The sequence below is a fragment of the Rhizobium sp. 01L419 genome (assembly GCF_056400025.1).
The window spans coordinates 57,672-114,143 of record NZ_JBFTSM010000023.1; the positions used below are offsets into that span (position 1 = coordinate 57,672).

The window sequence follows — 56,472 nt, forward strand, 5'->3', positions numbered from 1 at the left end:
GGGAAGCCCTTCCTTCGGTTCGGGAGCTCGCCGAGAAGGTAGGCGTAGCGCCGATGACGGTCAGCCAGGTCTATGCCGATCTGAAGGCGGCAGGCCTCATCGATACGCGTCCCGGCTCCGGCACTTTTGTCAGCGATAGTCATCAGGCGCGCCTCGCAGGCCGGGCTGAGGCCACCGAACTGCACCGCCAGATCGATCACCTGATCGATGAGAGCAGGCGGCTCGGCATTCGCTCGTCGGATCTCGTGTCGCTCGTCAATGCCCGCGCATTCTATCGCGACAGTATCGGTCCGCGGCTGCGCATCGTCATGATCGGCATCTTTCAGGAGGCGACGGCAAGTTATGCCCGTTTCATTGCTGCCCGCCTCGGCCGTGAGGTGACCGTCGAGCCGCTTACTGTCGCTTCGATCGAGCGCAATCCGGCAGCCAGGGCGCGCGCCAACTCCGCCGATCTTGCCATCACCTTCGCCAACCGCCATCGCGAGGTCGCAACCTTGGTGCCGAACACCAAGGTGGTGACGATCAGCTTTACGCCGTCCGAAGAGACACGCAGGGCGCTTGCATCGTTGGATTCACTTGCCTCGATTGCCGTGATCTCCCGCTTCCCGGATTTCCTGCCGATCATGAAGAGCGGCGTTCAGCGTTTTGCCCCGCATGTCAGCGAAATCACCGCCACGACGCTGGAAGCGCCGGCGCTGGAGGCGCTGTTCGCCAATGTCTCCGTGGTGGTCTACGCATCGGGCGCCGAAAGCGTAACGGAACTTCTGCCTGCCGGCATGCAGGCGATCGAATACCGTCATGCACCTGACACGGCCGATATCGAAAGAGTGATCGTGCCGATCATCAAGGCGGAAGGCGTCTCGCCTCAGGGCGAAGAAAATCTCAAACGAAGCGAAACCGACGCAAAGGTCTAGGAAAGGCAGACGAGATGAGAGTATCCGATTCAAACTGGCAGCAGATCGAAACCTATCTGAAAACCGATGACCGGGCGATCCTGCCGCTCGGCAGTACAGAGCAGCATGCCGGCCTGTCGCTCTCGGTCGACTCTATCCTGTCGGAAAAAGTGGCCGCCGATGCTGCTGCATCTCTCGGCATTCCGGTTTTCCCAGTCGTTGCCTATGGCATCACGCCCTATTTCCTCTCCTATCCGGGCACGATCAGCATCCGCCAGGAGACCTATATCAGCCTGATCCGCGACATTCTCGATGGCTTGAGGCGACAGGGCTTTCGCCGCATCCTCATCGTCAACGGCCATGGCGGCAACCAGCCTGCCGGCAGCATGGCGATCGAATGGATGGCCGATAATCCGGATACGGCGGTGAAGTTCCACAATTGGTGGAACGCGCCGAAGACTTTCGCCAAGGTGCAGGAGATCGACACCGTCGCTTCGCACGCCTCCTGGATGGAGAATTTCCCCTGGACGCGCCTTGAGGGCGTCAAGCAACCGACGCAGCAGAAACCGATGATCGATCTCGCCCGCATGCGGGTGATGTCGCCGGGTGCCGTCAAGGCCTATCTCGGCGACGGCAATTTCGGCGGTTACTACGAGCGGCCGGACGAAGAGATGCAGGCGATCTGGGATGTGGCGGTCGACGAGACCCGTGCGCTTCTCGAGGGAGGTTGGGCATGAGCGAACCGATCCTGATCTGGGGCGCCGGCGCGATCGGCGGCACGCTCGGCGCCGCCTTCATCCGGGCCGGCAACGAGGTGATCTTCGTTGACAACGTCAAGGACCATGTCGATGCCATCAACGAGAAAGGCCTGAAGATCGTCGGACCGATCTTCGAGGATGTCGTCAGGGCGAAGGCCTATCTGCCGGAAGATATCGAAGGCATCTATGACCGCACCTTCCTCTGCGTGAAGGCGCATCACACCGAAGATGCGGCGCATATGCTCGTCGAGCATCTCGCTTCCGACGGTTATGTCGTCTCCGCCCAGAATGGTCTCAACGAGCGCGTCATCTCACGCATCGTCGGCGAAAACCGGGTGATCGGCTGCTTCGTCAATTTCGGTGCCGACTATCTGGAGCCTGCTGTGGTGCAATATAGCGGCCACGGCGCCGTCGTCATTGGCGAACTCGACGGGCGCTTTACCGACCGTGCCGAAGATATTTACGAACTGATGAAGCAGTTCGAGCCGAAGGCCTTGATCACCAACAATATCTGGGGCTTCCTCTGGGGCAAGCTGATCTATGGCGCGCTGCTCTTCGGCACAGCGCTGACAAATGACAGCATTGCCGATGTTCTCGATAATCCGACCGCCCGGCCGGTGTTGCGCAAGCTGGCGCTGGAAGTGGCGACGGTCGCCGCGATCAACAATATCAAACCAGAGGCTTTCGACGGCTTCGATCCAGCCGCCTTCGGCCCGTTGGCGACGCCGGAACAGACAGACAAATCCTTTGACGACATGTCTGTCCACAATCGCAAATCGGTAAAATCGCATTCCGGCATCTGGCGCGACCTCGCGGTGCGCAAGCGCAAGACGGAAGTCGATGCCCAAGTGCTGCCGGTTGTGGAGATCGGCCAGGAATCGCGTGTTCCGACCCCGCTTGCAGCCCGCGTCATTACCATGATCCACGAGATTGAAGACGGGAAACGTCCGCTCACTATCGCCAATATCGAAGAGCTTGCGAGGGTCGCATGAATATCTCCTTCGAAGGCAAGGTGGTCGTCGTCACCGGTGCTGCCCATGGCTTCGGCCGGGCGATTGCCGAGGGTTTTGCAAGCCGCGGCGCACGGGTTCATGTCTGCGATGTCAATGCGGCGGGGCTTGAGGAAACGGTCAAGCTCTGCGGCGAAAAGACCACGACCCACGTGCTCGACGTTGGCAACCGCACGGATGTGCACGCGCTGGTACCGACCTTCGGCGAGGTCGATATCCTCGTCAACAATGCCGGCGGCGTGCGCGGCCAGGTCGGGCGACCGATCGAGGAGATTTCCGAGAGCGACTGGCAGACGATCTTCGACGTTAATCTCTCGGGCGCCTTCTTCATGGCGCAGGCGGTGGCTCCCGTCATGAAGAAACGCAAGTCCGGCCGCATCATCAACATTTCGAGCGGCGCAGGCCTCGGCATTTCGCTGACCGGCATTCAGGCCTATGCCAGCGCCAAGGCCGGTCAGATCGGGCTGACGCGCCAGCTCGCCCACGAGCTCGGCGCTTGGGGCATTACCGTCAACAATGTCGCTCCCGGCTTCGTGCGTTCCAACCCGACCACCGAGCGTCAATGGGACGCGATGGGGGAAGAGGGCCAGGCGCGGCTTCTGCAGAACATCGCGCTGAAGCGCCTCGGCCTGCCTGACGATATCGCCGCGATAGTGATGTTCTTCGCTTCCGATTATGCCGGCTGGATATCCGGCCAGGTCATCAGCGTGGACGGCGGCAAATGAGCGTCGAGACCTATCTGGAAGAGAATTATCCGGCGGCATTGGACGATCTCAAGTCTTTTTGCCGCATACCGAGCGTCAGCACTGATCCGGCCTTTGCCGAAGGTATCCGCCAAGCTGCCGCATTCGTGGCGGCTCGCCTGCGCAAGGCAGGCTTTGCTGCCGTCGAGATGCTGGATACCGGCGGCCACACGGCCGTCTACGGTGAGATTCTCTCCGATCCTGCTCTGCCGACCTATCTCGTTTACGGACATTACGACGTTCAGCCACCCGATCCGCTTGAGAAATGGAAGACGCCGCCTTTCGAGCCTGATGAGCGCGATGGGAGGCTCTATGCCCGCGGCGTGTCCGACGACAAGGGACCGTTGCTGATCCCGATCCTCGTTGCCGAGGCCTTCATGCGGGTCGAGGGACGTCTGCCCGTCAATCTGAAAGTGTTGATCGAGGGCGAAGAGGAATCCGGCAGCCCGCATTTTGCGCAAACGCTGGAAAAATACCGAGACAAGCTCAGCTGCGATCTCGTGCTTTCGGCGGATGGAGCGATGTGGCGCCCGGACAAGCCGTCAATCACGGTGGCAAGCCGCGGTCTCGCAGCACTCGATATTGCCATTACTGGTGCGGCCAAGGACCTGCATTCCGGACGTCACGGTGGGAGCGCACCAAACCCGATCGCCGCACTCGCCGCACTTCTGGCCTCCATGCACGGGCCGGATGGTTGCGTCAGCGTCGATTGCTTTCTCGATGGCGCCACGCCGCCCGATCCGAAGATCATCGCGGCAATCGAGACATCGCGATTCGATAGCGCTGCCTACTACCGGGAGATCGGCGTGGCCGGTGGCGATCCGATCGATGGCGGCCGCGAATTGCTGATCCGGCAATGGCTGGAGCCGACGCTGGAATTCAACGGTATCTGGGGCGGTTATCAGGGCAAGGGCACCAAGACGGTCATTCCGAATGTGGCAAGCGCGAAGATCACCTGCCGCCTTATTGCCGGGCAGAAGCCGGATGTTGTGATCGCCGCCATTACCCGCCACTTGCAGGACCGTCTGCCGAAGGGTTTCCAGCTTGAGGTTCACCGTCACGGGCCGGGCAGCGAGGCCGATTTCGTCGATCCCGACCTACCGGCGCTTAAAATTTCCGAGGAGGTTCTCGGTGAATTGCTCGGCGAAAGGCCTTTGCGGGTGGCGATGGGGGCAACGATCCCAATCGGCAGTGCCTTTCGCAAGCATCTCGGCTGTGCATCGATCTTCTTCTCCTTTTCCACGGCAGACGAGGATTACCACGCCCCGAACGAATTCCTCCGGCTCGGGAATTTCAAGCTGGGTATGCAGGCCTGGACGATGCTGCTGAGACGGCTTGCCGCCTCAGCCTGACGGAAACCACGACAAACTAGCGCTTTTCATGGGGGATTGTTCGATGACAGCCTTGCCTGCTCTGCGTACCGGAAAGCCCCGGTCGGAATTCGGTCATATCCGACCGACGAGGGAACTCGAAATCCCCTTCGCGGTCATCGAAGGAGCAGAGGAAGGGCCATGCCTGCTCGTCACGGCCGGCGTTCATGGCTCTGAGTTCTGCTCCATCGAGGCGGCCGTCCGGCTGATGAAGACGAGGCCGGAGGAGATCAAGGGCACCCTGATCGTCCTGCCGATCCTGAACGTAGAGGCCTTTCATCGGCGCAACATCTACATCATGCCGCAGGATGGCAAGAACCTGAACCGCATGTTTCCCGGCAACCCGGATGGAACGACCAGCGAGCAGCTGGCGCATTGGCTGGTGACGGAAGTGTTTCCGAAGGCGGATGCCTATATCGATTGCCATGGCGGCGACCTCGACGAAGGCCTCGCACCCTTCACCATCTTCCCGGCGGGCTGCGAAAAGTCGAAGGCGCTTGCGGCAGCCTTCGGCATCAAGACCGCCGTTGCGGCCGGTGGTTCCGGCTACTCGGTCGACGCCTCCTACAAGCTCGGCATTCCAAGCATCCTGCCTGAGGTCAGCGGCAATGGCCTGTGGGGCGAGCCGACCGTGACGCAGATGACAGACGGCATCCGTCGCGTCATGCAGCATATGGGCATGCTGCCGGGCGAGGCGCCGGTAACGCCGCTCGATGTCGTCACCATGTGGGTGCCCACCGCACCGGTGACCGGCCTCTGGTATCCGAAGAAGGATCTCGGCGAACCGGTGGCGACGGGCGAATTGCTGGGCGAGATCAGGACCGTCTTTGGCGAGACGTTGGCAAGCATTCGTTCCGAAAATGAGGGTTTCATCCTTTATCGCTTGACGAGCCTCTCGGTGAACGAAAAGGAAGCGTTGCTCGGCGTCGGAACGCCTGTTTGAGCAATCCTCAAGGAAATCCGAAATGCGCCCAGAGACACAGCCTGTAGCCGCTAACATCATCCGCGAACTTGCGCCTATGGGGAGGCTGCGCCTCGGCATCGTCTTGGCGCCCGTGGCGTCTGCCTTCTTTGCCGTGATGGAAGATGGCGCCTATCGGGGTGTGACCGTCGATATCGGCCGGGCACTGGCCGCAAGGCTCGGCATAGAGGCGGAGATCGTCGTCTTCCCGAATTCCGGCGCCTGCACCGAGGCGCTGGAAGTAGGCGCAATCGATGTAAGCTTCATGCCCGTCGATGACGAGAGGCGCAAACGCGTTGCCTTCGGAACTGCCTATTACATCATCGAAAGCACCTATCTCGTCACTGCCGCGTCAGGCATTACAAGCCTGCCCCAGGTCGACCGTGCCGGTGTTCGCGTCGTCGGCATCGCCAATACCACGACGATCCGAAGTGCTACCCGCTCGCTCACGGCCATCCGACCGGAGCCGGTGGAGACGGTGGCTGAAGGCGTCAATCGATTGCTGGACGGCCGGGCGGATGCTCTGGCGCTTTCACGCGATGCTTTCCGCTCGTTGCTCCCGCAAGTGCCGGGTTCGCGGGTGCTTGACGGCGGGTTTCAGCAGACAGGCATCGCCATCGCCACCGGCAAGGACAAACCGGAGGCGCTCGCTTTGCTGACCGACTTCATGGAACAGGCAAAGGCATCCGGCCTTGTGCGCAAGGCGCTGGATGCTGCCGGTTTTGCCGATGAACCGGTGGCTCCGCCAAAGGCTTGAACAGGTCTGACTCGGCGCTGCCGATCTGCAAGCTCGCGCTCAGCGGCGGTTCGTATGAGGCCGCGCTGCTTCGTCCACTGACATATCGTCCGGCGGTTCCCAGCCGAAGACGCTGCGGCCGCCAAAGGCTGAGGATTGCCGGAATTCGCCGGCGACGATTTCCTTGAGGTCGGGGCCGGTGACATAACGCTCCAAGCTGCGTGACTGGTCGTCGAGCCGGCGCAAGGCCTGCAATTCCTCTTCGCGGCCGAGCTTTCCCTTCAGGACTGCCGATTTCATCACATTGATGGTCTCGTCATAGACCTTGAGCGGTACGGGAAAGGGATGCCTGTCCTTGCCGCCATGAGCGATGGAAAAGCGGGCGGGATCGGAAAAGCGGCACGGGGCGCCGTGCACGACTTCGGCAACGAGCGCCAGCGCCTTGACGGTGCGGGCACCAACGCCGGGCACGAGCAGCAGATCTTCGAAATCGACCGGTCCGCGATCGGCAGCTGCAGCAAGATTGCCGTGGAGACGCCGCATATTGACGTCACTTTCGCGCACATCGTGATGTGCGGGCATGATGAGATGCGGCAGCATCGGCTGTTCGGCGGGTTTCGGCTCGGGTGCAGGATCGGCGGCCAGGGCAAGGGCTGCCGCCTCGCGGATAATACGGTCCGGCCCGAGCGTTGCGAGAAGATCGAGTTGGTCGTGGCGGGATTTTTCCGCGCGCCGATCGGCCAGATTGATGATCTCGCCCTGCGAGCGGCCTTCGATGGCCGCATGCGGAGAATTGACGAAACTTTCCAATCCTTCCGAGAACCAGTGATAGCGCCTGGCCTGACGCTTGTCGCCGTTCATGCCCTGCTGAACGATGACCCAGTGACCGTCATCGGCGACGATGAAGCCGTGGAGATAGAGATCGAAACCATCCTGCACGGCTGCACTGTCCACTTTGGCGACCAGGCGGCTTGTCTTGGCAAGGCCGGCGCCATCCAGCCCGGTGCGGTCGCCGATCGCCATCAACTCGTCCGGCGTCTTGCGCGATTGCGCGCCGCGGCCACCGCAGACATGCAGTCCGAGTTCCTTTGAAAGCGGCTTCAGCCCCCGCTTCAACGCCCCCAGAACACTGGTCGTAATCCCCGAAGAATGCCAGTCCATGCCCATGACGGCGCCGAAGGACTGAAACCAGAAGGGATGGGAAAGCCGCCGCAGAAACTCGTCACGCCCGTAATGGTGGACGATTGCCTCGGTTATCAGCGCGCCGAGCGTCGTCATGCGGTTGCCCAGCCATGGCGGCACGCGCCCTCCGTGAAGGGGGAGGTCGGCGCTGCCCGCTCTTTGCGACATGCGTCCTCTTTCTGCCTGCGACCTGCTGTGATGGATCGGATCACCCCGATAAAGCAGCTATCGGTCAAAATCGGGGCGATGGCAATAAATTCCTATCGCTGACGTTATTGCTGGAGATCGCGACCGACGGATTTGTGCTCCACTAAAGGCGAGCGGCTGGAGCTACAAAAAAATGCACAAAAATGCATTTTTTTGAGCCGTCACGGAACCAGAGCCCCGCATTTTCAATTTCATGTGGAGTGGAAATGGAGACCGCGTCATGAAGTTGCTTGCTGCACCAACCATATGTCTGGCAGTGGCCGGGACCGTTCTGGTTGGCGGTCTTGGATTTGCGTCCTATGGGTTCCGCAAAGCGGAGTCACATCATTTCGCCAACCTCGATGCACCGCTCTGGACGACGACACCAACCCGCGTTGATCCCAAAACGCAAGACTACAAGCGCCTTCCACCTCTTCAGGCTGCGGCCAACGCTTCGTCTTCCACGCCTGGCGGTTTGGTTGGCACATCGGCCATTGCACCACCCGAAGCGGCCGTGACGGGGGAGATTGAGCAGCCGAAGCAGGAGTGGATGGCTGACAGCCGTCATCTCAGCCTGTGCCAACAACGCTACCGGTCCTACAATGTGGCTGACAATACGTACCAGCCCTTTGACGGCGGACCCCGCAAGCCGTGCGTGACCGACGAAGGAGCGCTTTCCGTCGGGCTGCCGGCGACGGATACAAGCCCCGACCCGCGTATGTCATCGTGCGCTGCCCGCTATAATTCCTATCGCGTTTCGGACAATACTTACCAGCCGTTCAGCGGGCCAAGACGTCAGTGCGTTTCTCCCGTTATTTGAGCGACGCCGCTAATTCTTCCCGGTAGAAGGTTCCTTCCTTCGGAGTGCGCGTTGCACCAGATCCGGGACCAAAGTCCTAGGGCACCTGGTACCTATGTCCGACCGTCTTGCAATTTCGGAACAAGCGGTCAATCTCATGCTTTCCGTTTTCGACAGGCCAGTCTGGACGAGGCACAAGGCACAGGACGATGGTGATCTCGAAACGTAATTTCCTGAAGGGCTGCGGTGCGAGTGTTCTTGCCGTTGCGACGTTTGCGCCGCTGAAGGTCGAGGTGACGGGTTCATTTCCCTCGCTCGCCATCCAGGCAGCATTCGCAAAGAACGAAAACAGCAATGGCGGGGGGAATGGAAACGGCAACGGCGGTAATAGCGGCGGGAATGGAAACGGTAATAGCGGGGGAAATGGCAACGGTGGGGGAAACAATGGCGGGGGAAACGGAAACGGCAATGGCGGGGGGGGTGGTAACGGTAATTCGGGCGGCAACAGCAATAGCAGTGGGAACAGCCGGTCCAGTTCGAACGGCGCCGGTCGTGCGAACAATGCGCCCTCGACATCCGGAGTACGCGCGAGCGAAGCTACGGACGGCTCGATCGACGTCCGGCATACGAACGGAATAACCGAAACCCTTCGGGCGGGACGTTACATCATGAAGGACGGCAAAGGCCGCACGATCATCAACAGGCGGGCGACATCTGCTGACGGCGCCCGGCTCGCGCGCCTTCTGCGCTAGCGTTTTTCACGCCACCGCAAGGCAGCTTCCGTCCTGTTCGTGACGCCGAGCTTTGTCAGAATCTGGGTCATATGATGCTTTACCGTTTTCTCCTGTAGATCCAGACGCAGGCCGATGTGCTTGTTTGAAAGGCCTTGCGCAACGAGATCCATCACCTCGCGTTCCCGAGGGGTAAGTGCATCCCTGTCCGATGCCTGGCCGCTCAAGGAATATTCCATGACTTTGGCCGACATCGCCGGGGAGACGTAGCGGGCCCCCTTGAAAACGGTGCGGATCGCTTCGGCCAGACCGCGTGAACCAACCCCCTTGAGAATGTAGCCCTTTGCTCCGCGCTGCAGCGCTTCGACGAGTGTATCAACTTCCTCTGAGGCCGTGAGCATGAGGATTTTGGTATCCGGGCTTATGGAAAGAATCTCGTCGATCACCGAGAGCCCGTCCCCGGGCATCGACACATCGAGAAGCAGCACGTCCGGCCGGGTATCGGCGGCGATCATTGCGGCATCAGATGTGTTGGCGCCTTCTCCAACGACGACAAAATCGCTGACCTCGGAGAGGCTGCGGGTCACCCCCTCGCGAAACAGCGGATGGTCGTCTACGACGCCGACCTTGATGGACGTCATTCTATTCCTCCACTTCCATCGGCGCGAACGTCATGATGACAGCCGTTCCGCCTTCGCCGGTTTTTATGTCGAATTCGCCGCCAAGGCTATCGATACGCTCTTTGAGCCCCACAAGGCCGAGGCTCGCCGGTCTCACCTGTGTCGGATCAAAACCCTCGCCTCGGTCACTGACTTCGATGCGGACGCCGCCGTCCTGTGATGTTGCCCTGACAGCCTGCTGAACGCCACCGCCGTGGCGATAGGCATTGTTGAGTGCCTCCTGAATGAAGCGATAGATGCAAATCTTCAGAGCGGGGGCAAGTTCCGGATCGTCCTCGTCAATTGTTGTATCGACGGTGGTGCCGGTCTTCTGCTGATGGGCTTCGACAACGCGTTTGACGATCTCCGTAATGGAAGCCTTCTCGATTTGCGGCAGGACCAGTCCCTTGCAGATATCGCGGATCTCCTTCATCGCCTCGGCAAGGCTCGAACGGATCCAGGCGAGTTCCTTCTCGCGCGCCTCCGGCTGGGTGGCGGCATCGACCAGCAGGTTGCTGTCGAGACGCAACGATGCATAGGCGACGTGCTGGGCGGGGCCGTCATGCAGATCGGCGCCAATGCTGCGCAGATAGGTTTCGTTCAAGGCCGCGGCGCGCTGGGAGGACAATTGAAGCCTGCGTTGCAGCCCGCGATTTTCGCTGAGGAGCGCAGAGAGTTCGTCCACTCTGGCCTTTAGCGCTTCGCGCTGGACCTCGATCGTTCGGCTGCCACGAAAGACGAGAATGGAGAGGACGAGGAAGAAGATTGCGGTCAGGCCGGCCACGGCCAGCCAGCTCCAGAGCCGTGCGCGTGTGAGGCTGTCTTCCAGGCCTTCGGCCGTTTCATAGAATTCAAGCACTGCCACAGCCTCTCCCGACCAAGGCTGCAGAACAGGATTGTAAATTTCCATGAGCTCCCTGCCGAGCCTGCGCTCCTCGGCGCTTTCGGGGTCGCTTGCGACTTCGTAACGTGCAACAAGCGAGCCCGCAAATGCTTGGGCGAGCTTGCCATTGACCGGAAACGTCTTCCCCACCAATTCCTTTTCATTGGAGTAGAGGATCGTGCCGTCACGGCGCCATAGCTTGAACGACACGAGACGGCGTCCGAGTGCGCCCTGCCCGAGCGTTTCGTCGAGCGCCTGGGCGCTTGCTTCATCGAGCAGCGATTGCTGCTGCATGTCCGGAAGCAATGGTGCGACGACGCTATCGACGTAGAGCGCCGTTGCAGCCCCGGAATTGTGAATGACGGCATCCTCGATGAGATGGGTGACGATAAGCCCGATGACGAACATTGCACCGAGGGATACAAGCCCTCCCATGATGAGGAATTGGGAGGCGAGGGAGCGGGCGTTCCAGCGTAAGAGCCAGTTCATTTCCAACCTGAGTTGCGACGATTCATTCAAACTATCGCATTGGCCGGACTTTTCCAGTTCACCTGGCCTCGATGAGGTCTGCGCCCGCGACGCTGGCGGTCAACTGGCCCGTGTCGCCCGACATGGCCGTACCGAAAACATAGAGTATGGCGGCAAGAAAGATGACGAGCGCCAGCAGGGATGCGTTCCATGCGCTGGAAATTTCCGGGATGTCGTTCCTGTCGTCCATGATTGAACTCCTCTTTCGATGGAGAGCCGAACGAGTGGGGAGAGAGTGCGTTCCGGCTGCGGGACTTCAGTCCGACCGTCATCAGACCAAAGTCCGAAGCAAATCCGACTGAGGTCCGAGCCTCGAAACACCGGGAATGCGGGTCGTTGGTCTGGCGGCGGTCGACCGGGCTTCCGACGGTCAACGGAGCCGCTGGTGGTGCCGCGACCGGCGCGGTTGTTGGCAGCCCGGTCGGCGCCGCGGTTGAATGCGAATGCCCGCGATGACGGCTATCGCATGCCACTGTTAAATGGCTTTCGAATGAGCAGTATTCAGGCCGGCCGGCAGCCGTGCCATAAAGGCGAGCGAAGGGCATCGCTCACGTCAATCTGGAGCGGACGGATGCTGCCGGCTTTCAACGCGATAAGGCTTGCCAGGGCGAAATCCTTCCAAAGAAGTTGGCGATGGCCGAGAGCGAGGCAGCCCGCATGCGCAACAGTCTTTGCCGGCGAAGGGCATCGACGCGCGTTCCCGGTGCCTTTGCAAGCGCTGCCCGGGCATCTCTCACCGGATCCACCAGACTGGCCGCAACTTCGGGCAAGTCATCCACTTCGGCCTCGAGGCGTGTGAGATAGGCATTGAGCCCATCTGCGGCGGCCTGCCGCAGCCGCCGGGTCGGGGCATTCCGCAGGCTACGCGTCGCCCAACGCAGATGCTCCTGGGCATGTCGGTGTAGCGCCTGCGGATGCTTATAGGCTCTGTGGTCGCCAAGCATATCGGCGACGAATGCCACTTCTCCGAGTTCGCCGCAGCGCCACCAGAGCTCCATGTCCTGGAGGTACTGCCAGGCGGGATCCCAGCGACCGGCCTTGAAGAAGACGTCGGTACGGATGGTTGCGCCCGGCATCGCGACCATATTGTTGAGCAGCAGCAATTCCCGGAACGCCTCACCGCTGTTGCTGTAACTCCATCCGAAGCGGCGGCCGGGAATGGGATCACCCTCATAGGTGATCTGACGGAAACGGCCGTGGATCAGGGCAGGGTGGCGCATTGCCGCGCGCCCGATGGCGTGTAGCGCGCCCGGCGCGAGACGGTCGTCGGCATGCAGCGTGACGAGGTAATCGGCGTTCGCACCGGCGGTATAGGCGCGATTCCAGTTGTCCGTGCGCGGCACGGTGTCCGGGTGCAGGGCCGGCTTCAGCAGTGGAGACGAGTAGGATGCGATCATTTCCCGACTGCCGTCCGTGGAGCCGTTGTCGCAGATATGCACCTCGAAGTCAGGATAATCCTGTGCGAGAGCGCTATCGAGCGCCTCGGCAAGTGTCTCAACATTGTTGAAGCAGGGTATGATAATGGCGAGAGAGGGTAATTTGTTCAATATCCCGGCTGTCATGGTGAACTCCCGTTTACTCGGTCTCTGATCCCGCGAACGCGTGTCGAGGAAGCAGAAGGGACCCGTCTCTTCCCCCCGTCGTCGACGCCTAGCCGGCAAGGGCCGTATCTGCGATCTTGACATCGAACACGTCACGCACCGGCAAAGTCCGGACATCCAAACCGTGCGCGACAACGCCATTCAGCATAGGGCAGACAAAAAGCAGACCGTTATGCGAGAGGCTCGCCCGGTTCTGCAGACTGTGGGCCAGAGCCAGATGAAAGACGGCGACGTTGCGGAAGGCATAGACGCCTGCCGATGCATTATCGGAAATGACGACCTTCTCCCGCGCTTCCAGCACCCGGCCATCATCTCCAATGCTAAGATAGCTGTATTGCGGATGGCGGGAGCCAAATGTCAGTGCAAGACCGCCGAGATTGGGGTCCGTTGCAAAAATTGCAGCAATGTCCGCATCGCTGTCGAACATGATGTCGCAGAGATCGACGACGACGGGCGCATCCGGAAAAGCGACGAGTGCCGCACCGGCCGCAGCACTCCAGGCCGCCCCGCCGCTCATTTCGGACAGCCAGACGATCCGCGCTGCCGGATAGCGTGTCAATAATGTTTCCCTGGCGTAGCGACGCGATACGGGCTTGTCCCTTAGTACGAAAACAGGCACCGCGCCGCCGTTCCACCAAGCGCGCGCTTCCAGCGTGGCGCCGAGCAGTGTCGTCTCTTCCACCGGCATTTCCGCCTTCACCGAGCCGTCAGCCCGTTCAAAATCATTCCCGGCCATGGGAATGATGATGTTCAGCGGCGCTGTCGCGTCCGGTCTGGTGGCGACATCATGCATAGGCAGGCTCGCGGCCTTGCAGATATTCGGCCAGGTCCTCGGGTGTGCCAAGCCCATGCATGCTCCTGACGTCGATCTCGTAAACGCCGATGCGAGCGCCGTTGCGGATGGCGTAATTATAGGCGGGGCAGACATAGAACTCGTTGTTGGTGCGGTCGTTGTGCACCATCATGTCGAGCGCCCCCTTCATGAAATCGCCGGCGCGGCGGAAGAAGTAGATGCCGACCGTCGCCAGTTCGGAGATTGGCTGCTTTTCGGCAACCCTGAGCACGAAGCCTGCCGCATCGGTTTCGGCGAAGGACCATTTCGGATCGCGCTTCGGATCGCGGAAAACGAGGATCGACCCGTCGAGATCGCGCGACATGCAGTCGTCGATGAAATCGACGATGCGCATGTCGACCACCTGGTCTGAATTGGCGATGAGAAGGGGTGCCTCCTCGTCAAGGTGCTGGCGCGCCAGAAGAACGGTGCAGGCAGTGCCCTCGGTGACATGGTCGACCGAAACGACCTCGACACCCCGCGAGCGAAGCTCGGCCACCCCATCCGCCTGGCTGTCCAGATGTTCTCGCAGCAGCAAGACCGTCGGCTGTCCGCCCGGCGGCAGGGTATTTTCCAGCACGTGCTGGATCATCGGCCGGCCAAGCACATCGATGAAGGGCTTCGGGCGGGTGAAGCCGACCTTGGCAAAACGGCTGCCCCGGCCGGCGGCCGGCACCACCAGTTGCACGGGCCGTGTGGCCTGTGCGGAGGACAGGCGGCGTACGCCGTTCACCTCGAAATTCTCGATCATTTTCGGGTTGTAGAAGCTGTGGTAGCGATCCGCGGGAATGCTTGCGGAAACGACGCGGCCGCCATCCAGGATCACTTCGTTCAACGAGGAACTGACATAGTAGCGGTCTTCTACCGTGACACCGTGCCGCAAGGCGGCAGTCGCGGCCTTGAAGAAGATCTGGGCCTCGCGGAAATAGTAGAATCCGGCGATTGCCTTGTTGCTGATCACATCCTTCTCGGACGTGCGGTTGACGAGACCGTCGTCGCCGAGCGTCGCATAGGACCAGCGTGGGTGGATCGTCTCGAAAGTGATGACGCCGGCATCTGCCTCGGCCGCCTCGAATTCCGCAATCACGGATGCAAGGCGGGTGTCGATGATCTGGTCGCTGTTGGCGATAACCAGCGGCTCAGTGGGACCGATCCTGTCGATGGCCATCAGGCAAGTGCAGAGCGCGCCAGCCGTCGGGCCTTTCAGCATCACCACCTCGGAGCGGCCGTTCGTGCTCAGGTCGAAGATCCGCTCATAGGAATATTTGACGGCATCCTGCTGATCGACGACGAAGAGGAAATGCGTGTCGCCGCCGAGCGACTTCAAGTTCTCGATGGCCCACAGGATCATCGGCTTTCCGGCGACTTCGATGAGGGGGCGCGGATAAGCATAGTCTTCCGGGCTGAAATGCGGGCTTGGGCCCGTGGTGGGGAACAGGACGATCATGCCATCACCTCCGATACACGCTTGATCTCCGATACGATCCGGCCGTGGATGACGTCGGCCGGCGTGCCGATCTGCATGACGTAAGCTCCGCTGTCGCGTGCGGCTTTCAGGCCGTATTCATTGTCCTCAAGGATGAGGCACTCATCCGGCCTCAGGCCGAAGCGCTCCATCGTCGTCACATACATTTCCGGATCCGGCTTGGCGCGGGCGACGTCCTCGTTGGAGACGATGAGGTCGATATATTCCATCAATCCGGCGCGCCGCATCATGGATTCGATGGTGACACGGATCGAATTCGAGCAGACGGCGATCTTGTAGCCGTCATGCTTGAGGCGGCTCAACGCGTACTGATGAGCAAACACCGGCTTGCAGCGGGTGTAGATCAATTCCATCGTATAGTCCTGTTTCAGCTCGTGGATCAGCTCGTTCAGCCCTTTCGGCAGGCCATTGGAACGAGAGAGGATCTCCAGCTTGCGACGGGTCGGCAGGCCGTCGAATGTGGTCAGATGCGCTTGCCGGTCGATCGGCATGCCAAAAAGATCGAGCGCCCGGTTCAGGGCCTCGTAGTGCCATTCCTTGGCGTCGATCAGCACGCCATCCATGTCGAACAACACAGCACGGATCATGTCACTTCCTCCTCAACCATCCAGGCAAAGCTCTGCTCGGCTGCATCGGGCAGATCGGTGCAGATCATCAGCCGCTCAAGTGGAAGACCGCTCTTTGCAGCCTGCCGCAATTCGCCAGACCAGGCGGCCCAGGTCGCTTCATGCGCTCGCTTGTGCAGTTCAGGCGAAACCATCGCGACATATTTGCCGTGTCTGAGATCGGCGATCGCGCGTTCGATCGACGCCGGCTTCTCGGTGAAGGAATCCACCCAGACACCCTGGCAGCGTTCGTAGAAGGACGGGTAGAGCTCGACCTCGCTGAAGCGGGTGAAGACGGGGATATCGCTGTCGAGGTAAGGCCTGAGATCGGGAACCGAGGCGTCGAAAACGAAGGAGCGTTTCGTCACCCCATACTGTTCGAGCATCGGCACAAGGATCGGGCAGAGACCGTCAGCCTTAATGTTGATGGCCAGCCGTCCGGGGGCGCCATTTGCCGTATAGCACTCAAGAACGCGCTCGAAAGGCAGCGCCCCGGTTGTAGGAGGATCGTGTGAAATAACCAGTTCGCCATTCAGATCGCGAACATCGAGTTCGACGCCGTGTCCGGCTGCAAATGCCTTGTTGAATGCCCCTAAACTGTTCCGCTCATGGGGCGCATGCCACCAGCCGCGATGTGCGAGTATCATCATGATGATGCCCCTCCGACCAATCCTCATATGCATGATTGTAATTTCGTCTTAACTATGCAGAAGGGAGTATAAACCGTCAATATAGAATATACACCAAAGTTGTTACTTTGGTAACACATGCAAGGCGCGTAGTAGTGCAGAATTTACCTCGGTTTTAACTAAAAAGAATGTGTGACCATGGGCACATCTAGTGTTGCATCAACTGCAATCGCCGGCACAGAAGAAGATCAGAAGCCACGCAGCGCGTCGACATCACGGGATGCACTGTGGGTGTCGGGCGCGCGCCTGGTGAGCCAATTCTGCGGCATCGGCACGCTGCTGGTCGCCGCTCGGGTCCTCTCGCCGGTCGAGGTCGGCATCTTTGCCATGGTCTCCTCGATTGTTTTGTTGCAATCAAAGATTGCCGAAGCCGGATGGAGTGAATATCTGATCGCTGCACCGCATGATAGGGAGCTGCCTGGCACTGTTCTCTATTGCGCGCTGGTGAGCGGCCTCGCCTTCACCGTTCTCGGCTTGCTCGGGCTTGCAGTTTCCCTTGTCTGGTTGGCACCAACCGGATCAATTTTCCTCACCCTTCTTCTGCTGATGGCTACCATCGTTCCCGGCACCTTCATCATCTGCCAGAGTGGCGTGCTCGTGAGGGGGCGACGCCTCCGGGAACTTGCCTGTTACCAGTCGACTTCGGAATTTTCGGGCCTTGTCGTGACTGCCGGAGGGTTGCTGCTCGGCTGGGGTATCGTCGCGCTCGCGGCAGGACGGTGTTGCGTCGTGCTTGTTGCACTCCTTATGTCCACGAGCTTTGCGCGATGGCTTCCCCGGTTCGAATTCAAGCTTGCCACAGCCCGCGAGGCGCTCGCCTACTCCACGCGGCTGCTGGCATCGCGCCTGATGCAATTTGCGCAAAGTTATGGCGCGGAGTTCCTGATCGTGTTCTTCATCGGCGCTGCTGAAGTCGGCGTCTACAGGATGGCAAGCCGCATCGTCGGCGCCGTCACGGAACTGGTTTCCGAACCCGTGCGGATGCTGGCGTGGAGCTACTTCTCGCGCCAACAGGGTGAAGCAGGTGGCGGTGTGGAGGGCCTCAGCCGCCTCACGGGACTGATCATGGCCGCGACGGCTTTTGCGGCACTTCCGGTCTTCATGGGCCTTGCCGTGATCTCGGAACAGCTCATCAGCACGCTGCTCGGCGCGCAGTGGCTCGCAGCGGCGCCGGTCCTCATCCTGCTGGCGGCTGCGCGCGGCATTGCCGTTATCCAGATGCTCAACGAGCCAGTACTCAGCATCATCGGTCGGGTCGCACTGCTGCCGCGCCTGAACATGCTGTTTACGGCAACCAGTCTCGCCTGCCTCGCGGTCGCGGGCTGGATCGGGCCGGAATTGCTCAATATCGCCGTCGCGCAAGTGGTGGCTGCGGCATTGACGACTGCCTTGTCCCTGTACTTCCTGCGGCGCGGCACGGGATTCCACTGGTCATCCTTGTTGCGTAGGATTTTCCCCGCCGGTCTGGGCGCCTGCGTCATGGTCGGTGCCGTCGGTCTGGCTCTCCATATGGCAGACGGCAGTCTGCATCTTCCCTTCGTGGATCTGTTGATGGGAGTTGCTGTCGGGGGCCTTGCCTATGCCGTCATTGCCTGGTCCAGCGGTCGCGCCTTGATGATGGAACTCAACCATGTGACGAGCGCGCGATAGAGGCACCGATGCGGCTGCCTGTTAAAGGCGAGCCTTCGTTGATCGTCTCAAGGCTCGAAAGCCGCTCCACCATGCAACTATATCTTTGCGAGGATCGACTTAATTCTCAAATGAGCGGGTGAGATCACCCCACTCGGGCAACCATTGTTCTGTCCGGGAAACCACCTGCCAATATTCTCGAAGGCTTCGTCGGCCGTGGTGGAGGGAGAGGGCGTTCGGATCGATCCAGAGCAACGCGGGATGTATCGGCGGGCTTCGAACTTATGACGGCTGAGTGCGTTCTCATCTTGCGATAATTGACCCGCCGAATGAGGAAGCTGCCTATGACGGACATACGCACGCACGGATTCAAGACGAAGGCCGAGCTTGACGAGCATCTTGCCGATATCGAAAGGCCCCCAGAGGCCGACGAGGCCAATTTGCCTTCGGTTGATATGGTGGAGGACGAGGAGGCCGTGGAACTTGCTAGATTGCAGGGGGAGCTGACATTGCTACGCAGAGGCCTCGCTCTCATCCGTGAGCAGGCGAATAGCGAGATCTCGCCACACGCCCAATGGAGAGATGCGAGTGCCCATGAGCAGCTTGGAAACTATCCCTGGTTGAAGCTCGCCGGCGCTATCCTCATCACTTTCCTGGCTGCAAGACGGTTGCGGTCGCTGCCTCTTTCGGGAATGGCGACGATGCCTTTCGCCCTTTCGCGCTTCGGCCGAGCGTGATCATGCTTTCTGAGTCTAAAAATCACAGTCAGTAGCCACCATGGGGCTGCAAGGCAGCCGGTGGTCGGTTTCGGAAATTTCGGGAAATGCCTCGCTTTGATGAACTCGAGGGAGGGCGGCTCTTTAATCCAGCGAACTGCAATCCGACCTCTGTATCCCTTAGTCTTCCGCTAACCCAAAGTTGTCATGGAGTGCCAAACCCTCGACGGCGGACAGCTATCAAATCCGATCCTGTACGAATTGCTCAGCGCCCTCGACCGGCTGCAGCCAAGGTTCTCGGCGCTTGATCCAGAGCTCATAAGTGGGCTTGAGGCCGGTCGGCGCGTCCTGAAGGGTTCCGAGTTTGATCTCGGCCTCGTCTGCGTCGTAGGCAAAGACCCTCGAACCACAGGTGGGGCAGAAGCGGCGGCCCCGATGATCTGCGGTTTCCCCGGTGGTTTTGAATGTGGCCGTCTGCCAGATCGCGTAATAAGTAAAGGCTGCACCGCTCTCCTGTCGGCAGTCCGTGCAATGGCAAAGGCCGATGCGCTTGGGTGGGCCCTCCACCTGATAGCGCACCTTGCCGCAATTGCAGCTACCGTGCCGTATGGTCATTTAAGGCCCTCCTTAATGTTTCACCCTGAAGGGCGGTTGATCGTCGTCGAAATTGCCGTTGCTCAAACTGTCGTAGCGATTGAGGCTCGGCTCGCCGCCTCGGGTGCCGAAGGGCGTCAGTTGCACCATCATTTCCTTGGCGCGGTTGATCGCATCTTCTTCGCTCAGCGCGGCCGCCTCGGGAAGGCGCACCGTCAGTCGTTCGCCGGCATCGCCAACGAAATCGACATGCCAAGCCTCTTGCTGATGGGTTACCTTTGCCTCGTTTAGATGCATTGAAACCTCCCTTCGGGCTTTCCGCTGGTTTAGCTTCTCTCGCGGCGTGGAGATTCACTGTATCAACCGATATGCTGGCGATTGGTTCCGGAGCCTTCCCTCCTGCGGTTGTGCACCGAAGGGTGCCGCCGGCTGGTTCACCCAAGGCTGCACTCTGCTGGAATCTGCCGAAGAACATATGCGTTCGTCAGGAGCAGTGGTCGACACGGCCTTGGCTTGGGTCGCACGTCGAGATGCTTGACGCATCTATTTGCAGTCCTCTGCGTTCACTTCGAGGACCACATCTTTGTTCGAACCCTTGAAAGGAACGCATATGAGTTTTCCAGCACCGACAAGCAATGATCCCACGCGTCGTTTTCAGGAGGCGACCGATGCTGCCCGCGTTGCCCTGGAGGAGCTTATCGCTGATGCCAACGCCGCGGGTTGGGGCACGGATGAAATGGCCGTCGCGCTGGTTGAGGCGGCACGGTCTCTCAAAGATGCAAACGCCAGAGATCCAGATCCTGCCAACGATCCGCCAATCAGCGATATCGATGCGAAGCAAGGACAGATTGGGCGTGGCGAGTTATTTGATTGAGCGACGACGCGGCGGTGGCTTGCAACAGGACGAGCGACTTCATCTGGCACGAGGTTGTCTCGTCAGATCCTGATCTGCAGTAGACCACCTCGGGCCACCTGTCTGCCGTGGCACCAGAACGGATGGATCATGTCACTGATGGTCAGGACATCGGCGCATGGAACAAGGGGGCACGATCCTTCGTTGGCAGCGAGCCCGATGAAGGCCAGTCTTGTCAGGGATCTCGTGCCTGCGAGCAGATCTTCGTCATCGACGCTGATGTCCACCAATAACACTTCCGGCGCCCGCACGGAGCAATCGACTGCTTCCCGAGCGATTGTCGTCACCGACGTGCTTGCTCCGATATAGAATGCCATGATTGTATTGTTATCGAAGTCGGCGATGGCGGGAACGAGCAGATTTGCGGGCAGGGCCGTCAGCGTATCGCGTGTACTGTCAAACCGATGCCCTGACGCGTCCTCGCCTGCGAGACTGCGATTTCCCGAAAACTGGTAGAAGACCTCGCGTCGAGTCAGATATTCGACCGTCCAGCGACCGGAATGGTCTGTTGCATTTGGGGTCGCGAGCGCCTCGATCTCCGAGACGACTTCATGGAAGGTGGTGCGAGCGTCGGCCATGACAATTCTCCTTGAGGGGACAAAGGCGGCCGGGCGGTGAATGTTCCTGCCGGAAGAGAATAACTTCCGATGCTGGCGTGGCAACCGATGGCCGCAACATGACGCGGTGCTTTCGGCATGGTACCGTTGAAAGGTGCAAATAGTGCCATCATATTGACGCAGTGGGCGTTAACCTTTGAGGACGAAAGGAGATGAGCATGGCCGGACACGATAGCTACTATATCGAGATCACCACGCGTCTTCGATCGGTACGATCCTTCTGCGACTTCCTGTCGAGCGGCGGTACTGTCGGCGTTGCTCCGGCAGACGGCTCACGCTACGGCGATGTCACCACCGATCTGCTTGCAAGAACGCGCAAGGAAGCAGAGGCTCTCGATCGCATGCGTCGTCAACTTTTTCCGGAACGTGCGGACGAAGAGGTTTCGCCGGCACTCTATAATTGCGGACTCACGGGCTCCCGCCGGTCTCATAAGGCAGGTCGAGCTCAATCATGACGGGCGCATGATCGCTCCTGTGGTCCCAGCCTCGTGGATTGTGTCGGACGCCGTCAGAGAAGATGCCCAGCGACATCGGGACTGCGAAGAACATGATCGACCCGCGTCCCCGCGTCCTGTGCGAATGAGTTTCTTGAGTATTTACAGAAGATTGAGACGTCACTGAGACCATCAGACGGGTGAGGCGGACCGGAGAGGTTGGGTGCTCGTCTGCCATTTCGTTAGCCGTGGCGAGAAACCGGAAAAATCGCCATGTTCACCATCCCTATCACGTCCGGTTGACACGGTCCGCGCTCGGCGAAGGGAATGTGCGCGACTGCAGAAAGTTCCCGTTGCGCTGTCGTCGAGGCGGATCAGGCTACCTTGCAATGCCGGTATGCCTTTCTTATTTACCTCACATCACCGCTATCGATTGGGTAACGACCTACAGGACGACGAGGTCTCCTTTTGAAAAGGAGATGCGCGGTCTGGCCGAGATTTTCGCAAACATCGACCATTGGCTGGTTCAGCACACATTGCAGCCGCGCTGATGCAGCGCGCTGGTAAAGCATGATCTTGTGATCCGTCCATCGAGGGCTACCTTCGATTGCGCAATTGTCGCAGAACGAATGCCGAGGATTTGCCAGGCGAGCTGGCCCAAGACATCATCCGCAAGGAGAAACATGCAAGTCATTGTCAGAGACAACAATGTTGATCAGGCGCTCCGCGCCCTAGAAGGGCTATTTCGCGAAATGAAAGAGCGTGGGGCCTATGAGAAGCCCTCTGAACGGCGTGTCCGCGAAAAAGCCCAGGCAATTGCCCGGCAGCGCAAGGCTTCACGCAAGAAGATGCAACGCGAAGGGCTTCTGCCGACCGCAAGACGCCGCGCGTCCGCACGCCGATAATTGCAGCGCCGTCGTCATATGCCGGCGGCGCTTTGTTCTGGCTCTCTGTTCTGGAAAGGCACATCATGGAAGAGTTGCGTAGTTTGACGGTTTCCGATGATCGGCTTGACGATTGCCGTGAGGCTATCGGACCGGATCTGCAGGACCTGATCGATGCCATCGTCGCCTCCGGCTTCACCATCGAGGAAACGTTGATTGCGATCAGCGAACTGGTGGCGGAAGATTTCGCCTCCGGGATGAAGCTCCCGAGCGTTCACTGAGGCGGAAGATCGGCCAGCGGTTGCGTGCGCGCCGGAATCAGGCTCTCTCAGAGGCGTTCCAGGTTCCGACTACTCAAGCGCGCGATGCGCGATCGTGAGGCGGTGCATCACGGATGGCGTCCACTTCTTCTTCTCCATCGAGCGCGTTTTGCATTTCCTCAAGAACCCGAATGAGCTGCGACGTCGAGGACGCTCTATCGTCAGAAGGGACTGTGTCCGAAGCAATATTGGCGGGCGTTTTCCTGCCCGTTCGCGACAGCACCGGTAGCAGGCTTACGACGAGTGCGGCGAAGAACTTCTTTCGCCGTTCGGCAATTTCCGCCAGCACGAAACAAAGGATGAAGCAGACGACGAGCAGGGCCGCTGCCATCGGAATATGCTCCTCCACAGGATGCAGGAAGGACGCAAACATGAGGATGAGCGGCTGGTGGACAAGATAGAGCGTAAAGCTGCCGCCGGCCAGCCATTTGATCGCCGGGCCTGTTTTCTCGAACAGTACCGGAGCCTGGTTAAGCAGTGATGCGGCGCCGATGAGGTGCAGGACGACGGCAACGCCGATGAGATTGAAGTAGACGAAATTGATCGCTTCTTGAGACAGTGACCAAGTCTCGTACATGTTGGTCGCAGCGCGATCAGCGAAAAATTTCAGGCTGATGAAGAGCGCGACCGATGTGCCGATCATTGCGATGGAGACGGGGCGCCGAAATGGTGGACGTTCGATGACGCACTTCATCGTCAACCAGCCCATGAGCCACAGCGGCATATACATCAGGATTTTTGGGCCAGCGATAGCGGCCCAAAGGCACAGCAACGGTATTTTCGCGCGCCGCGGCGAAAACGCGAACAGCCCGAAGAACAGGTAGTACTGAACTTCGAAGCCGAGAGACCAGTAAGGTTCGCCGCTGCCAAAAACGGCATGTGCAAACCACAACTGATTGGTGAAGGTCACGTAGGCGAGTGCGGCTTCGACCGACACGGGAGCGAAAAATCCGGTGTTGATGAAATCATAGTAGAAGGCGTTCGTATGCATCCCGATGCTGTCTGCCACGAAGATCACCGCGATCGCCAGCAGAGCGACGGGCATTATTCGGGCGAGGCGGGCGACGAGGTATACGCGCCATTCCTTTTCGCTCACCTGCCCAACGTAACTGATGACAAATCCGGAGAGAACGAAGAAAACCGCCACTGCTTCCCGTCCCCAACCCAGAGGTCCGATCTTGATGGAGGGGAGCAGGAAAACATGCGCATGGGAGAGAAATACGACAACGGCTGCGCCCAGCCGCAGCAAATCAAGATAGATGGAAAGATTGCCGTCAATCTTCCTGGCTTCGATCGCGCCCATGACTGATTTCCCGTCGGATGACAAAGCGTATGTTCAGCTTGGAGTCGCTTTGTCAGGAACTGATTTCTGCGCTGATGCGCGAAGACGCTATTCGATCAAGCAAACCTGTAAAATTGTTTACTGAATAAGCTCAAATATTGAATAAGGGGCCGATATTGGAAGGAATATCTCGCATTGCGAGAGTGTGTCAACTCGCTACAACCGCATCGCCCAGGTGGTCGCGTATTCGGACAGCCGCCGCAGATGGTCATCGGCGGAATAGCCGGAGATCTTCTTTCGTGGCTTGAGATCGTGGTCGCCATCTTCCAGCCAGAGGAGATCGATATGATCTGAGAGCGTATAGGATTCGACTTCTTCCTTTGATCCGAAGGGATCACGCGTTCCCTGGCAGATCAAAGTGGGCGTGCGCAGGTTTTCCAGATGCGCGGTGCGAAGCTGATCCGGCCTTCCCGGTGGGTGAAACGGATATCCGAGGCAAAGCAGGCCCCGGACTTTCTTCGCCGTAAAACTCTCATCGGCGATCATGCTTGCGACACGGCCTCCCATCGACTTACCACCGATGATCAGTTTGCCGGCGTCCAGTTCGCCGATCGCGGTGCGATACTCGCCGAGGAGATGGTCGGCGCGCGGCGGAGGTTTGACCGCTCCGGTCAGGCGACGCTGCGCCATATAGGCGAACTCGAAGCGTGCTATCCTGAAACCGCCGTCTGCGAGCGCTTTCGTTAGAACCGTCATCGACGCGGAATCCATCGCTCCGCCGGCGCCATGCGCAAGGAGGATAGTGAAGGCGGCCGTTTCCGGTCCTGTGATCAGAAAGCTGGTCATTTGTGAGGTTTGGTCGCCAATACCACCATTGACTTCGCAAGAGCGGGTATTCGTCCGGTCCGGACGATCCTTATTTGCTGGAACCCCGTATCGATGAGAAGTGTGTTGATGGTCTTTTCTGACCAAAACTTTATGTGCCCATGCTCTCGAAGAGCCATAAAATGCTCATCCATCATTCCGGTTACCGCAAGGGCGAGGTTCTTCCAATAGCCGTGAAACGGTGTTGATAACACGAATAGACCTCCCGGCCGAAGGAGTTCAAAGGCGGTTCTGGCGAATTTATGAGGGCGATAGAGATGCTCTACTACCTCAATCGAAAGAACAGCATCCCATTCGCCGTATTTATCAACAAGCCGATCATAGGCGGATGCGTTTTCCACATGAAGCATCGGATACTTCGTTCTGGCCTGGCCAATGCCGTTTATCGATGGATCGATACCGTAAACCTTGAAGCCATCTACTGATAGACGTTTCAGTACGTCACCGGTTCCACATCCGATTTCGAAGATCGTGTGAATAGAGGAATTGCGTTTTAGCTCACGAAGGACGGCAGGATAGATATAGTCCTGCGAAAGGTTTGGATTTTCGTGGATGTAATCATCAGCATTGTCATCTGCGCTACGCAAGGAAATTACCTGCATATTCCGATTACATGATGAAGTAGTTATATAAAAAATAAAGGACGGGTAACAGAGCTAAGGACTAACAAAAATGAAGTAGCGTCAAATTTATCCGCCGAGCTTAATACCGCTAAAGTGAAGAGGTCCGCGCCATAAGCTTTGAGGTTTTTTGCCAGCGGAATCAAATGTCACTGGTTCGTCGGAGCTGTAGATTTCGCGGAAGGGAGCGGTCCGATGGGTGCCGCGGATTGAAGGCGTCGAGGCAAGCATGAGATGACGCGCTGCAGGGGAAACGGCAGCTTCAGAACTGCACCCTGTCTTTCAGAAGGCAACGATGGAACGGAGGGCAGGAAATTGCTCCAGCGCAAAATGACGCAATTTAAGTCCGACGATCAGCGGCGGGCCACACAAAACCAGTGAAGCCCGCCTTTCCAGTAACGAAGGTAGTGCGGCTTCAGCTTTTTTCGGGTTTCTTGCCGATAGCAAAGTAGCCGAAGCCGTGTTTGGTCACGTCGCTCAGTGAGTAGATGTTCCTCAAGTCGACGATGACAGGAGTTTTCATGACGGTTTTAAGGCGCTTGAGATCAAGTGCGCGGAACTCTTCCCATTCGGTGACTATTACGATTGCGTCTGCATCGACGGCGATCTCGTAAGGGTCCTTGCCGTAATTAACCGGGCCAAGCACGCCCTTCGCGGCTTCCATGCCCTCCGGATCGTAGGCGTGAACTGCCGCCCCACCGTCCAGCAGAGCCTGGGTAATGGTGATCGACGGCGCGTCGCGCATGTCGTCGGTATTCGGCTTGAAGGTAAGCCCGAGCACCGCGATTTTCTTGCCGCGGACATCTCCGTCACAGGCGGCGATGACTTTGCGGCCCATAGCGCGCTTACGGTTATCGTTGATCGCGACGGTGGTCTCGATCAGGCGCATTGGACTATCGAAGTCCTGAGCGGTCTTTACGAGAGCGAGTGTATCCTTCGGGAAGCATGAGCCGCCGTAGCCCGGTCCGGCGTGCAGGAATTTGTCGCCGATGCGCTTGTCCATCCCGATGCCCTTGGCGACCTTCTGGACGTCCGCTCCGATCTTTTCGGAGAGATCAGCGATCTCGTTGATGAAGGTGATCTTCATCGCAAGGAAGGCGTTGGCGGCGTACTTGATGAGCTCCGACGTTCGACGCTCGCAGAAGTAGAGAGGTGCTTCATTGAGATAGAGAGGGCGGTACACTTCGCGCATAACCTCGATGGCGCGGACATCCTCCGTGCCGATAACGATACGGTCGGGACGCTTGAAATCCGTGATAGCAGCGCCTTCCCGAAGGAATTCAGGATTAGAAACGACCGCAACATCCTTTTCCGGAAACTCGTCACGGAAGATGCGTTCAATTTCATCGCCGGTTCCGACCGGGACGGTGGACTTTGTCACGATGACCGTGAAGCCCTTGACGGCGGCAGCGATTTCGCGAGCCGCAGCATAGACATAGGTCAGGTCGGCATGGCCATCGCCGCGGCGCGACGGCGTGCCGACGCCGATGAAGACGACGTCGGCCTCGCCGACCGAAGGGGCGAGGTCTTTTGAGAAATCAAGGCGTCCAGCTTCGCGATTCTGCTGAATAATGGCCTCAAGCCCAGGCTCAAAAATCGGCACCTCGCCGGCTTCCAGCGCCGCAATCTTTGCCTCGGACTTATCGACGCAAGTCACATGGTGACCAAAGTCGGCGAAGCAGGCACCTGAAACGAGACCGACATAGCCAGAACCAATCATAACGATACGCATGAAGCTATCTCCAAGTTAAAATAACGCCACTTGGGCTATATGCTGCAACGCAACAAATCAAGCCTAAATGGCGTTTTAAGGAAACGTTAAGAGCGGCCGAACTCGTCGACAATGCGAATGATGTCGTCTTCGCCGAGGTAGGAGCCGGTCTGAACTTCGATGAGTTCCAGAAGAATCTTGCCAGGATTTGCCAGACGGTGGACCTCTCCGAGCGGAATATAGACCGATTCGTTTTCGCGCAGCATCTGCACGTTCTCGCCGATCGTGACCTCCGCGGTCCCCTTGACGACGATCCAGTGCTCGGAGCGGTGATGGTGCTTCTGCAGCGACAGCTTCTTGCCGGGTGTGACGAAGATACGCTTCACCTGGAAACGGTCGCCGTTGAAGATCGAGGTGTAGCCGCCCCAGGGGCGATAGGAGGTGGGATGCGTCTCTGTCAGCTTCGACGTCTTCTTCTGGCCGGCAAGCAGCTTGACGAGGTTGCCGACTTGCTGGCTTTCCTTCAGCGGTCCGACATAGACTGCGTCCTCGCTGGCAATGACGGCGACATCGTCCATGCCCTGGACGGCAAGATGCACACCATGGGTCATGACGAGCGAGTTGCGGGTGTTGACGACAGTTGTGTTGGCCGCGGCAATGTTGCCGTTTTCATCCTGAATGCCGGTTTTCCATATGGCATCCCAGCTACCCAGATCCGACCACTTGAAGGCGGACGGCACGACCACCGCTTTGGACGTCTTCTCCATAATTGCGTAATCGATGGAAATGTCGGGGCTTTTTGCGAAGTGCTCCGCATCGAGGCGGGTGAAGTCCAGATCACGCGTCGCCTTGGAAACAGCCTTGCTGGCCGCTTTCAGAACGTCCGGTGCATAGTCCTGCATTTCGGACAACAATTCGGTGACTGGGAACATGAAGATACCGGAATTCCAATAGAAACCACCGGCGGCCAACATTTCCTCGGCCTTTTCGCGAATTGGCTTTTCAACGAAGCGCTTGACCTCGTGTGCGCCGCTCGAAAGTTGCTTGCCGATCTCTATATAACCATAGCCGGTCGCAGGCTCGGTCGGCGTGATGCCGAAGGTAACGAGCTTGCCCTTGGCTGCCGCATCACGCGCTGTGCGGATAGCATCGAAATAGGCTTCATCGGCCAGGATTTCATGATCGGAAGCCAGCATCTGAATGATGGCTTCCTTGCCGAAATGCTCGGAGGCCAGACCTGCTGCTGCTGCCACTGCAGCAGCGGTGTTGCGGGCAACAGGCTCCAGCAAGACTGCGGCGAGCGGAATATCGAGTTCGCGGGCCTGTTCTGCAACGAGGAAGCGAAAGTCCTCATTCGTCACAACGATGGGGGCTTCGTAAAGCGCCGGATCGGAAACGCGGACCAGGGTTTCCTGAAACAGCGTCTTGTCCCCGACGAACTGTATAAACTGCTTCGGCGCGGTTGCGCGCGAGAGCGGCCAAAGGCGGGTGCCCTTGCCGCCGGCCATGATCACGGGGACGATTTTCTGTGTCATAGGGTGTTCTTCCTCGAAATGAACGGCCAGGTTTGTCAGATGCTTACCGGGCTTCTGCCCAGCGCTTAATTCGGGTCAATCCCGCATTCAAGAGTTCCAAGGCGGCTGCCTCGCCTTCGGCTTCCACGTAACAACGCATCTCGGGCGCATTGCCGGAAGGACGGAGATGAATAATACGGCCGTCGCGCAACGTTACCCGCAATCCATCAATATCGCTTTTCGAAGCGACGTCCCCGATGGGTTGCAGGAACTCCGTGAGATTAGCATCGGATGCGCGCAGAAAAGTCATCAATGCGGCGCTGGTTTCGACAGGGAAATTCTCAAGACGATCGGCCGCTGCAAAGGGCAGTTTGTAGGACGCAGCAACGACCGAAAGCGGCTCCTTGCGGATCGCGGCAAGCGAGAGTGTCGCCAGCATCGGCAGGAAACAGTCGCGTGTCGGCAATGCACGCACGTTGCGACCGTTGATGTCGAAAGGCGTTGCCGTCAGCATTCCGCCATTCGCCTCGAAGCCCATAACCAGATCCATGCCGGCGGCAACCGCCTCTTCCATGCCGGCAATGACGAAAGGGGAACCAACACGGGTGCGGATGACGCTGAAAGGCCCGGCTGTCTCGATGCCGGAATTGGAGGTGACCGGCGTGACGACAGTCCCGGCGCCTAGGAAGTTGGCCGCAATCAGCCCGAGAAGATCGCCGCGCAACGGCATTCCGGTCTCGTCGGCAACCAACGGACGGTCGCCATCGCCATCGGTGGAAACAATCGCGTCAAGGCCATGCGCTGAGACCCAGCTTTTCAGAAGGGCGATCGTCTCTTCGGAAACGGCTTCGGTGTCGACGGGAATGAAGGTTTCCGACCGACCAAGGGCGACGACCTCTGCACCGTAATAAGCAAGGATATCGACCATCAGGTCTCGGGCGACGGTGCTGTGCTGATAGACACCGATCTTCATCCCTGCGAGCGCAGCTTCAGGCAAGAGGGCCGTATTGCGCTCGAAGAAGAATTGCAGGCACGGCGCAGAGTGATCCTCTGAGACGGCGCGTGCACTGACGACAGTCTCGCCGGAGGCTTCGATGTCGGCGGCAAAATGGGTAATGGCGGCTTCGTCTGCTTTGTCGATTTCGCCGTCGGGGCGATAGAATTTGATGCCGTTGCGGTCCGCCGGAATATGCGAACCCGTTATCATCAAGCACGCGGCCTTTCTCTCAAGGCCATAAAGGGCGAGGGCCGGCGTCGGAACGGCGCCGCAGTCGAGAATTTTGAACCCGAGGCTTGCCAGTGCGCCAGCGCAATTGCCCGCGATCTCCGGGCTGGAGTCGCGGTAGTCACGCCCCATCAGGATGACATCGCCCTGTTCTGCTTTCTTGCTCTGCAGCAAATATTTGCCGAAAGCCGCGGCATATAGCGCCGATGGGCGTCCTTTGAGATCCGCCGACAGACCGCGAAGGCCGCTTGTCCCAAACTTCATGCGAAAACACCCTTGCGCTCTGAACAACCGTTTCTACTGTGCTGATTTGCTTGGGTAAACAGCAAAATTAGGACATAGTTAAACCGGCTGGCGGCATAAGCGAAGTATTGCCATCATTTAAGCATCGTTACCAGAGTTTTTGCTAATATGAATAAATTTCCGATTTATGACAGTTGTTCGTCGTTGCGAGATGGAAATATTCGTCGCAACGTTGCGTATTGCAGGTATAGACATTTTTGTTAGAACGGCTGTCCCACATCAACTGCGTTGATCCCGGAGGTTTGCGTCGTGAACGAGACGTCAGTCACTCTAGAAGAGAGCTGGAAGGCTGCGCTCGAAGGCGAGTTTGCAAGTCCTTACATGCAGCAGCTCAAGACCTTCCTGCTGGAGCAAAAGGAACTCGGCCGGCGGATTTTTCCCAAGGGCAGCGAATATTTCCGCGCCCTCGACCTGACGCCGCTTGAAAAGCTCAAGGTCGTGATCCTCGGACAGGATCCCTATCACGGCGCAGGGCAGGCGCATGGGCTATGTTTCAGTGTGCGGCCGAGCGTGCGCATTCCACCCTCGCTTGTCAACATCTACAAGGAATTGGAGACGGATCTCGGCATTCCGCCGGCACGGCACGGCTTTCTGGAACATTGGGCTCAGCAGGGCGTACTGCTGCTCAATAGCGTGCTGACCGTGGAGGAGGCGCAGGCCGCCTCGCATCAGGGCAAGGGCTGGGAGCGGTTTACCGATGCCGTTATCCGCAAGGTGAACGATGAGTGCGAAGCTGCCGTTTTCATGCTCTGGGGCTCCTATGCTCAAAAGAAGGCGGCTTTTGTCGACGCAAGGCGCCATCTGGTGCTGAAGGCCCCGCATCCGTCTCCGCTCTCGGCCCATAGCGGTTTCTTCGGATCCCGGCATTTCTCCAAGGCGAATGCATTCCTGCAGTCGCACGGTCGCGAGCCGATCGACTGGCAGCTTCCCGCCAATCCTTGAACGCTTTTGCATTGTTGTTCACAAATTGGAGACAATGCGTGTCGGCTTGCCGGGCTATGAGAAACGGCGGGAAGCGCTCATCTATGACCCATCCAAAGCCCGCCGAATGCGGGCAGAAAGGGGTCTCAAATGCTCGATCAAATCAAGGGTCTGCACCACGTCACATCGATGGCGGAGGACGCCCGCACCAACAACCAGTTCTTCACCAATGCGCTTGGACTGCGCCGCGTCAAGAAGACTGTTAATTTCGACGCTCCCGACGTCTATCACCTCTACTACGGTGACGAGACCGGTTCGCCGGGTACGATCATGACCTACTTCCCGTTCCCGAAGATGGCGCAAGGCCGCCCGGGTACCGGTGAAGTCGGCACCACGGTCTACTCGGTCCCGCAGGGCTCGCTCGGCTTCTGGAGCGATCGGCTGACCAAGCTCAACGTCGGCGGCCTGAAAGCCGAGGAAATCTTCGGTGAAAAGCGCCTGAATTTTGCCGGTCCCGACGGAGACGGCTTCGCGCTCGTCGAGGTCAAGGACGATGCTCGCGCTCCCTGGACACATGGCGGTATCAGCGAGGATCATGCTATCAGAGGCTTCCATTCGGTCGCCATGCGGCTAAAGGATGATGGCGCCACCGCCGAACTTCTGAAGTTCATGGGCTATGAGGTTCAGGAAGAACACGACGGTGTCAAACGGTTCGTCATCCCCGCCGGCAACGGGGCGCATCTCGTCGATCTCGAAACCATGCCCAGCATCGCTCGTGCGCTGCCAGGCGCCGGCTCCGTTCACCATGTCGCCTTCGCGGTTGAAAACCGCGAAAAGCAGCTTGAGGTGCGCAAGGCGCTGATGGACACCGGCTATCAGGTCACGCCGGTCATCGACCGCGACTACTTCTGGGCGATTTATTTCCGTACGCCTGGCGGCGTGTTGTTCGAAATCGCAACCAACGAGCCAGGTTTCGACCGCGACGAAGATACTGCTCATCTCGGCGAGGCATTGAAGCTGCCGCAGCAGCACGCTCATTTGCGCGCCCTTATCGAGCAGCATTTGCAGCCGCTCGACGCCTAAGCGGAGATAGAACAATGACTGACACAGGTTATGTGCACCGGCTGCATGCCGGTGCACCCGGAAAGCCCATCCTCTTCGTGCTTCACGGAACAGGCGGCGACGAGAACCAGTTCTTCGACTTCGGCAGGCGATTGCTGCCGGAAGCAACGATCATTTCGCCACGCGGCGATGTCTCCGAGTACGGGGCAGCCCGTTTTTTCAAGCGCACGGGGGAAGGTGTCTATGATATGGTCGACCTTGAACGGGCGACCGAAAAAATGGCGGGTTACGTCCAGGATCTGGCGGCGATACACGGCGCCTCCGAAATTCTTGGGCTCGGCTTCTCGAACGGCGCCAACATTCTGGCGAACATGCTCATCGAAAAGGGCCTGTTCGATGCAGCGGCACTGCTCCATCCGCTCATCCCTTTTCGGCCGCGCGCCAATCCTGATCTCAGCAGGCGCAGGGTGTTGATCACGGCAGGCCAGCGCGATCCGATCTCGCCGGTCGCGCTAACCGAAGCGCTTTCTGGCTATTTCGAGGCTCAGAAGGCCGATGTGCTGCTAGAATGGCATTCGGGTGGTCACGATATCCGACCGAACGAGATAGAGGCCATCAGCACATTCTTCGCGGAATATGCATGACCAAAAAATATGCGGCGAATTTCGCCGCATATTGCGTTTAGATTCTGCCTGGGAAGCGATCTTAGGCTTCGTGGTAATAGGCTGAGTAGCGGCTATAATAGTATTCGCCTGATCCATAGGAATGGTAGAGCTTCAATTTGGCTGTATCAACTTTGTTGAGTATGACGCCGAGGCATTTCTGTATCAATTCAGGGTGACTGCTAAACGTCGATCGGACGACCCGTCGGGATGTGTGACCCCATTCAATGACAGCGAGCGACGCGTCAAGCATCGGCCCGACGGCCTTGGCATCCACCACAGGGCCAAGCGGTGGCAGATCGATCACGATGTAATCGAAAAAGCCGCTCATCTCTTCAAGGAGGTTTGCCATCAGTGGCGACGACAACAAGTCAGATGAATGAGGAATGCGGCGTTTGACAACCGCTGCGACGAAGGCGAGCTTCGTCTTGCTGTCGACAAGGACCGAATCCTTGACCGGTCTTTTATCGAGAAGTGTTTCGATAATCCCGTTTTCTGCATGCCTGCCTATTGCCCGGGTTGCGCCCGGGTTGCGCAGGTCGCCATCTATCAGAAGCGTCCTAGATCCTTGCATAGCCAGCAGTTGCGCAAAATTGATCGAAACAGTCGATTTTCCCTCTCCCGGCAAGCTCGAAATGATGCCGATGATTTTGCACCGTTTCCCAGGGTTGGCCATATCGACAGCGAGCTTGGCGCTTCTGAGCGTTTCGGCAAAGGCCGAAAGCGGGTGATTGACCACATACCGCGTCGCCAAACTTACATCGCTAAGATCGCGTGGAGAGCCGGAAGTGGCAGGCGGGGGGGCGAGTTCTGCGTCGGACATGAGCGGTACATGGCCAATATACTCCATCCCCAGCTCATCTCTAACCTGCTCACCCGTTCGGAAGAACCTGTCACGGAATTCTCGAAAGGCTCCGATGCCTCCCCCAAACATTGCTCCGGCGAAAATCGCCAGCGCGATTATCAAAGGCTTCTTCGGAGTGCTTGGGCGCGTGGGAATCTGGGCTTTTGTGATTATGCGAGATTCCGTAATCGGGAATGACTGTTGCTGGGTCGCTTCCTGGAAACGTGTCAAGAACGTCTGGTACAGATTCTTGTATGTATCCGCATTGCGCTCCAGCTCCCGCAACTGCACCTGTGTTTCGTTCGCCGCGCTGGAAATGCCCGTCGCATCCGACACGCTTTCTGCCAACGACTTCTCGCGCGTTTGGGCCACTTCTAGTTCGCTCTGATAGCTCTCGGCAATACGGTTCAGTTCTTCGAACATCAGTCGTTTGTATTCGGCCATCTCGCCGCGTAATCTCACCGCCTGTATATGGTCCGGCCCAAGGCGCGCCTCCAGTTCCGATTCGAACTTGGAAGCTTCAAGATATTTTTTTCGTAGGTCGTTCGAGATGGAGCTATCCAAGACATCGGTGACGATTGCGTCCGTCTTGCCGGAGTCAATGATTGCCTTCACGCGATCATATCTTGCCTGTGCCTTCGCGGTATCCGACTGAGCCGTTATGAGGGCGCTGTTGAGCTCGGTTAGTTGTTGATCGCTGAGCAGCAATGAGCTGCCGTTTGTCGATACAGCTACAAGCCCATGCTCGGACCGAAATTTCTGAACGGCTAGATCCGAATCTAGCGCTTTTTGTCTGAGCTCATCAATTCGTTTCTGCAGCCAATCGCTGGCTCGTCTGGTCGCATCGTACTTCGAATTTAGCTTATCCAGAAGATAAGCGTTCGCAATCGCATCAGCGATACTGGCTGCGAGTTCTGGTGAAGTCGATGTGTAACTGATCGACAGGGCATAGGATTTTCCCGTCCGTTCAACATCCATGTTGTTTGCCACGTTGGTGGCAGCTTTTACGCGCCGTACGTCTTGATCAACGACGTCGTTGGTGCTGTCCGTAAACCATCGCCGAAAATCAACCGCCGATCTGATCATGCGTGTAAGCGACGGCGGGGCCGACATGAAAACCGGATTATCGAGCAAGTTGAGCTTGTCAACGACCGCTAGTCCGACCGTGTCAGATTTAAAAAGCTCGACTTCACTCAGAATGGCGCCATCGTCATCAACTTGAACGCCCATATTCGCCAATTGATTCAGAATCTCGCTGTTACCGCGATCGATCAGCACGCTCGTTGTCGCGGTAAACTGCGGGACGGCAGTGAGAAGATAGGCGATACCAAGCAGCAGGAAGACGAATATCGAAACCGCGACAACCAGCCATTGTCGCCTCGCGATCGAGAACAGTTTCTCAAAATCGATAAACTCTTCCTGAGTATCGCCGACCGACTCGTATTCGCTGTTCGGAATCGCTTTTTCGGGCGAGAGCAATCTTACCTCCATCTGAGCAACCATGGCACTATTTCAAACCGTATCGCCCCTTTGAGGAAAAAATTCGTCGTGCAGCGCAACAGCTACACGACACAATTTGGATTTTCAATACACTAGCGGAAACTGCCGATCCCGGAGAATTTATTAGATTGGGCTCGTCTAGCAGCATCGAGTCTAGCGTGCTCTGGTTAAATTTCCCAGAAATTCAAACGGTTGCCCTCAGAGGCCGCCGCCTGCGAGGTTGCGAAATATTGCATTGGCAACGGCGATTTGCCTGTGTGCAGTGCAAAAAAAGCCAGCGCTGCCATTGTTTCGCGTTTCTGACACGTTAACCTGTTGAACTATGAAAACGGGCAGCCGCAGCCGCCAAGCTAATGAGAAAACGCATAGCTCGTCGAGTTTGGTCGTAGATAAAACCGATGATTGGGTAACAGGGGTGGCGGGTCCGATGCGCAGCATATTGTTAGGTGTCGCAATTATATTCGGTGTTAATGACGTGATGGCGTCCGCGGTGGAACTGAAGATCGTAAGCTTCGGAACGTCCTTGACGGACATCGGCGGTTGGCAACCCGCCCTGCAGAGGCAGCTATCGTCCTGTCTCGAGCGGGAGGTCAAAGTGACAAAAGTCGCGATGAGCGGTGCCACCTCATATTGGGCGAAAGCGCATCTCGACAGTGTTGCGGCGCAGAAACCAGACATCGTTTTGATCGAGTTTTACGCGAATGATGCGACGCTCCATCGTTTTGTCTCTGTGGCCGCCAGCCGAAAGAACATGGCCTACATTCTCGATGAATTGCGCAAGAGACTTCCCCACGCCCGGATCATCGCTATGGCCATGAACCCATTTTCCGGGATTCGCGGGGCCATCCGGCCGTTCGTTGATGATTATATCGAGGCACACAAGCAGGAGGCGCAAAATAGACACCTGGAGTTTGTAGATTTTCGTGGTCTCTGGATGCAGCTTGCGCCTGCGGAACGCGAGCGGGCGATACCCGATGGTGCACATCCAAAGCCAGAGGCGGCAACGCCGATCATTGTTCCCGAGCTCGTTAATCGCATTTCGGGCTCAGCGTGCAAACAATAGCCGTCATCGTCCGGACTATCGTCTGTCGAGGACGTGAACTCCTTCATTCACCGGCAATTTGAAGCAGAATTGCAGTCATCGGAGATTTTGCAGATGCATAGACGCGAGCTTCTGAAAGCTGCTGCTGGCGCAGCTATCGGCGTGATGAGCTATGGATATCTAAATGAGGCATCCGCGCAAATCGAAGATTCACTGAGAAGTCTGGCGGATAGAAAGGGTTTTCGATTCGGCAGTGCCATCGACTACCAGAATCTACAGGACGAATGGCTCAAGAATCTCTACCGAACACATTGCAACTCGCTGACTGCCCGCAATGCAATGAAATGGGTAGGGACCGAACGCTCACCTGGAAAATTTGCCTTCGGTCAAGCCGACGCCATTGTCGCCTTTGCGGAAGCTGAAGGCATGAAGAGCTATGGTCACACGCTGGTGTGGAAAAACGTTCCCGGTTGGGTTTCGCGAATTAAGGATGCAGCGGAGGCGCGCAAGGTTATGTTGCGTCATGTTCGCACTGTCGTTGATCATTTCAAGGGTCGGGTCGACGCCTGGGACGTCGTCAATGAACCGATGGAATATGATGCTGCGGAGATGCGATCCTGGACAATTCAAAATTTGCTCGGAGACGACTACGTTACAGAGAGTTTCTTGGCAGCCCACGAGAGTGACCCAGATGCGGTCCTTGTTCTGAATGAAGCTCATCTGGAAAAGGCGGGTGCGAATTTTGAAGAACGACGTAATTTGCTGCTGAAACTGATAGAGGCGCAGCTTGCAAAGGGTGCGCCGATCCACGCGGTTGGACTCCAGGGGCACTTTCGCCCGGGCATTGACAAGCTCGATGAAGCAGCTGTTGCACGGTTCTGTGGAGAGCTGAAGGATATGGACCTCTCCGTATTTATCACGGAACTCGATGCTTCATGCCGCTTCACCTATGCAGACAAGAAGTTCAACGAAGCCGATTATGGCAAAATCTTCGAGTCTTTCGTCGCCACTGTAGCGGAAAGCGGTAACTTGAAGGGTGTGACGGTCTGGGGCCTGGCCGAGAGGTACGGCGAGCTGGAGCCGAAGCCCGTAGGTGCGTGTCGCAAGTACATTAACCTTTATGACGACAATAACGAGCCTAGAAGTACAGTAGAGGGTCTCACGGCTGCCCTGAACAGTCTATAAACCCGTCCAGCAGCAACATCCGGAAGTCTATCGTGAAAAATGTCGCCATCTACATCGAAACTTTTTTGCCTCCAAGCCAGTCGTTCATTATCAATCAAGCGCAATCCTTCCGGAATTACAATGCTACAATTCTCGCAGGAGCAAGGGTTAGCTCTGCCCATACCCAGCAGGCGAAGATAGAGGTGCAAGATATCAGAAGTTCGCCTCGCATGCGTGCGGGTGAACTACTCTTGAAGATTCCTCGGATCGGTATCCCCGCACTCTTTCCAGTCACAAAAAAAGCCGACCTCATCCACGCCCATTTCGGTAAGAATGGGTACGTGATCGGGCCGCTGGCGCGGGCTGCCGGATTGCCGCTCATCACCACCTTTCACGGCTTTGACGCGACGTATACAGGTGACCCCAAAGGTCCGGGTGGCTTCAACCAGGTGCGCTTCTTCTCGCGCGGCCGCAAACAGATGGCTGGTTGGAACGGATGGAATATCGCGGTATCTGACTTCATTCGCGAGCGGCTGTTGGAAATCGGCTTTCCGGAACAACGGATATTGCGCCATTACATCGGCTTGGACCTGACGATGTTCAAAGGCTCGCCCACGAAACGCCGCAAGGGATTGGTTGTCTCGGTCGCACGTTTCATTGAATACAAGGGTCATCGGCACATGATCGAGGCGCTCTCTCATGCTGCAGCGCAAGGTAATCCTATCGAATTCGTCATGGTTGGAGACGGCCCATTAAGGGGGGAAATCGAGGCTTTGGCGCGCAAAAGCTTGCCAAAGGTGACGATTTATGAAAACCTTTCGCAGTTGCACATAAGAAATCTGCTTGCCGAAGCCGAACTCTATTTACATGGGAGTGTGACTTTGGAAAATGGTCATGCAGAGGCTTTTGGTCTCGCAAATTTGGAAGCTCAGGCCGTTGGGACGCCGGTTGTCGCCTTTCGTTCAGGCGGAGTTGGCGAGGCTGTCGAAGATGGTGCCACGGGTTTCCTGGTTGCCGAACGAGACACTATCGGAATGTCAAACGCGATAGGACGCCTTTTGAACAATGCGGATATGTGGGACGCTTTTAGCGCCCGAGCTTCGGCGATGGTTTCGGAAAAATTTGACATTCTTCATCAGACCCGACTGCTCGAAGACTATTATGACGCGGTTCTTGATGAGTTTGCGGCAGCGAGGCGTGCGTAATGGGTAAGAATGGAAAGCAGCCTAAATGGGGCCTCTATTCATTTCGTCGATGGCGCAACGCGATCGTTAAATTGAAGTGGCTCTACTACACAAAATTCTGGGGAATGGACATCCATCCAACCGCCAGCTTTTCCTTGAGCGTACGATTCGACAAGACGAATCCCAAGGGTATGCATATCGGAGAAGAAACCTACGTTGCATTTGAAGCCGCAATACTGACCCATGATCTTACACGTGGCCTTTTTCTTGACACACGGATCGGCAAGAGGTGCTTTATAGGTGCGAGAAGCATTATTTTGCCAGGAGTTGAGATAGGTGACGAATGTGTCATCGGCTCCGGCGCTGTTGTGACGAAGAGTGTACCTCCTCGGTCACTTGTGGTCGGCAATCCCGCCAAGATTATTAGAAGCGATATCAAGATTATTTCACGTTACGGACGTATGGCTGTCGACGAACCTGCTGAATGATTTCGTCCAAACCTTCTGGCAATTGACGTCGGAGACGAAGCAGGGTGAGCGCAAAACATGAACTATTCACAGAGAATTAATATGGATGAAGCGAGAAGGGAGATTGAACCTCTCCCCGTCGTTTATTTCTCACTGTCTTTTCCTGAGCTCAGCCAGACATTCGTATTTAACGAAATCCGCAGCATTGCTGAACTTGGCGGGGATATTCGGGTTCTTGCCTGCAAGTCACCTTCGGATAATCGCTCGAATCTACCGAAAGCCTATGGCTACGAAGATCGGGTCGATACCATTTTCGCCGGGGCTGCGAGGTCCAGTCGGACACGTCGATTGTTGGCGGCAGCGAAAGCTGCGTCAAAGCTGCTGATGAGGAACCCTACATTGCTTCCGAATGTTCTGTCGGCCGCGCGGAGTGGCGATTCGGTGGTGCCGTTCTCCGTGAAGCTTGCCATTGCGGTCAGACTACAGGCGCAGCCCGACAGTATAATTCATTGTCATTTCGGACCTGCCGGCAAAGTCATTGCTGAGTTGAAAAAACACGGATTGGTCAAGTCGCCTATGACGACCGTCTTTCACGGTTACGACATTACGCAGTATATAGTTGAATCAACGGATGCTTATAAGACGTTGTTCTCTGAGGCGGACCTGTTGATTCCGATCAGCGATTTCTGGCATCGCCGCCTTACAGAGCTTGGGGCTCCCTCCGATAAGGTGCGCACCATCCGCCTTGGCGTCGATTGCAATGCTTTCGAATATAAGCGCCGCGCTGCGGCCCCCGGCGAAACGACGCGATTCATTACGATCGGTCGAATGACGGAGAAAAAAGGCCATCGTTACACGATTGAGGCTTTCAAGGCTTTGGCCGACCGTCGGCCTGACCTCAATATTTGCCTCGACGTCATCGGAGACGGGCCGGATCATCAAGAGATTCGAGCGATCACAGCCGGATGGCAATCCGATGCCAAGATCACCTTGCATGGAGCGCTTGCGCATCAGGATGTCAGGGCAATGTTAGATCGATCGCATATCTTCGTATTGCCCAGTGTGATCGCTGCCAATGGCGACATGGAAGGTATTCCTGTTTCTATCATGGAAGCAATGGCGATGGGACTGCCTGTGATCAGCACGCGCCATAGCGGCATCCCGGAGCTCGTAGAGGACGGCTTGTCAGGCATCCTCGTTGACGAGCGCGATGTTGTCGCACTGTCGGCCGCAATGGAAAGGCTCGGATCTGAGCCAGAGCTTCCGTTGGCGATGGGCAAGGCAGGCCGTGCCATCATTGAGCGCGAATATAATGAGCAAACACAAGCTCGCGTTCTGATGAACGCGCTTTCCAAAATCTCATCAAAAGAATAGGTCGATTGATGCATGTGGTTATTGAAAATACCGTATGTCTGAACGCAGGCGATGCTGCGATCCTGATCGCGATTATGCGGATAATACGCGAGACTTTCGGGGATGACGTTCAGTTTTCGGTGTTTGATAGCGATCCCGAGATCGCGCGGCGATACTATTCAGGGATCGATTTCTATCCCCTGACGACATCTCTCTTGGCAACGAAACCGGTGCTGACGTTCCTCGGCCAGCAGTGGAGCATAAGGCTTCGTCGCAATATCGACCGGATCAAGCGTCGCGAGTTTCGACGTATGCTTGCGGCCATGTCCGGCGGACGTAAGGCGGGGGGAGGTCTTTTGCTGGATCCGCAAATCGCTCGCAATATCGAGATCTATTCTAAAGCCGATATAGTGATCTCGACGGGCGGCACTTACCTTGTCGAACGCTATGGTCTCGATGAGCGTATCGAAGAGTTTGAAAAGGATCTGGCTCTCAAAAAACCGCTTGTGCTGTTTACGCAGTCGCTGGGTCCGTTTAAGCAGCCTAAGAATAAAGCGGCTGTCAAAAAGGTCCTGGACCAGGCGCGCCTTGTCCTTCTTCGCGACGCCCGGTCACAGCAGTATCTGCGCGACATCGATATCGCGCACGACAGGCTGCAGGTCGTGGCTGACAGCGTTTTCGCGCTCGCGGATATCGAGCGCCTCTCCACGCCATTGCGCGCGAGGGTCGGTGAAAGGTTGCGAGTGGCGGTCTCTGTTCGCGATTGGGCGCATTTTGAAGGGCGAAGCCCCGCAGAAGGTATGGAGCGTTATCTTGACGCGGTCGCCGGGGCAGTGGCTACGCTGGTGCGTGATGACAATGCCGAAATCGTATTTCTTTCGACGTGCCAAGGCATTCCCGAGTATCGATACGATGATTCCGCCGTCGGCCAGCGCATTTTTGAACGATTGGATGAGGAAACGCGCAAATCCGTCAGTGTGGACCGCGCTTTCCATGAGCCTGAAGATTTGCTCGCCCAACTGAAAGGATTCGATTTCGTTATCTCAACCCGAATGCACATGGCGATCTTGTCGCTTTGCGCCGGGGTACCCGTTCTGCCGATCGCTTACGAATTCAAGACCACCGAGCTTTATAACGCGCTGTCGCAAGGGGAGTGGGTAACAGACATATCTCATATCGAACGGGAATCGTTCGTGGCGCTTGCGCGTCGCTTCAGTAATAGTTTGGCAGATTTCTATTCAAAGGTCGCACCGTTCGTCGTCGAGCAATCCCGTTCTGCCCGGTCGGCCGGCGGTCTGATTGCTGCCAGTATCGGTGCATCACAAAAAGTCACTGAAGAAAAAAGGTCCGCAATGTGATGGGCGATCCGTTGGAAGCAAAATCTGGCGCTGTCGGAAAAAAGACTGTCAAAGCATCAATCTGGCTCCTGACGGGTGTCTTCTATAGCCGCATTGCCAATCTGGCGATGATTGTCGTCCTTGCACGCATATTGGTACCAGCCGATTTTGGTCTCGTCGCACTTGGCACAACGCTGCTGACAATTCTTTTGGCCGTCACCGATTTGTCGCTTGCAAATGCTCTCATTCACCATAAGGAACCGGCAAAGGCAGATTTCGACACTGCCTTTACGTTGAGCGCTATTCGTGGAGCAATCCTGGCGCTGATCATGGTTGTTAGCGGCTTTGTGATGGCAGACATATACCATGATCCGCGGCTGATTGGTGTGTGTGTGGGTCTGTCTATAAGACCTTTATTGAACGGCTTCCGCAGTCCCAACTTCGTTCGTTATGCCATAGACCTAGATTTTAAGACGATATCGATATCAGAGGCGCTGGAATACACAGCGCAGCTCGTCGTCTCGGTCGCCGTTGCATTTGTCACTGAAAGCTATTGGGCCATCGTCGCCGGAGCTGTCGCTGCGTCAGTATCAGGAATAATAACGTCTTATTATTATTCTCCGTACAAGCCTGGTCTTTCTGTTGCGTCCTGGCGCAAGATAATCGGCTTCTCGATATGGCTGACATTTAACCAGTTTGTCTCAATAGTTGGCAACCGGTTCGACAATTTCCTTGCGGGCGGCGTCCTCGGAGTAGCAACCTTTGGTGCCTATTCTGTGGGAAACAATATCTCTCAGATGATCACCCAATCCGCGACGCAGCCGTTGGAGCGGGTGTTGTTTCCAAGTTTTGCTAAGATGACCAATGACAAAGCGCGTCTTGCTGAGGCCTATCAAAAGAGTCAGGCGTCGCTATTTGCGATTGGGATGCCTCTTGGCGTGGGCCTCGCACTTGTCGCTGATCCATTCGTTTATCTTATGCTCGGTCCCAACTGGAACGTGGCGGTCGAAGTGATCCGGTTTATCGCACCTGTTCTTGGCATTCAGATTGTCTTTGGACCGGCGAATGCGCTTGCATATGCGGTCGGTGCTACGCGAGGACTATTTAATCGCGGCATGATCCTGTTGCTGCTGCGCGTACCGGTCGTGATATTGGGCCTTTATTTCTATGGGCTTACGGGCCTTCTTGTCGCTCGGACTATTTCTGGCGGCCTGTTTCTATCCGTGGCTAATTTTTACCTCATTCGCTCACTGAGCGGATTGAGTACCTGGCAGCAGTTGACTGTGACGTGGCGTTCATGGGCGAGCGGTGTGGCAATGGTCGTGATTGTCCTGCTGGCTGACAATTTCATGGACCCGATCAGCAGCACCACACAAGCATCGATTGCTCTTGTGCTCATGTCTGTTCTCGGATCGGTTGTGTATTGTGCGATGCATGCCGGCCTTTGGATACTTGCCGGAAAATCCCCAATAGGAATTGAAACTGAAGTTGCGAAAATTTTGAAGCGAGTGCTTCAGGCTGTTCAAAGTCGTCGCGGGAAATTTGCTTGACCGCTTTAACGGAACGAGGCGATGCATGACGAGTGAAATTGTTATTTCCGTGCTTTTCGCATGCCACAATGGCGAGAAGAGGTTGCGACGCACCCTTGATTCTTTTGCGGCTCAGGATCTTCCGTTCGATCGGTGGGAGCTTATCGCTGTCGATAACAATAGCAACGACAAGACGTTTGCGATCTTCCAGGATTATCGTTTCCGGTTGCCGATTGTTCCAATGCAGCATTCTGCACCAGGCAAGTCTCGTGCGTTAAATGCCGGCCTCGAGCGAGTTCGCGGACGACTTCTTGTACTGACAGATGATGATGTGCGCGCTGAAAGCAATTGGCTGAGTTCGTTCTGTCAGTGCGCTGACCTTAATCCGGACTATTCAATCTTTGGCGGGAGGATCATCCCCGAATGGGAAAGTTATCCCAAGGACGATCCGTTGATGAATTGGATCCCCATGGGGTCGACCTTCGCGATCATTGACGAGCTTCAAAGCAAACCATGTGAAGCAAATATGGTTTGGGGACCTAATACCTTGATCCGGCGAGAATCCATCCCATCCGGTACCCGCTTTCGGGAAGATATCGGGCCCTTGGCTGGCGGTGTCTATCCGATGGGGCAGGACCAGGAATTCATAATGCGTTTATCGAAACAAAATTTGAAAGCATACTATTGCGCCGAAGCAATTGTGCACCATTGGATTCCTGCATCCAACGTCAAAGAGGAGTGGGTGCAGCGCCGCGGTGAACGACTGGGTTATGGAGTTCCGGCACTTTTCCCCGATGAGATCCCTGTAGGCCCCAAGATCAAGGGGATTCCTTTATCTACATGGCTCGAGAGCATTCACTGGTCTCTACGGGCGGCATTGCTTTACTACCTGCCGCGCTCCAAGTGGCGGTTTTGGGCGATTTGGAAATATTATTACATGCGCGGATATAGAGCCGGTATTCGACGGTTCGCGCCAACGACGATTTCTCAGCCATGAGTGGGGTATCTATGGAAGAGGTGCGCCGTAAGCTGTCCGTGCTCATTAACAATTACAATTACGCCCCATTCCTGCGGGCGTGCATCGACAGCGTTCTCGCGCAGGATCATTCCGAGTTCGAATTCGAAGTCGTAGTGGTTGATGATGGTTCGACGGACAATTCGCGTGAGATAATTGCGTCGTATGGCTCGCAGATTGTGTCCGTGTTGAAGGAAAATGGCGGCCAAGCCTCAAGCTTCAATGCCGGTTTTGCCGCTGCGACGGGTGAGATCATCTTCCTGCTCGATTCGGATGACGAATTCCTCCCGGGAAAGCTTCATCAGATTGCTCGGCTTTATGATCGTGACTCTTTGGACTGGTGCTTCGATCGGGTGACGACAATCGAGGGGGAGCGGCCGCCAGAAAATCTGGAGGTCCAGTTGTACGATCAACGTGATGCGATCCGTCGCGGATACTATCCATCAATCCCAGTACCGACGTCCGGTTTGAGCTTTCGACGGGATCTCCTTGAGCAGATCTTGCCAATGAAGACCGCTAAGGATGTCGTATTGAGTGATAACTATCTGAAATTTGCGGCAGTCTATCTTGGCAGGGGTTCCATAGTCTTGACGCCGCTCACCTTTCAGAGAATTCACCAGGCCAATCGATACACCGGCACGTTCAGGGCAAGCACCTTGCGTCCCAAGATCATGATTGCCACTGGCCTGGAGTTGGCCCGTCGCTACGCCGGACTTCAAACCCTTGGTAAAGGTTTGATTGCTGGAGGTATTGCCGAGGCCGGCACACCCTTCACGCAGCTCCGAAGAGAGGTTCAGCGCGCCTTGGCAGATAGTCCTTTTGGACGGGCTGCAGTATCGCAGATTGCAATGGCTGCGGCTCGGAAACGTCTGATCAGAAAATTGAAAGGCTACCGCAATGATAACCGGACATGAGATGGACGCCGTGCAGTCGGCTGACAAAAAGATCTGGCGCATAACCGTTGCTGTGCTGACCTATCGGCGGCCGGAAGGTATCATAAAGCTCCTGAATTCGCTGATAAGCCAGGAGCGGAATCCAGCCCGACCCTACTATATGACGGTTTTGGTCGTTGATAACGATGCGACCGAAAGCAGCCGTGGTCTTGTGGAAGGTTTCGATACGAAAGGGGCCTTCGATCTCGTTTATGCAGTGGAGCCGCGCCAAGGTATCCCTGTCGCGCGCAATCACGCTCTGGATAAGGCGCCGCAACCCGCACCGGATACCGGCGAGTTGTTGGATCCCGACTATTTTTGTTTTCTCGACGATGACGAATGGGCAACCGAGGGCTGGATGGACGCGATGCTTGACACCTGCATCAGGTCGCAAGCTGATTGCGTTTACGGCTACGTCGTACCCGTCTATCCGGAAAATCCACCGGAATACTGGGTCAAGGCGCGCGTATTTGAGAGCGCCCGGAACCAGGAAGGAGGACGGATCGACTATGCAGCGTCCAATAATGTCATGTTCGACTACAAATTGGTGAGATCGTGGAACCTTCGCTTTGAAGAAAAGATGCTGAATACCGGTGGCACAGACTACCTTTTCTTCAACCAGGCGGTAAAACTCGGGATGAAAATCGTTTGGACCGAGCGCGCCATGGTCTATGATATCATTCCGCTGAAGCGGATGACGTGGAAGTGGGTGCTCCAGCGACAGTACCGGCTTGGCAATACCTTTGCGGTGAGCGAGGTATTGCACGGAAATCGCAAGCAGCGCCTTTACCGGCTGATGTACGGCATCACGCGGACAGGGTTAGGCGTAGCCATGTTGCCGACCCTAGCGGTATCGCCCTATCTCGGAATGCGGGCGCTCACGCATTTGCTGCGGGGTGCTGGCGTCGTTACCGGTCTGTTTGGTCATTTCTATCAAGAATATCAGCCACCAAATGAGGCACAATCTTCGGCCGCTAATTAGGCGACAATATAATGAGCATAGATAGCCCGTACCATAATAACCCGCAGATGATCGCCCGGCGAGGTGCCGTCGTTTCGCGGTTTGCGATCAGAAAGGATCTTTTTGTTTACATCCTTCTGTCTGCAATGTTCTACATCGCTTTATGGCGAGGTACGGGCATGTGGTATGGCCTGCCTGCGAACTTCAACGACGGTAGTACGGGAAATATTCTGCCGCAGCAGATCATTCTTTACAGCTTGATCCCACTGACAGCTATTTATTCTCTTATCGAGCCACATCGGTTTATCGCATATCTCCGGCGTACCCCGCCTTTGTTGACGATAATCATCGTCCTGTGTCTCGCATCAGCAGCTCAATCTGTTCAACTGTCCGCCTCTCTGAAGGGGATAGTGGCTGTCGTCATCCTTACTCTGCCGCCCCTGCTGTTTCGTTTAAGATATGGCAGCGTTGAAACACTCAGAGTGGCCAAAAATTTTTGCATTGCCGCGATTTTCGCCAACGTCCTTTACACCTTCGCGTTTCCTCAGTTCGCCGTGATGTCGGGAAACGATTATGACGGCATGGTCAAAGGACTTTTTTATCATAAGAATGAGTTGGGGCAGTTCTGCGCTGTCGCATTCATTATCATATTGGACATGAAATCGCCGCTGAGGAGATTGAGTTACGACATGCTAGTTCGTAACACAGCTCTTCTGCTGACGATACTCCTCGTCATGTTGGCGCGATCCTCGACGGCGATTGTAATGATTGGCGTCGGTACATCGATGCTGATTGGTTTGAGAGTGATAAGCGCGGTCGGAAACATCACTGTAAAATCTCTCTTCGTCCTTCTCTTTTGTATCTTGCTCGGCTTAATGGGATCTCTGGCCTATCTCGGCGTTGCCGAAGCTGTCGCAAGTGCTTTTGGCAAGGACCTGACATTCTCCGGCCGTTCGAATATCTGGGATCAGCTTTTACCGCTTGTCTACGAGCGTCCTTTTCTGGGGTATGGATTTTCCACGTTTCGGCAGCCGGATATTGTGAAGGAATATGTTCACGTTACCTTTGAGGCGAAGTCTACCCACAACTCGTACCTAGAACTTGCTCTGAGTATTGGGATTCCGGCGACGGTATTGTGGACAGTCTATGTATTGTCGCGCGTGTATCTAAAGACTGTCATGACGCAAAGCACAGTTCAGATGAGGGCGGCGCAATCGAAGGAGGCTGTGATCCTGCTTCTTATTGCTATTGGAGGGCTTACAGAAGCCGCAATGATGCTTTCCCCTTCACTCGTGTGGCCGATGATGGTTGCCGCTCTGCCGTTAACTTGCGCTCCGATCATCCTGAAAACGAAAAGGCGACAACGATGAGCGCGAGCACATGCGAGCCGAAACAAAATCGCAAAATTCTGGCAGTGTCATCAGGAGGAGGCCATTGGGATGAGCTGATTGCTCTGCGCGGGGCATTCGATGAGGCAAACGTCGTATTCGCGACGACGATTCCCGAGCTCTTGCAAAAATATTCCATCACTGACGGATATTGCCTTCCAGATTGCAACAGGAATGATGTGTGGATGTCCGTCCGCTGCTTCTTTTCGGCGTTTAGTCTTGTTTTTCGATCTAGGGCAGATGTCGTCATTTCGACGGGCGCGGCTCCTGGACTGTTCTGCTTGCTGGCCGCACGGATCATGGGCAAGAAAACAATCTGGATAGATAGCATCGCAAACGCCGAAGAACTGTCGATGTCCGGAAAGTTGGCCGGTTTTGTAGCAACGACGTGGCTTACACAATGGCAACATCTGGCTCGCCCATCTGGACCTTATTTTGCAGGAGCGGTACTTTGATCTTGATTACGGTCGGCACGCAATTGCCGTTCAATCGCCTCGTTAAGGCGCTTGATGAAATGGCTCCGAGCATTTCTACTCCCATGTTCGCTCAGATCGGAAAAGGTGAATATAAGCCCCACAATTTCGAGTGGGTGGAGACGATCGCCCCACTGGAGATGGACGGCGTATTTGCTAGGACATCATTGATCGTATCCCATGCGGGAACCGGGACCGTTCTTGCAGCCAAGAGGTTCAAGAAGCCGATCATTTTGTTTCCCCGGCGCGCCGCATTTGGTGAACACAGGAATGACCACCAATTGGCAACTGCTGGCCAGCTTAACGGGAGACCGGGAATACGTGTCGCCTATACAGAAACCGAATTGGCTGAGCTTATTGCTTGCCCTCGGGCTGAAACAACCGAATCAGGCCCGACCATCGCGCCGGCGGCGAAGCTTGTAGACTATCTTCGGTCGGTTATTGGGTAGTGTCAGGTGAGCGAGATCGGTCAAATGACGGCAGAAGGAATACGAAATGCCATTGGTTGTTTATGAGATTTGTCGTACGCCGTACACGCCGCTGCCTTGAAATGAGCCCACGCTAAGTTTGTCATCGACATTGCTGTACAGGAGGCTGGATGCTTTCGCCGAATTCACCTGCCGTGTTGGCGGTATCTCAAATCGATGATCAGTCCGAAAGGATTGATTTCGAGAAGCTTTTTGCGATAGCGCGTCGCCAGTGGCGTGTCGTTGGGATCTGTGTTGCGTTTTTCGCCGTATTGGCGGTTGTCTACCTTTTGACCACTGCCCCATATTTTACCGCGTCGACCAGCGTTCTGATCGATCGGGGCAACTCGGAACTGATAAATCAATTATCTTCGCTGGGCGCGCCGATAGATGACGAAACCGCGTTACTGAGCGAAATTCAGCTTTTTCAATCTGATACAATCGCGCTCGCGGTCGTTGACAACCTCAAGCTTGCCGATGATCCAGACTTCATGGCTTCGGATTTTTCATTCACGCAGCTCTTAAAGTCAATTTTGAACTTCAACTCTTGGTTTGCCAGCGCGGACCTAGTAACGGCGGCAGAAGATAGGCGACAAGCTGCGGCCGGTCGCCTGAATGACAATATGGATGTAGAGCGCGTTGGAAAGTCATATGCGCTATCGATCGGATATACGTCGCGCTCGCCGGACCAAGCAGCGGATATAGCGAATGCACTTGCTGATGCATATTTGGTAGACAAGCTGAATTCAAAATTTGAAGCGACGAGTCGGGCAAGCGGTTGGCTGCAAGAGCGTATTGATGAGCTTAAGCAAAAGGCTCTTGAGTCCGATTTGGCAGTGCAAAAATTCCGGACCGACCACGGTCTTGTTGCCACGGATGGAAATTTGCTGACAGACCAGCAACTTTCTGAGCTCAGCAGCAATCTCATTAAAGCCCAGGCAGACACTGCGCGCGCTCAGGCGAAGTTTGACCGTATCCGTAAAATTATCGATGCGGGTCAGATGGATGCAATTGTGACCGACGTACTCGACAATTCTCCGTCAAACGACATTCGCAAGAAGTATCTTGAAGATTCGAAGCTTGCAGCAGAGATTTCAGCTCGTCTTGGGCCAGAACATGAGCAAGTGGTGCGGCTTAGAGCGGAAATGGAAGAATATAAACGCCAGATGTTCGACGAACTTAATCGTATCGCCGAAAGCTATAAAAGTGATCTGGAGGTCTCGCAGACCAGGCAGAAATCCCTGGAGGACAGTGTCGCAAAAGCAACTCAGGTAAGCGCCGCCGCTGGAGAAACTCAGGTTGAGTTGCGCGAACTCGAGCGCAAGGCGGACTCGTATCGAAACCTGTACCAGAGTTTTCTGACACGTTTCCAAGAGGCGGTACAACAACAGTCATTTCCTATAACCGACGCGAGGGTGATCACCCGCGCGCAAAGTCCAGACAAACCAAGCGCACCTAAAAAACCGCTGGTTCTAGCGGTCGCGATTTTCCTCGGGCTGGCTGCAGGAAGCGCGATTGGGGCCTTTCGCGAATTCCGTGATCGTTTCTTCCGCACAGGCGACCAAGTACGAGAGATCCTGGGGCTTGAGTATCTGGGGCACGTTCCGAAGGTGGTTGCCGAAGAATTCAAGGTTTCTTCGGAGCAGTTACCTCGACACGTTCGGAAGATCAGTGGGCTCCATGAGTATGTCGTTCAACATTCTCTATCCGCTTTTGCGGAAACGCTTCGCAATGCAAAGGTCGCCGCAGATATCGAGAACCCCATGCGGCAGACCAAGATCATCGGTGTGGTCTCTTGCCTGCCATCCGAAGGAAAATCAACTCTCGCCATCAATTTCGCACAACTCCTTGCAAATCAAGGAGCTCGGACACTTCTCATTGATGGCGACCTCAGAAATCCCGGAGCGACGAGAGCTCTTGGACAACATGCAGCCAATGGGCTTTTGGAGGCGCTGCTTCAAGACAGATCCATGGATGAGCTGATCTTGACCGACCCGACCACAGCCCTTTCATTTCTGCCGGCGGTGGTCAAATATCGGGTGCCGCACTCCTCAGATGTGCTGGCCTCGGCGACGATGGCCAATCTCCTGAGTGAGGCCGCAAAGCGGTTCGATTACATCATCCTGGATCTGCCCCCGCTTGGGCCTGTTGTCGATGCGCGTGCGGTTAGCCATCTACTCGACACGGTGTTGCTGGTGGTGGAATGGGGTAAGACCTCGCGCCGGATTGTACAATCGATAATGGCTGAGCAGCCCGAGATAAGAAAACGATGCGCAGGTGTAATTCTTAACAAGGTTGATCTGGACAAAATTAAACTTTACAGATCTCACGGGTCAAGTGAGTATTACTTCAGCCGTTATTCGAATTATTATCAAGAAAACTAAAGGTCTATTGACTTGATGGTCAGTCATAATGACTCCATCGATCGTGAGCATAGTGTTGGCTGTTGTTTGGGAGTTTGATGTGGACTTGGGAGTCGCGGTTGATCAAACGAAGTGAGATACGTGCTTTAACTGGATTTCGCGGAATTGCCGCTCTTGTGGTTGCCTGCTATCATTTTGCTCGTGGCTTTGGAGAGAATTCATTCTTCGTTGTAAGCTCGGGTTATATTGCAGTAGATGCGTTCTTTGTTCTTAGCGGCTATGTGCTGGCATATAACTATGCGGAGACTTTCTCCGACCGCTTTGACGGAAACGATTATCGCGATTTCTTAATCAAGCGCATATGCCGGATATACCCGGCGTATCTTGCGATTTTGGTCCTCGCCACGGTCAAAGTAAGCGCGAATTTGGGTGGTGGCGGATCACCCATGGTTCTCAGCGCGTGGGACGCTTTCTGCAATATTCTTATGCTGACTGGTTGGGGATTGCATGCCACCCCGATCATCGGCGTTTCCTGGTCAGTAAGCGCTGAACTCTTTTGCTATCTGTTGTTTCCGCTATTCGCGTTGCTAACGAAGGGCAATGTCCCATTCTTATGTACGGTTGCTGCGGCATTTTTTGGCGGCATTGTCTCCCTCGCACAACTAGGTTTGGGTGTTCAGGGGCCGATGGATATCGTCTCTCCAGATCAGTCCTATTCGTTGCTACGAGCAGCATTCGGATTTGGCCTAGGTGTTATTGGATATTCCATCGCAGCCAAGACGGCACTAGGAAATCGGACATTAGTTACCCGCCTTTTGCCTGTTTGTATTTGTATTTTGGCTGTCAGCTGGTACTTCGACGAAACGGATTTGATCAAATATGCCTTGCTCGTTTGCCTCGTGTGGTTGATCGCGCAAGGATCCCGAATTGGCGAAGGGGTGTTCGGCAATCGAATTGTCTATTTCGTTGGAGAAATATCATATTCATTATACTTGATTCATCCGCTACTCGTTTCATTCTCGGTGAAGCTGGCCAAGCGTCTTTCTGTGCTGCTCGGTTCGGAAATTGCTTTCGTTTTCGCACTTTCCGCGTATCTGTTGCTCGCTATTGCTCTGTCTTATGTGTCTTACCGCGCATTTGAGCTCAAGGGAAAGAAACTCATGCTCAAGCTTCTGCTTCCTCGTCGACGACCGGCCACTTGATAGCAGCAGATACAGCTCTCGCCGGAGTCGGCGTGCGACTTTGGCGATTTTGGCATTCGCACTGCACCATAGTCGAACTCTAAGATTTTCGACCTGACGGGATTGCTTCCGGATGCGACGAATCCACATTTTAGTTCGTGGCTATAAAGCCAGTTCGTAAGACCGTACCGGTGTTCCACTCCCACATTGTCCTCGCCGCCCTGATCTGTGATCGCCTATCCATGGACGAGCAACGGGAGTTTCTCCATGGAGAGTACATTGGAGTTTCTCACGTCCAGGAATCCTGGACGTGAGGTTCACCGGCACTGGCCGGACGAGGTGAAGGCGCGGATCGTTTCGGAGAGCCTTCGGCCCGGCGCGATGGTCAATGAGGTCACAGAGCGACACGGCCTGAAGCCAAACCACCTCTCGACTTGGAGAACGATGGCACGGCAGGGGAAGCTGGTTCTGCCTGCCCCCGAGGACGCGGTGGAGTTCGCAGCGGTGATCGTTGATCCACCCGCTTCGGAGCTGCCGATCAAAAAAGTCATTCGTCGCCGACCAACGTAACGTCGTTCTCGTCGGCGGCACGACCCGCCTTACGGAAGCAACACGGTGTGCGGTCCAGGTTTTTCCTTGACCCGTGGGCATACCCATTCGATTGAGCGACGCGGCGATGTGTTCATCGGACCAACGTCCTGCCATGCTCCGCATCACTGCTGGAGCATTGTCCGTTGTGGCGCACCCGTGTTCTCCCGTCTGGGGCTTGCGAACCTTGAGCTCCGAATGCTGGCTGCCGATTCCGATGAAGCCGCCCCTTCATTCCGAGATGATTGCGCCCCCGGATTCCGGGATGATCTCGCCCCCTTGAGGCTGGGGTCCTGCTGGCTGTGATTGTTGTCAGTTCATTCGTGTAGCGAGTCAAGATTTCCGACGCTGATTCTCATGCCAGGCTGACACCGGGAGCTGGCTGGTGATGATGGTGGAGCGACGCCCGTAGCGGTCCTCGAGGATTTCCAGGAGATCATGCCGCGCCTGGTCATTGAGCGGCTCAAGACCCCAGTCGTCGAGGATCAGGAGTTGGACATGGCCAAGGGTGCGCTGGAGCCTGGCGTAGCGGCCGTCGCCATGAGCCAAGGCGAGATTGGCGAAGAGGCGTGGGACACGCTGATAGAGAACAGAGCGATCATCGCGGCAGGCTTTATGCCCGAGTGCGCAGGCCAACCAGCTTTTGCCGACGCCGGACGGTCCGCAGATTGCAAGATTGTCGTGAGCATCGATCCAGTCGCCGCCGATCAGCTTCATGAACAGCGCCCGATCAAGGCCACGCTCGCTGCGGTAATCGACATCCTCTGGCACAGCGTGATGACGAAGCTTAGCAAAGCGCAGTCGAGCGGCAAGCTTTCGATCGTGGCGGGAACTCCATTCTCGCTCGAGCAGAAGTCCGAGCCATTCGGCATGGGAGAGTTGCTCGCTCTCACCGTTGGTGAGCAACTCGTTGAAGGCTTTGGCCATGCCGGTCAGGCCCATGTCGGTCAGTTTATCAAGTGTGGGATGCGCAAGCATATGACTTCTCCTCAGTGGTAATAGCGGGGACCGCGGATGTTGGAGTGGGTGATCGGCTCGGATGATGCTGAGCTTGATGACGCCGAAGATCGATCGAGATGATTGTCGAGAATGGAGCGCACCGAGCCGTAGGTTCGAGCGCCGATTTCCAAAGCCCGGCCGCAGGCTGCATTGACCCTCCCGCGTTCAAAGGTTTTGACGAGGCGGATGATGCCCAGGCAGGCCCGGTAGCCTTGTTCGGGATGCGGCCGGTCAGCCAGAATGCGCTCGCAAAGCAATGCGACGTCCGATCCGATTGCCGATGCTTCACGATTGATGCGCTCGATCGTCCAGTCGGCAAAACGACGATGAGAGGATGGCATGTGCTCCGGTGTCGTCGTGTGCTTGCCATTGCCGCTCGAGCGTCTGTGGGCGGCGATCCGTTCACCTTTGTGGAAGATCTCGATCGTGTTGGCCGTGATCCGCGTCTCGACCTGCTCACGGGCAAAGCGATAGGGTACGGAGTAAAAGTGCTTGTCGATGTCGACATGATAATCGAGACCGGCGCGGCGGATCTTCCATTCAGCAAAGACATACCGCTCGACTGGAAGCGGTCGCAGAGCTGGGTATCAAGCTCATCGAACAACTGCCGTCTTGTGCGCCCGACGCGGCGTAGAACACGCCGCTCGTTCAAATCGGCGAGCAGTTCGACGATTGCCGCGTTGACGTCGCCAAGACTGTAGAAGATGCGATGGCGCAGCCGCCCCAGCAACCAGCGTTCGACAATGCGAACCGCGGCTTCGACTTTCGCCTTATCGCGCGGACGACGCGGCCGTGTCGGCAAAACGGCACTACCGTAATGAGCCGCCATGCCGGTGTAGGTGCGGTTGACCTGCGGATCAAAATGGCATGCCTTGATGACGGCAACCTTGGCATTGTCCGGGACGAGCAATGCCGGAGCCCCGCCCAAAGCCTCAAGCGCCAGCAGATGGCATTCGATCCAGTCTGGAAGCGTTTCGCTCCAGCGGGCATGCGCAAACGAAAGGCTCGATGCCCCGAGCACCGCAACGAACAGATGGGCCTGCCGCGTTTTCCCCGACAGCCGATCGATGACCACCGTGACCGTGTCGCCAGCATAGTCAACAAAGAGCTTTTCGCCAGCCGCATGGTCCTGGCGCATCGTCACCGGCAACTTCAGGGCCCAGCTACGATAAAGATCGCAGTAGCGGCTATAGCGATATCCGTCAGGATGAAGGCCGATATATTCGTCCCAGAGGATCTGCAGCGTCACATGCTTGCGTTTCAGCTCGTGATGAACCTGCGCCCAATCCGGCTCGGCGCTGCGACGGTGTCCCGTCTTCGTGCCTGCGGCCTTGTATAGAGCCGCCTCAAGTGTCGCGTCGCTGATATCCTCCCCAAGTGGCCAGGACAAGCCTGCGATCTCGACACGGCGTAGCGTCTCGCGCACCGTCGAGGGAGCCGCACCGACCCGCAACGCAATCGACTTGTGACCAAGCCCATCTTCAAATCTGTATCTCAAAATCTCGCGGACACGCCGCATCTTTAGTCTCTCCGCCGGCATCGCGTTCCTTCCTCTCAGCGCAACTGAAAGGTCGAACGTCTCACCAGCAGGACACCTCCACAAACGCCGCCATAAGGGGGCGGCATCATCTTGGAACAAGGGGGCGGTTAATTCTCGGAATTGGGGGGCGGCATCATTTCGGAATCAGGGGGCGACATGCCTCGGAATTTGCAGAAGCTTCGCCGCGAGGAGGTGCTCAGCTTTTTCGCCAAGTTGCCGCCTTGTGTTGTCGGAATGGAGGCATGCGCCTCGTCGCATCACTGGGCACGCGAGATTCGCGCTCTTGGCCATGACGCCCGAATGATCCCCGCTTCGTATGTGAAGCCCTATGTCGCGCGTCAAAAGAACGACGCAGCGGACGCCGCGGCGATCTGCGAAGCAGTGACGCGACCGGCAGTTCGCACCGCTCCGATCAAGTCGCTGGCGCAACAAGCGTCGCGCGTGCTGCATCGCACACACGAACTACTTTCGCGGCAGCGTGTTTCGCTGATCAATGCAATACGCGGTCACATGGCTGAGTTCGGTGTGATCGCGCCCACTGGTCATCAACATGTTGGTTCGCTGATCGAGCGGATATCCGAGCCAAAGACGCCGATCCCAGATGCGGTTCGAGCGCCGCTAGGTATCCTGGTCGATGAGTACGTCGCCTTGAACACGCGGATTAACGCTCTCGAAGCTCAGATGCGGAAGAATTGCCGCGAAGAGCCTGAATCCGCCAGGTTGCTCAGCATCCCAGGCGTCGGCCCAATCACTGTCAGCGCCATATTGGCTGGAGTGCCGGACATCCGCGGTTTTCGATCGGGTCGCGACTTCGCCGCATGGCTTGGACTTGTGCCACGTCAGAACTCGAGCGGTGGCAAAGAGCGGTTGGGCCGTATTACCAAGATGGGTGATCGCACTATCCGACGTCTCCTGGTCATCAGCGCGATGTCTACGATACGCTGGTCAAGGAGTAAGCAGAACTTCGCTCAAAGTTGGCTGGGGCGCATTATCGCTCGCAAGCCGATCAAACTCGCGGCCGTTGCCTTGGCAAACAAAATGGCAAGGATCATTTGGGCGGTGATGACGCGCGAGGAGACCTACCGACCGGCATAAGTATCGATCGCCAGGATCAGCCGGGTCCTGGCGGTTGTGGTGCAACGGCGCTCAATGGAAAGATGACGCGACAGTTGTTAGACGAGATCGGCACACCCAGTAGACG

General features: G+C 56.6%; 54 protein-coding genes and 4 pseudogenes (1 of these 58 cut by a window edge). 35 read left to right on the plus strand and 23 right to left on the minus strand.

Annotated elements, in window-relative coordinates; genetic code table 11:
- The 7 genes in view from AC1DUP_RS32255 to AC1DUP_RS32285 are tightly spaced (at most 43 nt apart) and all read left to right on the plus strand, a layout consistent with a single transcriptional unit that may run on beyond the window.
- Window positions 1-914, plus strand: partial view of a GntR family transcriptional regulator gene (locus tag AC1DUP_RS32255; protein WP_113508328.1) — the 3' portion only. 97 nt of this gene lie to the left of the window's left edge; the window shows 914 of its 1,011 coding nt (coding positions 98-1,011); the start codon falls outside the window, past its left edge; the stop codon is at window positions 912-914.
- Window positions 915-928: 14 nt separating this feature from the next.
- Window positions 929-1,630, plus strand: coding sequence for a creatininase family protein (locus tag AC1DUP_RS32260; protein ID WP_113508329.1), 702 nt, complete (start codon window positions 929-931; stop codon window positions 1,628-1,630).
- Window positions 1,627-2,643, plus strand: a complete 1,017-nt coding sequence (locus AC1DUP_RS32265) for a 2-dehydropantoate 2-reductase (RefSeq protein WP_113508330.1) — start codon at window positions 1,627-1,629, stop codon at window positions 2,641-2,643. The genes AC1DUP_RS32260 and AC1DUP_RS32265 overlap by 4 nt, the downstream gene beginning before the upstream one ends.
- Complete coding sequence (locus AC1DUP_RS32270; RefSeq protein ID WP_477836761.1) at window positions 2,640-3,386, plus strand: SDR family NAD(P)-dependent oxidoreductase; 747 nt, start codon at window positions 2,640-2,642, stop codon at window positions 3,384-3,386. Before AC1DUP_RS32265 ends, AC1DUP_RS32270 begins: the two co-directional genes overlap by 4 nt.
- Complete coding sequence (locus AC1DUP_RS32275; RefSeq protein WP_477836762.1) at window positions 3,383-4,756, plus strand: dipeptidase; 1,374 nt, start codon at window positions 3,383-3,385, stop codon at window positions 4,754-4,756. Before AC1DUP_RS32270 ends, AC1DUP_RS32275 begins: the two co-directional genes overlap by 4 nt.
- Window positions 4,757-4,799: 43 nt before the next feature.
- Complete coding sequence (locus tag AC1DUP_RS32280; protein ID WP_162765437.1) at window positions 4,800-5,717, plus strand: M14 family metallopeptidase; 918 nt, start codon at window positions 4,800-4,802, stop codon at window positions 5,715-5,717.
- A 22-nt stretch (window positions 5,718-5,739) separates the two neighbouring features.
- Window positions 5,740-6,492 (plus strand): transporter substrate-binding domain-containing protein, encoded by a 753-nt coding sequence (locus AC1DUP_RS32285; protein WP_113508334.1) that lies wholly within the window; start codon window positions 5,740-5,742, stop codon window positions 6,490-6,492.
- A gap of 39 nt (window positions 6,493-6,531) precedes the next feature.
- Here AC1DUP_RS32285 and AC1DUP_RS32290 read toward each other — a convergent pair whose 3' ends face one another.
- The gene (locus tag AC1DUP_RS32290; RefSeq protein ID WP_477836763.1) at window positions 6,532-7,821 is read right to left on the minus strand and encodes a DUF763 domain-containing protein; all 1,290 of its coding nucleotides are present in this window, start codon (window positions 7,819-7,821) and stop codon (window positions 6,532-6,534) included.
- A gap of 259 nt (window positions 7,822-8,080) precedes the next feature.
- Between AC1DUP_RS32290 and AC1DUP_RS32295 the strand changes: the two genes are divergently transcribed.
- Complete coding sequence (locus AC1DUP_RS32295) at window positions 8,081-8,659, plus strand: BA14K family protein (RefSeq protein ID WP_162805092.1); 579 nt, start codon at window positions 8,081-8,083, stop codon at window positions 8,657-8,659.
- Between the two features lie 188 nt (window positions 8,660-8,847).
- Window positions 8,848-9,390, plus strand: a complete 543-nt coding sequence (locus AC1DUP_RS32300; RefSeq protein ID WP_477836764.1) for a hypothetical protein — start codon at window positions 8,848-8,850, stop codon at window positions 9,388-9,390.
- Here AC1DUP_RS32300 and AC1DUP_RS32305 read toward each other — a convergent pair.
- The 8 genes from AC1DUP_RS32305 to AC1DUP_RS32340 form a co-directional block, all read right to left on the minus strand.
- Window positions 9,387-10,010, minus strand: coding sequence for a response regulator (locus AC1DUP_RS32305; protein ID WP_113320115.1), 624 nt, complete (start codon window positions 10,008-10,010; stop codon window positions 9,387-9,389). The two genes, AC1DUP_RS32300 and AC1DUP_RS32305, sit on opposite strands and share 4 nt — an antisense overlap.
- Before the next feature lies 1 nt (window position 10,011).
- Window positions 10,012-11,400 carry a sensor histidine kinase gene (locus AC1DUP_RS32310; protein ID WP_477836765.1) on the minus strand — a complete coding sequence of 463 codons (1,389 nt, stop codon included), beginning with the start codon at window positions 11,398-11,400 and terminating at the stop codon, window positions 10,012-10,014.
- Window positions 11,401-11,458: 58 nt separating this feature from the next.
- A complete protein-coding gene (locus AC1DUP_RS32315) occupies window positions 11,459-11,629 on the minus strand; it encodes a hypothetical protein (protein WP_477836766.1) in 171 nt (56 codons plus the stop codon).
- Window positions 11,630-12,023: 394 nt separating this feature from the next.
- Window positions 12,024-13,001 (minus strand): glycosyltransferase, encoded by a 978-nt coding sequence (locus AC1DUP_RS32320; protein WP_477836767.1) that lies wholly within the window; start codon window positions 12,999-13,001, stop codon window positions 12,024-12,026.
- A gap of 88 nt (window positions 13,002-13,089) precedes the next feature.
- The gene (locus AC1DUP_RS32325; RefSeq protein WP_477836768.1) at window positions 13,090-13,833 is read right to left on the minus strand and encodes a glycosyltransferase family protein; all 744 of its coding nucleotides are present in this window, start codon (window positions 13,831-13,833) and stop codon (window positions 13,090-13,092) included.
- Window positions 13,826-15,319 (minus strand): glycosyltransferase family 2 protein, encoded by a 1,494-nt coding sequence (locus tag AC1DUP_RS32330; RefSeq protein ID WP_477836769.1) that lies wholly within the window; start codon window positions 15,317-15,319, stop codon window positions 13,826-13,828. Before AC1DUP_RS32330 ends, AC1DUP_RS32325 begins: the two co-directional genes overlap by 8 nt.
- Window positions 15,316-15,945, minus strand: a complete 630-nt coding sequence (locus AC1DUP_RS32335) for an HAD family hydrolase (RefSeq protein WP_477836770.1) — start codon at window positions 15,943-15,945, stop codon at window positions 15,316-15,318. Before AC1DUP_RS32335 ends, AC1DUP_RS32330 begins: the two co-directional genes overlap by 4 nt.
- A complete protein-coding gene (locus AC1DUP_RS32340) occupies window positions 15,942-16,613 on the minus strand; it encodes a PI-PLC domain-containing protein (protein ID WP_477836771.1) in 672 nt (223 codons plus the stop codon). The genes AC1DUP_RS32335 and AC1DUP_RS32340 overlap by 4 nt, the downstream gene beginning before the upstream one ends.
- A 177-nt stretch (window positions 16,614-16,790) precedes the next feature.
- On the opposite strand from AC1DUP_RS32340, the gene AC1DUP_RS32345 reads away from it, so the two are divergent.
- Window positions 16,791-18,302 (plus strand): oligosaccharide flippase family protein, encoded by a 1,512-nt coding sequence (locus AC1DUP_RS32345; protein ID WP_477836772.1) that lies wholly within the window; start codon window positions 16,791-16,793, stop codon window positions 18,300-18,302.
- Window positions 18,303-18,625: 323 nt separating this feature from the next.
- Window positions 18,626-19,018: a hypothetical protein gene (locus tag AC1DUP_RS32350; RefSeq protein ID WP_477836773.1), complete on the plus strand. Its 393-nt coding sequence runs from the start codon at window positions 18,626-18,628 to the stop codon at window positions 19,016-19,018.
- A 219-nt stretch (window positions 19,019-19,237) separates the two neighbouring features.
- Here the strand turns inward: AC1DUP_RS32350 and AC1DUP_RS32355 are convergent, their stop codons facing one another.
- Entirely contained in the window at window positions 19,238-19,612 is a 375-nt protein-coding gene (locus AC1DUP_RS32355) for a GFA family protein (protein ID WP_477836774.1), read from the minus strand.
- Between the two features lie 12 nt (window positions 19,613-19,624).
- Window positions 19,625-19,888, minus strand: a complete 264-nt coding sequence (locus AC1DUP_RS32360; protein WP_113311430.1) for a hypothetical protein — start codon at window positions 19,886-19,888, stop codon at window positions 19,625-19,627.
- 313 nt (window positions 19,889-20,201) lie between these two features.
- On the opposite strand from AC1DUP_RS32360, the gene AC1DUP_RS32365 reads away from it, so the two are divergent.
- Window positions 20,202-20,465, plus strand: a complete 264-nt coding sequence (locus AC1DUP_RS32365; protein WP_477836805.1) for a hypothetical protein — start codon at window positions 20,202-20,204, stop codon at window positions 20,463-20,465.
- A 62-nt stretch (window positions 20,466-20,527) separates the two neighbouring features.
- Here the strand turns inward: AC1DUP_RS32365 and AC1DUP_RS32370 are convergent, their stop codons facing one another.
- Window positions 20,528-21,082 carry a hypothetical protein gene (locus tag AC1DUP_RS32370; protein WP_477836775.1) on the minus strand — a complete coding sequence of 185 codons (555 nt, stop codon included), beginning with the start codon at window positions 21,080-21,082 and terminating at the stop codon, window positions 20,528-20,530.
- Between the two features lie 197 nt (window positions 21,083-21,279).
- On the opposite strand from AC1DUP_RS32370, the gene AC1DUP_RS32375 reads away from it, so the two are divergent.
- Entirely contained in the window at window positions 21,280-21,576 is a 297-nt protein-coding gene (locus AC1DUP_RS32375) for a hypothetical protein (protein WP_113296324.1), read from the plus strand.
- Here the strand turns inward: AC1DUP_RS32375 and AC1DUP_RS32380 are convergent.
- A pseudogene (locus AC1DUP_RS32380) lies at window positions 21,530-21,725 on the minus strand (exodeoxyribonuclease III); the annotation flags it as partial. The gene AC1DUP_RS32375 and the pseudogene AC1DUP_RS32380 overlap by 47 nt on opposite strands.
- A 513-nt stretch (window positions 21,726-22,238) precedes the next feature.
- On the opposite strand from AC1DUP_RS32380, the gene rpsU reads away from it, so the two are divergent.
- Both rpsU and AC1DUP_RS32390 read left to right on the plus strand, forming a co-directional pair.
- Window positions 22,239-22,460: a 30S ribosomal protein S21 gene (rpsU, locus tag AC1DUP_RS32385; protein ID WP_477836776.1), complete on the plus strand. Its 222-nt coding sequence runs from the start codon at window positions 22,239-22,241 to the stop codon at window positions 22,458-22,460.
- A 65-nt stretch (window positions 22,461-22,525) separates the two neighbouring features.
- Entirely contained in the window at window positions 22,526-22,720 is a 195-nt protein-coding gene (locus tag AC1DUP_RS32390; RefSeq protein ID WP_477836777.1) for a hypothetical protein, read from the plus strand.
- 73 nt (window positions 22,721-22,793) lie between these two features.
- On the opposite strand, the gene AC1DUP_RS32395 is transcribed toward AC1DUP_RS32390, so the two are convergent.
- The 6 genes from AC1DUP_RS32395 to AC1DUP_RS32420 form a co-directional block, all read right to left on the minus strand.
- On the minus strand, window positions 22,794-24,062 hold the full coding sequence (locus AC1DUP_RS32395; RefSeq protein WP_477836778.1) for an acyltransferase family protein: 1,269 nt from the start codon (window positions 24,060-24,062) through the stop codon (window positions 22,794-22,796).
- Window positions 24,063-24,257: 195 nt separating this feature from the next.
- Window positions 24,258-24,887, minus strand: coding sequence for an alpha/beta hydrolase family protein (locus tag AC1DUP_RS32400; RefSeq protein WP_477836779.1), 630 nt, complete (start codon window positions 24,885-24,887; stop codon window positions 24,258-24,260).
- The gene (locus AC1DUP_RS32405; protein ID WP_477836780.1) at window positions 24,884-25,513 is read right to left on the minus strand and encodes a class I SAM-dependent methyltransferase; all 630 of its coding nucleotides are present in this window, start codon (window positions 25,511-25,513) and stop codon (window positions 24,884-24,886) included. Before AC1DUP_RS32405 ends, AC1DUP_RS32400 begins: the two co-directional genes overlap by 4 nt.
- Before the next feature lie 448 nt (window positions 25,514-25,961).
- On the minus strand, window positions 25,962-27,278 hold the full coding sequence (locus AC1DUP_RS32410) for a UDP-glucose dehydrogenase family protein (RefSeq protein WP_477836781.1): 1,317 nt from the start codon (window positions 27,276-27,278) through the stop codon (window positions 25,962-25,964).
- 86 nt (window positions 27,279-27,364) lie between these two features.
- Window positions 27,365-28,792 carry a mannose-1-phosphate guanylyltransferase/mannose-6-phosphate isomerase gene (locus tag AC1DUP_RS32415; protein WP_477836782.1) on the minus strand — a complete coding sequence of 476 codons (1,428 nt, stop codon included), beginning with the start codon at window positions 28,790-28,792 and terminating at the stop codon, window positions 27,365-27,367.
- A gap of 43 nt (window positions 28,793-28,835) precedes the next feature.
- Complete coding sequence (locus tag AC1DUP_RS32420; protein ID WP_477836783.1) at window positions 28,836-30,260, minus strand: phosphomannomutase; 1,425 nt, start codon at window positions 30,258-30,260, stop codon at window positions 28,836-28,838.
- Between the two features lie 288 nt (window positions 30,261-30,548).
- Here AC1DUP_RS32420 and ung point away from each other — a divergent pair, with 288 nt between their 5' ends.
- The 3 genes from ung to AC1DUP_RS32435 all read left to right on the plus strand — a co-directional run bounded on the left by ung (window position 30,549) and on the right by AC1DUP_RS32435 (window position 32,926).
- Window positions 30,549-31,241, plus strand: coding sequence for a uracil-DNA glycosylase (gene ung / locus AC1DUP_RS32425; protein ID WP_477836784.1), 693 nt, complete (start codon window positions 30,549-30,551; stop codon window positions 31,239-31,241).
- Window positions 31,242-31,370: 129 nt separating this feature from the next.
- The gene (locus tag AC1DUP_RS32430) at window positions 31,371-32,303 is read left to right on the plus strand and encodes a VOC family protein (protein ID WP_477836785.1); all 933 of its coding nucleotides are present in this window, start codon (window positions 31,371-31,373) and stop codon (window positions 32,301-32,303) included.
- A 14-nt stretch (window positions 32,304-32,317) separates the two neighbouring features.
- Window positions 32,318-32,926, plus strand: a complete 609-nt coding sequence (locus tag AC1DUP_RS32435) for an alpha/beta hydrolase (protein ID WP_477836786.1) — start codon at window positions 32,318-32,320, stop codon at window positions 32,924-32,926.
- Between the two features lie 61 nt (window positions 32,927-32,987).
- On the opposite strand, the gene AC1DUP_RS32440 is transcribed toward AC1DUP_RS32435, so the two are convergent.
- Complete coding sequence (locus AC1DUP_RS32440; protein ID WP_477836806.1) at window positions 32,988-35,267, minus strand: polysaccharide biosynthesis tyrosine autokinase; 2,280 nt, start codon at window positions 35,265-35,267, stop codon at window positions 32,988-32,990.
- A 448-nt stretch (window positions 35,268-35,715) separates the two neighbouring features.
- Between AC1DUP_RS32440 and AC1DUP_RS32445 the strand changes: the two genes are divergently transcribed.
- The 16 genes from AC1DUP_RS32445 (at window position 35,716) to AC1DUP_RS32520 (ending at window position 52,714) form a co-directional block, all read left to right on the plus strand.
- Window positions 35,716-36,351, plus strand: a complete 636-nt coding sequence (locus AC1DUP_RS32445; RefSeq protein ID WP_477836787.1) for an SGNH/GDSL hydrolase family protein — start codon at window positions 35,716-35,718, stop codon at window positions 36,349-36,351.
- Window positions 36,352-36,444: 93 nt separating this feature from the next.
- The gene (locus AC1DUP_RS32450; RefSeq protein ID WP_477836788.1) at window positions 36,445-37,515 is read left to right on the plus strand and encodes an endo-1,4-beta-xylanase; all 1,071 of its coding nucleotides are present in this window, start codon (window positions 36,445-36,447) and stop codon (window positions 37,513-37,515) included.
- 32 nt (window positions 37,516-37,547) lie between these two features.
- A complete protein-coding gene (locus AC1DUP_RS32455; protein WP_477836789.1) occupies window positions 37,548-38,699 on the plus strand; it encodes a glycosyltransferase in 1,152 nt (383 codons plus the stop codon).
- Complete coding sequence (locus tag AC1DUP_RS32460) at window positions 38,699-39,166, plus strand: acyltransferase (protein ID WP_416068162.1); 468 nt, start codon at window positions 38,699-38,701, stop codon at window positions 39,164-39,166. The genes AC1DUP_RS32455 and AC1DUP_RS32460 overlap by 1 nt, the downstream gene beginning before the upstream one ends.
- Window positions 39,167-39,223: 57 nt before the next feature.
- The gene (locus tag AC1DUP_RS32465) at window positions 39,224-40,519 is read left to right on the plus strand and encodes a glycosyltransferase (RefSeq protein WP_477836790.1); all 1,296 of its coding nucleotides are present in this window, start codon (window positions 39,224-39,226) and stop codon (window positions 40,517-40,519) included.
- 8 nt (window positions 40,520-40,527) lie between these two features.
- Complete coding sequence (locus AC1DUP_RS32470; protein ID WP_477836791.1) at window positions 40,528-41,856, plus strand: polysaccharide pyruvyl transferase family protein; 1,329 nt, start codon at window positions 40,528-40,530, stop codon at window positions 41,854-41,856.
- Window positions 41,856-43,385, plus strand: a complete 1,530-nt coding sequence (locus AC1DUP_RS32475) for a lipopolysaccharide biosynthesis protein (RefSeq protein ID WP_477836792.1) — start codon at window positions 41,856-41,858, stop codon at window positions 43,383-43,385. The genes AC1DUP_RS32470 and AC1DUP_RS32475 overlap by 1 nt, the downstream gene beginning before the upstream one ends.
- A gap of 25 nt (window positions 43,386-43,410) precedes the next feature.
- Window positions 43,411-44,361, plus strand: coding sequence for a glycosyltransferase family 2 protein (locus tag AC1DUP_RS32480; protein ID WP_477836793.1), 951 nt, complete (start codon window positions 43,411-43,413; stop codon window positions 44,359-44,361).
- A gap of 11 nt (window positions 44,362-44,372) precedes the next feature.
- Window positions 44,373-45,293, plus strand: coding sequence for a glycosyltransferase family 2 protein (locus AC1DUP_RS32485; protein WP_477836794.1), 921 nt, complete (start codon window positions 44,373-44,375; stop codon window positions 45,291-45,293).
- A gap of 1 nt (window position 45,294) precedes the next feature.
- Window positions 45,295-46,293: a glycosyltransferase gene (locus AC1DUP_RS32490; RefSeq protein ID WP_477836795.1), complete on the plus strand. Its 999-nt coding sequence runs from the start codon at window positions 45,295-45,297 to the stop codon at window positions 46,291-46,293.
- An 11-nt stretch (window positions 46,294-46,304) separates the two neighbouring features.
- Window positions 46,305-47,642, plus strand: coding sequence for an O-antigen ligase family protein (locus AC1DUP_RS32495; RefSeq protein ID WP_477836796.1), 1,338 nt, complete (start codon window positions 46,305-46,307; stop codon window positions 47,640-47,642).
- Window positions 47,639-48,115, plus strand: a complete 477-nt coding sequence (locus AC1DUP_RS32500; protein ID WP_477836797.1) for a glucuronosyltransferase — start codon at window positions 47,639-47,641, stop codon at window positions 48,113-48,115. The genes AC1DUP_RS32495 and AC1DUP_RS32500 overlap by 4 nt, the downstream gene beginning before the upstream one ends.
- Window positions 48,112-48,582, plus strand: a complete 471-nt coding sequence (locus AC1DUP_RS32505; RefSeq protein ID WP_477836798.1) for a glycosyltransferase — start codon at window positions 48,112-48,114, stop codon at window positions 48,580-48,582. Before AC1DUP_RS32500 ends, AC1DUP_RS32505 begins: the two co-directional genes overlap by 4 nt.
- Before the next feature lie 149 nt (window positions 48,583-48,731).
- Window positions 48,732-50,984, plus strand: a complete 2,253-nt coding sequence (locus AC1DUP_RS32510; protein WP_477836799.1) for a polysaccharide biosynthesis tyrosine autokinase — start codon at window positions 48,732-48,734, stop codon at window positions 50,982-50,984.
- 98 nt (window positions 50,985-51,082) lie between these two features.
- Entirely contained in the window at window positions 51,083-52,165 is a 1,083-nt protein-coding gene (locus AC1DUP_RS32515; protein ID WP_477836800.1) for an acyltransferase family protein, read from the plus strand.
- A gap of 246 nt (window positions 52,166-52,411) precedes the next feature.
- A complete protein-coding gene (locus tag AC1DUP_RS32520; RefSeq protein ID WP_477836801.1) occupies window positions 52,412-52,714 on the plus strand; it encodes a transposase in 303 nt (100 codons plus the stop codon).
- A gap of 21 nt (window positions 52,715-52,735) precedes the next feature.
- On the opposite strand, the pseudogene AC1DUP_RS32525 reads toward AC1DUP_RS32520, so the two are convergent.
- The 3 pseudogenes from AC1DUP_RS32525 to istA form a co-directional block, all read right to left on the minus strand.
- A pseudogene (locus AC1DUP_RS32525) lies at window positions 52,736-52,942 on the minus strand (recombinase family protein); the annotation flags it as partial.
- Window positions 52,943-53,086: 144 nt separating this feature from the next.
- Window positions 53,087-53,710 (minus strand): annotated as a pseudogene (istB, locus tag AC1DUP_RS32530) (IS21-like element ISRel16 family helper ATPase IstB); the annotation flags it as partial.
- 11 nt (window positions 53,711-53,721) lie between these two features.
- Window positions 53,722-55,250: pseudogene (gene istA, locus AC1DUP_RS32535) on the minus strand (IS21 family transposase).
- Between the two features lie 177 nt (window positions 55,251-55,427).
- Between istA and AC1DUP_RS32540 the strand changes: the two are divergent.
- The gene (locus tag AC1DUP_RS32540; RefSeq protein ID WP_477836802.1) at window positions 55,428-56,366 is read left to right on the plus strand and encodes an IS110 family RNA-guided transposase; all 939 of its coding nucleotides are present in this window, start codon (window positions 55,428-55,430) and stop codon (window positions 56,364-56,366) included.
- Window positions 56,367-56,472: the final 106 nt, after the last annotated feature.

Excerpts from the sequence above, each read along its gene's own strand:
- AC1DUP_RS32260 (WP_113508329.1), top strand. The coding sequence starts at position 929 with ATGAGAGTATCCGATTCAAACTGGCAGCAGATCGAAACCTATCTGAAA.
- AC1DUP_RS32265 (WP_113508330.1), top strand. The coding sequence starts at position 1,627 with ATGAGCGAACCGATCCTGATCTGGGGCGCCGGCGCGATCGGCGGCACG.
- AC1DUP_RS32270 (WP_477836761.1), top strand. The coding sequence starts at position 2,640 with ATGAATATCTCCTTCGAAGGCAAGGTGGTCGTCGTCACCGGTGCTGCC.
- AC1DUP_RS32275 (WP_477836762.1), top strand. The coding sequence starts at position 3,383 with ATGAGCGTCGAGACCTATCTGGAAGAGAATTATCCGGCGGCATTGGAC.
- AC1DUP_RS32280 (WP_162765437.1), top strand. The coding sequence starts at position 4,800 with ATGACAGCCTTGCCTGCTCTGCGTACCGGAAAGCCCCGGTCGGAATTC.
- AC1DUP_RS32285 (WP_113508334.1), top strand. The coding sequence starts at position 5,740 with ATGCGCCCAGAGACACAGCCTGTAGCCGCTAACATCATCCGCGAACTT.
- AC1DUP_RS32290 (WP_477836763.1), bottom strand. The coding sequence starts at position 7,821 with ATGTCGCAAAGAGCGGGCAGCGCCGACCTCCCCCTTCACGGAGGGCGC.
- AC1DUP_RS32295 (WP_162805092.1), top strand. The coding sequence starts at position 8,081 with ATGAAGTTGCTTGCTGCACCAACCATATGTCTGGCAGTGGCCGGGACC.
- AC1DUP_RS32300 (WP_477836764.1), top strand. The coding sequence starts at position 8,848 with ATGGTGATCTCGAAACGTAATTTCCTGAAGGGCTGCGGTGCGAGTGTT.
- AC1DUP_RS32305 (WP_113320115.1), bottom strand. The coding sequence starts at position 10,010 with ATGACGTCCATCAAGGTCGGCGTCGTAGACGACCATCCGCTGTTTCGC.
- AC1DUP_RS32310 (WP_477836765.1), bottom strand. The coding sequence starts at position 11,400 with ATGAACTGGCTCTTACGCTGGAACGCCCGCTCCCTCGCCTCCCAATTC.
- AC1DUP_RS32315 (WP_477836766.1), bottom strand. The coding sequence starts at position 11,629 with ATGGACGACAGGAACGACATCCCGGAAATTTCCAGCGCATGGAACGCA.
- AC1DUP_RS32320 (WP_477836767.1), bottom strand. The coding sequence starts at position 13,001 with ATGACAGCCGGGATATTGAACAAATTACCCTCTCTCGCCATTATCATA.
- AC1DUP_RS32325 (WP_477836768.1), bottom strand. The coding sequence starts at position 13,833 with ATGCATGATGTCGCCACCAGACCGGACGCGACAGCGCCGCTGAACATC.
- AC1DUP_RS32330 (WP_477836769.1), bottom strand. The coding sequence starts at position 15,319 with ATGATCGTCCTGTTCCCCACCACGGGCCCAAGCCCGCATTTCAGCCCG.
- AC1DUP_RS32335 (WP_477836770.1), bottom strand. The coding sequence starts at position 15,945 with ATGATCCGTGCTGTGTTGTTCGACATGGATGGCGTGCTGATCGACGCC.
- AC1DUP_RS32340 (WP_477836771.1), bottom strand. The coding sequence starts at position 16,613 with ATGATGATACTCGCACATCGCGGCTGGTGGCATGCGCCCCATGAGCGG.
- AC1DUP_RS32345 (WP_477836772.1), top strand. The coding sequence starts at position 16,791 with ATGGGCACATCTAGTGTTGCATCAACTGCAATCGCCGGCACAGAAGAA.
- AC1DUP_RS32350 (WP_477836773.1), top strand. The coding sequence starts at position 18,626 with ATGACGGACATACGCACGCACGGATTCAAGACGAAGGCCGAGCTTGAC.
- AC1DUP_RS32355 (WP_477836774.1), bottom strand. The coding sequence starts at position 19,612 with ATGACCATACGGCACGGTAGCTGCAATTGCGGCAAGGTGCGCTATCAG.
- AC1DUP_RS32360 (WP_113311430.1), bottom strand. The coding sequence starts at position 19,888 with ATGCATCTAAACGAGGCAAAGGTAACCCATCAGCAAGAGGCTTGGCAT.
- AC1DUP_RS32365 (WP_477836805.1), top strand. The coding sequence starts at position 20,202 with ATGAGTTTTCCAGCACCGACAAGCAATGATCCCACGCGTCGTTTTCAG.
- AC1DUP_RS32370 (WP_477836775.1), bottom strand. The coding sequence starts at position 21,082 with ATGGCCGACGCTCGCACCACCTTCCATGAAGTCGTCTCGGAGATCGAG.
- AC1DUP_RS32375 (WP_113296324.1), top strand. The coding sequence starts at position 21,280 with ATGGCCGGACACGATAGCTACTATATCGAGATCACCACGCGTCTTCGA.
- rpsU (WP_477836776.1), top strand. The coding sequence starts at position 22,239 with ATGCAAGTCATTGTCAGAGACAACAATGTTGATCAGGCGCTCCGCGCC.
- AC1DUP_RS32390 (WP_477836777.1), top strand. The coding sequence starts at position 22,526 with ATGGAAGAGTTGCGTAGTTTGACGGTTTCCGATGATCGGCTTGACGAT.
- AC1DUP_RS32395 (WP_477836778.1), bottom strand. The coding sequence starts at position 24,062 with ATGGGCGCGATCGAAGCCAGGAAGATTGACGGCAATCTTTCCATCTAT.
- AC1DUP_RS32400 (WP_477836779.1), bottom strand. The coding sequence starts at position 24,887 with ATGACCAGCTTTCTGATCACAGGACCGGAAACGGCCGCCTTCACTATC.
- AC1DUP_RS32410 (WP_477836781.1), bottom strand. The coding sequence starts at position 27,278 with ATGCGTATCGTTATGATTGGTTCTGGCTATGTCGGTCTCGTTTCAGGT.
- AC1DUP_RS32415 (WP_477836782.1), bottom strand. The coding sequence starts at position 28,792 with ATGACACAGAAAATCGTCCCCGTGATCATGGCCGGCGGCAAGGGCACC.
- AC1DUP_RS32420 (WP_477836783.1), bottom strand. The coding sequence starts at position 30,260 with ATGAAGTTTGGGACAAGCGGCCTTCGCGGTCTGTCGGCGGATCTCAAA.
- AC1DUP_RS32430 (WP_477836785.1), top strand. The coding sequence starts at position 31,371 with ATGCTCGATCAAATCAAGGGTCTGCACCACGTCACATCGATGGCGGAG.
- AC1DUP_RS32435 (WP_477836786.1), top strand. The coding sequence starts at position 32,318 with ATGACTGACACAGGTTATGTGCACCGGCTGCATGCCGGTGCACCCGGA.
- AC1DUP_RS32445 (WP_477836787.1), top strand. The coding sequence starts at position 35,716 with ATGCGCAGCATATTGTTAGGTGTCGCAATTATATTCGGTGTTAATGAC.
- AC1DUP_RS32450 (WP_477836788.1), top strand. The coding sequence starts at position 36,445 with ATGCATAGACGCGAGCTTCTGAAAGCTGCTGCTGGCGCAGCTATCGGC.
- AC1DUP_RS32460 (WP_416068162.1), top strand. The coding sequence starts at position 38,699 with ATGGGTAAGAATGGAAAGCAGCCTAAATGGGGCCTCTATTCATTTCGT.
- AC1DUP_RS32465 (WP_477836790.1), top strand. The coding sequence starts at position 39,224 with ATGAACTATTCACAGAGAATTAATATGGATGAAGCGAGAAGGGAGATT.
- AC1DUP_RS32470 (WP_477836791.1), top strand. The coding sequence starts at position 40,528 with ATGCATGTGGTTATTGAAAATACCGTATGTCTGAACGCAGGCGATGCT.
- AC1DUP_RS32475 (WP_477836792.1), top strand. The coding sequence starts at position 41,856 with ATGGGCGATCCGTTGGAAGCAAAATCTGGCGCTGTCGGAAAAAAGACT.
- AC1DUP_RS32480 (WP_477836793.1), top strand. The coding sequence starts at position 43,411 with ATGACGAGTGAAATTGTTATTTCCGTGCTTTTCGCATGCCACAATGGC.
- AC1DUP_RS32485 (WP_477836794.1), top strand. The coding sequence starts at position 44,373 with ATGGAAGAGGTGCGCCGTAAGCTGTCCGTGCTCATTAACAATTACAAT.
- AC1DUP_RS32490 (WP_477836795.1), top strand. The coding sequence starts at position 45,295 with ATGGACGCCGTGCAGTCGGCTGACAAAAAGATCTGGCGCATAACCGTT.
- AC1DUP_RS32495 (WP_477836796.1), top strand. The coding sequence starts at position 46,305 with ATGAGCATAGATAGCCCGTACCATAATAACCCGCAGATGATCGCCCGG.
- AC1DUP_RS32500 (WP_477836797.1), top strand. The coding sequence starts at position 47,639 with ATGAGCGCGAGCACATGCGAGCCGAAACAAAATCGCAAAATTCTGGCA.
- AC1DUP_RS32510 (WP_477836799.1), top strand. The coding sequence starts at position 48,732 with ATGCTTTCGCCGAATTCACCTGCCGTGTTGGCGGTATCTCAAATCGAT.
- AC1DUP_RS32520 (WP_477836801.1), top strand. The coding sequence starts at position 52,412 with ATGGAGAGTACATTGGAGTTTCTCACGTCCAGGAATCCTGGACGTGAG.
- AC1DUP_RS32540 (WP_477836802.1), top strand. The coding sequence starts at position 55,428 with ATGCCTCGGAATTTGCAGAAGCTTCGCCGCGAGGAGGTGCTCAGCTTT.